The organism is Acinetobacter sp. FY683, assembly GCF_059515885.1.
The window spans coordinates 1-44,964 of sequence record NZ_JCAKNA010000022.1; the positions used below are offsets into that span (position 1 = coordinate 1).

At 35.5% G+C, this 44,964-nt stretch carries 33 protein-coding genes, 1 rRNA gene and 4 pseudogenes; 11 read left to right on the top strand and 27 right to left on the bottom strand.

Annotation, left to right across the window (positions count from 1 at the left end; translation table 11 throughout):
- Positions 1–991: 991 nt before the first annotated feature.
- The 6 genes and pseudogenes from AC5YDH_RS11200 to AC5YDH_RS11225 all read right to left on the bottom strand — a co-directional run bounded on the left by AC5YDH_RS11200 (position 992) and on the right by AC5YDH_RS11225 (position 4,868).
- Positions 992–1,426 (bottom strand): hypothetical protein, encoded by a 435-nt coding sequence (locus AC5YDH_RS11200; RefSeq protein ID WP_496119542.1) that lies wholly within the window; start codon positions 1,424–1,426, stop codon positions 992–994.
- 4 nt (positions 1,427–1,430) lie between these two features.
- On the bottom strand, positions 1,431–1,823 hold the full coding sequence (locus AC5YDH_RS11205) for a DUF559 domain-containing protein (RefSeq protein WP_496119544.1): 393 nt from the start codon (positions 1,821–1,823) through the stop codon (positions 1,431–1,433).
- A 70-nt stretch (positions 1,824–1,893) separates the two neighbouring features.
- Positions 1,894–2,139 (bottom strand): hypothetical protein, encoded by a 246-nt coding sequence (locus tag AC5YDH_RS11210; protein ID WP_496119546.1) that lies wholly within the window; start codon positions 2,137–2,139, stop codon positions 1,894–1,896.
- Positions 2,136–2,786 (bottom strand): hypothetical protein, encoded by a 651-nt coding sequence (locus tag AC5YDH_RS11215; protein WP_496119548.1) that lies wholly within the window; start codon positions 2,784–2,786, stop codon positions 2,136–2,138. The genes AC5YDH_RS11210 and AC5YDH_RS11215 overlap by 4 nt, the downstream gene beginning before the upstream one ends.
- Positions 2,783–4,101: pseudogene (locus AC5YDH_RS11220) on the bottom strand (replicative DNA helicase). The gene AC5YDH_RS11215 and the pseudogene AC5YDH_RS11220 overlap by 4 nt, the downstream one beginning before the upstream one ends.
- Entirely contained in the window at positions 4,101–4,868 is a 768-nt protein-coding gene (locus AC5YDH_RS11225) for an LvrA C-terminal domain-related protein (protein ID WP_496119550.1), read from the bottom strand. Before AC5YDH_RS11225 ends, AC5YDH_RS11220 begins: the two are co-directional and overlap by 1 nt.
- A gap of 124 nt (positions 4,869–4,992) precedes the next feature.
- Between AC5YDH_RS11225 and AC5YDH_RS11230 the strand changes: the two are divergent.
- From AC5YDH_RS11230 to AC5YDH_RS11245, 4 genes and pseudogenes are all read left to right on the top strand, one after another.
- A pseudogene (locus AC5YDH_RS11230) lies at positions 4,993–5,472 on the top strand (ATP-binding protein); the annotation flags it as partial.
- Positions 5,469–5,864, top strand: a pseudogene (locus AC5YDH_RS11235) (3'-5' exonuclease); the annotation flags it as partial. The pseudogenes AC5YDH_RS11230 and AC5YDH_RS11235, both read left to right, overlap by 4 nt.
- Before the next feature lie 65 nt (positions 5,865–5,929).
- Positions 5,930–6,214 carry a DNA-binding protein gene (locus AC5YDH_RS11240; protein WP_496119552.1) on the top strand — a complete coding sequence of 95 codons (285 nt, stop codon included), beginning with the start codon at positions 5,930–5,932 and terminating at the stop codon, positions 6,212–6,214.
- A 277-nt stretch (positions 6,215–6,491) separates the two neighbouring features.
- A complete protein-coding gene (locus AC5YDH_RS11245) occupies positions 6,492–6,716 on the top strand; it encodes a hypothetical protein (protein ID WP_496119554.1) in 225 nt (74 codons plus the stop codon).
- Positions 6,717–6,843: 127 nt separating this feature from the next.
- Here AC5YDH_RS11245 and AC5YDH_RS11250 read toward each other — a convergent pair whose 3' ends face one another.
- From AC5YDH_RS11250 to AC5YDH_RS11295, 10 genes are all read right to left on the bottom strand, one after another.
- Positions 6,844–7,872, bottom strand: a complete 1,029-nt coding sequence (locus tag AC5YDH_RS11250; protein ID WP_496119555.1) for a tyrosine-type recombinase/integrase — start codon at positions 7,870–7,872, stop codon at positions 6,844–6,846.
- A gap of 149 nt (positions 7,873–8,021) precedes the next feature.
- A complete protein-coding gene (locus AC5YDH_RS11255) occupies positions 8,022–8,606 on the bottom strand; it encodes a YceI family protein (protein ID WP_496119557.1) in 585 nt (194 codons plus the stop codon).
- A gap of 261 nt (positions 8,607–8,867) precedes the next feature.
- On the bottom strand, positions 8,868–9,083 hold the full coding sequence (locus tag AC5YDH_RS11260; RefSeq protein ID WP_496119559.1) for a hypothetical protein: 216 nt from the start codon (positions 9,081–9,083) through the stop codon (positions 8,868–8,870).
- Between the two features lie 83 nt (positions 9,084–9,166).
- Positions 9,167–10,453 carry a putative phage abortive infection protein gene (locus AC5YDH_RS11265; protein ID WP_496119561.1) on the bottom strand — a complete coding sequence of 429 codons (1,287 nt, stop codon included), beginning with the start codon at positions 10,451–10,453 and terminating at the stop codon, positions 9,167–9,169.
- A gap of 75 nt (positions 10,454–10,528) precedes the next feature.
- Positions 10,529–13,168: a bifunctional aconitate hydratase 2/2-methylisocitrate dehydratase gene (locus tag AC5YDH_RS11270; RefSeq protein WP_496119562.1), complete on the bottom strand. Its 2,640-nt coding sequence runs from the start codon at positions 13,166–13,168 to the stop codon at positions 10,529–10,531.
- 493 nt (positions 13,169–13,661) lie between these two features.
- Entirely contained in the window at positions 13,662–14,021 is a 360-nt protein-coding gene (locus AC5YDH_RS11275) for a hypothetical protein (protein ID WP_496119566.1), read from the bottom strand.
- Positions 14,022–14,144: 123 nt separating this feature from the next.
- Positions 14,145–14,579: an I78 family peptidase inhibitor gene (locus AC5YDH_RS11280; protein ID WP_496119570.1), complete on the bottom strand. Its 435-nt coding sequence runs from the start codon at positions 14,577–14,579 to the stop codon at positions 14,145–14,147.
- A 372-nt stretch (positions 14,580–14,951) separates the two neighbouring features.
- The gene (locus AC5YDH_RS11285; protein ID WP_496119571.1) at positions 14,952–15,257 is read right to left on the bottom strand and encodes a hypothetical protein; all 306 of its coding nucleotides are present in this window, start codon (positions 15,255–15,257) and stop codon (positions 14,952–14,954) included.
- Between the two features lie 343 nt (positions 15,258–15,600).
- Entirely contained in the window at positions 15,601–20,112 is a 4,512-nt protein-coding gene (locus AC5YDH_RS11290) for a translocation/assembly module TamB domain-containing protein (protein WP_496119573.1), read from the bottom strand.
- Positions 20,113–20,132: 20 nt separating this feature from the next.
- Complete coding sequence (locus AC5YDH_RS11295) at positions 20,133–22,868, bottom strand: autotransporter assembly complex protein TamA (RefSeq protein WP_496119575.1); 2,736 nt, start codon at positions 22,866–22,868, stop codon at positions 20,133–20,135.
- 173 nt (positions 22,869–23,041) lie between these two features.
- On the opposite strand from AC5YDH_RS11295, the gene AC5YDH_RS11300 reads away from it, so the two are divergent.
- Both AC5YDH_RS11300 and coq7 read left to right on the top strand, forming a co-directional pair.
- Entirely contained in the window at positions 23,042–24,361 is a 1,320-nt protein-coding gene (locus tag AC5YDH_RS11300) for an MFS transporter (RefSeq protein WP_496119606.1), read from the top strand.
- A gap of 3 nt (positions 24,362–24,364) precedes the next feature.
- Positions 24,365–25,000: a 2-polyprenyl-3-methyl-6-methoxy-1,4-benzoquinone monooxygenase gene (gene coq7 / locus AC5YDH_RS11305; RefSeq protein WP_496119577.1), complete on the top strand. Its 636-nt coding sequence runs from the start codon at positions 24,365–24,367 to the stop codon at positions 24,998–25,000.
- 63 nt (positions 25,001–25,063) lie between these two features.
- On the opposite strand, the gene prpC is transcribed toward coq7, so the two are convergent.
- Together prpC and prpB are read right to left on the bottom strand one after the other, a co-directional pair.
- Positions 25,064–26,191, bottom strand: coding sequence for a bifunctional 2-methylcitrate synthase/citrate synthase (gene prpC, locus AC5YDH_RS11310; RefSeq protein ID WP_496119579.1), 1,128 nt, complete (start codon positions 26,189–26,191; stop codon positions 25,064–25,066).
- 4 nt (positions 26,192–26,195) lie between these two features.
- The gene (gene prpB, locus AC5YDH_RS11315; protein WP_496119581.1) at positions 26,196–27,080 is read right to left on the bottom strand and encodes a methylisocitrate lyase; all 885 of its coding nucleotides are present in this window, start codon (positions 27,078–27,080) and stop codon (positions 26,196–26,198) included.
- 208 nt (positions 27,081–27,288) lie between these two features.
- Here prpB and AC5YDH_RS11320 point away from each other — a divergent pair, with 208 nt between their 5' ends.
- Both AC5YDH_RS11320 and argF read left to right on the top strand, forming a co-directional pair.
- Entirely contained in the window at positions 27,289–27,942 is a 654-nt protein-coding gene (locus AC5YDH_RS11320) for a TetR/AcrR family transcriptional regulator (protein WP_496119583.1), read from the top strand.
- A gap of 110 nt (positions 27,943–28,052) precedes the next feature.
- On the top strand, positions 28,053–28,973 hold the full coding sequence (gene argF, locus AC5YDH_RS11325; protein WP_496119585.1) for an ornithine carbamoyltransferase: 921 nt from the start codon (positions 28,053–28,055) through the stop codon (positions 28,971–28,973).
- A gap of 68 nt (positions 28,974–29,041) precedes the next feature.
- Here argF and AC5YDH_RS11330 read toward each other — a convergent pair whose 3' ends face one another.
- The 4 genes from AC5YDH_RS11330 to AC5YDH_RS11345 all read right to left on the bottom strand — a co-directional run bounded on the left by AC5YDH_RS11330 (position 29,042) and on the right by AC5YDH_RS11345 (position 37,749).
- Positions 29,042–32,296 carry an autotransporter family protein gene (locus AC5YDH_RS11330; protein WP_496119587.1) on the bottom strand — a complete coding sequence of 1,085 codons (3,255 nt, stop codon included), beginning with the start codon at positions 32,294–32,296 and terminating at the stop codon, positions 29,042–29,044.
- Between the two features lie 418 nt (positions 32,297–32,714).
- Positions 32,715–33,617, bottom strand: a complete 903-nt coding sequence (locus AC5YDH_RS11335; protein WP_496119589.1) for a sensor domain-containing diguanylate cyclase — start codon at positions 33,615–33,617, stop codon at positions 32,715–32,717.
- A gap of 368 nt (positions 33,618–33,985) precedes the next feature.
- A complete protein-coding gene (locus tag AC5YDH_RS11340) occupies positions 33,986–35,701 on the bottom strand; it encodes an AAA family ATPase (RefSeq protein WP_496119591.1) in 1,716 nt (571 codons plus the stop codon).
- 98 nt (positions 35,702–35,799) lie between these two features.
- Positions 35,800–37,749 (bottom strand): hypothetical protein, encoded by a 1,950-nt coding sequence (locus AC5YDH_RS11345; RefSeq protein ID WP_496119592.1) that lies wholly within the window; start codon positions 37,747–37,749, stop codon positions 35,800–35,802.
- 134 nt (positions 37,750–37,883) lie between these two features.
- On the opposite strand from AC5YDH_RS11345, the pseudogene AC5YDH_RS11350 reads away from it, so the two are divergent.
- A pseudogene (locus tag AC5YDH_RS11350) lies at positions 37,884–38,859 on the top strand (alpha/beta hydrolase).
- Positions 38,860–38,915: 56 nt separating this feature from the next.
- Here AC5YDH_RS11350 and AC5YDH_RS11355 read toward each other — a convergent pair.
- Positions 38,916–40,109 (bottom strand): AfsR/SARP family transcriptional regulator, encoded by a 1,194-nt coding sequence (locus tag AC5YDH_RS11355; RefSeq protein ID WP_496119594.1) that lies wholly within the window; start codon positions 40,107–40,109, stop codon positions 38,916–38,918.
- Positions 40,110–40,418: 309 nt separating this feature from the next.
- On the opposite strand from AC5YDH_RS11355, the gene exaC reads away from it, so the two are divergent.
- Positions 40,419–41,930, top strand: coding sequence for an acetaldehyde dehydrogenase ExaC (exaC, locus tag AC5YDH_RS11360; RefSeq protein WP_496119596.1), 1,512 nt, complete (start codon positions 40,419–40,421; stop codon positions 41,928–41,930).
- A 116-nt stretch (positions 41,931–42,046) separates the two neighbouring features.
- Here exaC and AC5YDH_RS11365 read toward each other — a convergent pair whose 3' ends face one another.
- The gene (locus tag AC5YDH_RS11365; RefSeq protein ID WP_496119598.1) at positions 42,047–42,994 is read right to left on the bottom strand and encodes an IS30 family transposase; all 948 of its coding nucleotides are present in this window, start codon (positions 42,992–42,994) and stop codon (positions 42,047–42,049) included.
- A gap of 144 nt (positions 42,995–43,138) precedes the next feature.
- On the opposite strand from AC5YDH_RS11365, the gene AC5YDH_RS11370 reads away from it, so the two are divergent.
- Complete coding sequence (locus AC5YDH_RS11370; protein WP_496119600.1) at positions 43,139–43,843, top strand: glutamine amidotransferase; 705 nt, start codon at positions 43,139–43,141, stop codon at positions 43,841–43,843.
- Positions 43,844–43,950: 107 nt separating this feature from the next.
- Here the strand turns inward: AC5YDH_RS11370 and AC5YDH_RS11375 are convergent, their stop codons facing one another.
- The 3 genes from AC5YDH_RS11375 to rrf all read right to left on the bottom strand — a co-directional run bounded on the left by AC5YDH_RS11375 (position 43,951) and on the right by rrf (position 44,961).
- A complete protein-coding gene (locus tag AC5YDH_RS11375; protein ID WP_496119602.1) occupies positions 43,951–44,307 on the bottom strand; it encodes a hypothetical protein in 357 nt (118 codons plus the stop codon).
- A gap of 3 nt (positions 44,308–44,310) precedes the next feature.
- A complete protein-coding gene (locus AC5YDH_RS11380) occupies positions 44,311–44,682 on the bottom strand; it encodes an immunity protein Imm33 domain-containing protein (RefSeq protein ID WP_496119604.1) in 372 nt (123 codons plus the stop codon).
- 164 nt (positions 44,683–44,846) lie between these two features.
- Positions 44,847–44,961 (bottom strand): 5S ribosomal RNA (rrf, locus tag AC5YDH_RS11385).
- Positions 44,962–44,964: the final 3 nt, after the last annotated feature.

Here is a 44,964-nt window from a genome sequence, read left to right on the forward strand (position 1 = left end):
ACTAATAAGGTCAAGATCACCGCTGAAACCATTATAAGTATTATGTCTATTATATCTTCGGAGGTCATATTTTTATCCTCGTTATTTTTTGTTATTTTTTATAATAATATGTTTTGAAAATAATGCAATATGTAAAAATTCCACTTGGAACGGACGCTTTCGGACAATACGCACAACAATATATATATCCTATTTTTCTTATTACCTTAAATTACCACACAAATATTTTATTCAAAAAAATACCCACGAATTGGAGTAAGTGGGTAATAAACTGGAGAATCCATATTAATATAGTCGGATTTAATCATTTTGTTTGTATCAAATACGTAAGTTTGGCGACAATCAATCTAAACCACTAAGAATAAAAGGAAGCCGCCAAAACCTTTCCGAGCAAAGGCTTGATATGGTCAACTATTAGGAATTTCCGAATAGCTCAACCAAGAAGTGTTTCTTCTATGTTGATTTAATTATGGCAAATTCGCCATTTTTTAAAACCGTCGAATTCGACAGAATTAAAAGGCTCGATTTTGATCTAATTAGAATTTCAGATAATAAAAAACCCCGAGGTTAGTCGGGGTGAGTAAGAATATGTGCATCTCTCCCAAAATACACATATAGATAACGCTGTATTCTTATTGAAAACTAATATAACAAACAAATATTTAGTTTTAATTAGCAAAATATATCAATAAAACGCATTTTTCGATAAGCAAAAAAACCCGCATCTCTTGGGGAAGAAATGCAGGTTATAAACTTGGAATTAAAAATTAAATTCCTGTGGAGTAACACCCACTATTTTACTAGGTTTATTTATTAAGTAACTAGTAATACCTACCAAAAATAAGTTTTACAACATTGATACTTTATTAGTCTATGAACCAAAGATTAAATAACTGGCATTAAAAAAGCCCATCTTTCGATGAGCTTCTTACTGTGCAACTTACATACTTCGTGCACTATAACTAAAATATGCCATATCCTGTCCGGACAGTCAAATTATTCTTAGTCGTTTATCATGTCCATTCAAAAAGTATTTCCCTGCAAAAATCATGCTATCCAAAGCAGTTCTTCCTAATTTAAATTGATGCTCCATTTGGCGAAGCGACATCCCACAGACATTCTTCTCAATAAAAAGATTAACCGCTACTTTGGCTGAATCGCAGATGCGTGGTGAATACTTTAGATCAATGATAAGTTTTCGCACCTCTTCTGCTTCAAAATCATTAATTTCGCAAATCAATTGATTCTTACGTGGTGCTACACCTTTGTTGTTTTCACAGATCAACCAATATATTTGATTCACACCCAAACTATCAGGCGCATTACCTGATTTCATGCGACATGTTGCAATGTAAGCCCCGTATTGTTTCATCCATTCTTCAGCTGTAAATTTCGACCAATCCATAACTTTCACCATCGCATTCATCCCTTTACCCTCTCACCAATTCTTCAATCTGTTTAATTGCAAATCCGCTTGTTACTTGTTCTGTGCTAAATCTAAATACCTGATAACCCATTGCTGTAGCTGTGTTGTACTTCTCCATATCCCCTAAGTAGCCTTTACCTCTCGTATGACGACCACCTGACCAGATACCCCCTTCAACCTCAATCAACAGCTTTGTATTTTCAATATAAAAATCAGCTCTCCATTTCCTTGTAGGGTGAAACCTAAATTCGCTCTTAAATGCGATTTTCAGCGCTTTTAATTGCATCCTTAGTGTTTGCTCACCCTTACTCTGTTTCTTCACGCCACGCTTCGGACATTTTGATTTAAGCTTATTTCCGTATTGTTTCTTGTATTCAGCGAGTGAGATACTGGTCATTCAACCCCCATATCCGCTTCGTTCTCTTGAAATTGTTCTAGCAACAATTCTTCTTCTAAGTCGTGATTTGTCATGAAGCCACCCAAAATAATTGCTTCGCCTTATCTGTCGCTTTAAAACCTAGTGGCTTGCATCCATCTGCAGTTAAATAACCTTCCTTAACCAACTGTCTTGAAATTACATTCGCAGAGAATCTTGACAAACCTGTCCATTCAGCAATATCCATCGTGCTAAATCGTCCTTTGCTTTGAATTGCATTTTTTAAAACGTGTACAATTTTTTCTGTTTGTTTTACGGCGCTGTGTTGTTTTTTCATGCTGCGACTCCGTGGTGATAACAGTAATTACACACTTCAAAATCATAGGGGTTAAATTGCCAGTTAATCTTCCCGCACTTAGGGCAATTGAAACGCGTTTTAGGGTTTGGATTTTTACGTCTAGCTTTCTGTAAGTGCTCTGGTTTTTTTAATCCAGCACCAAAAACCATGATTCCTTTATTAAGTTTTCTAAAATCAAAAGTTCTACGCTTTACCCTATCTGCTAAACAGAAAGGAATAATCACATAGCTTGAATCTAATTTTTTAGCGACAGAGCAACCAAATACTGAGGCGCTAGAAAAATCGGTTGATGTGCTGCACTTATCGGTATTTAACCAATAGACATCATTCCCATCCCATTCACCTTTTTTGAAAGCAACATATGTATTATGGATATCAGTAAAAAACTGAGTTTCATTAGGAATGTATTGATGATCGACCTTCCATATAGCTAGCGCATCAACATGATCGGCAGAAATCGGCAAGTCATATTCGCGTGCATGGTTAAAGTGATACTGAGCTTCTTCCAAGGTGCATTCATGAGCTTGATCAATATCAGTGTGATAGCCCTTAAACTCTTTACGCTGAAAACTAACACTTGAACCAACATTGTCTCGAAAACATGCTAGATAAAATCTATCTTTCACACCCCACCCCCAACTCTTGAATCTTCTTGAATACCCACAAAACGACAAATGTCTAAACGATCTGCAACTCGTGCAATTCCCTTTTTGCCGTGACGGTTTTTCCCAACAATGATTTCAGTGATACCTGTAGGCTCATCGTCATTAGGATTTACCACTGGATGTACTAATAAAATTTGGTCTGCATCCTGCTCAATCTGACCTGATTCTTTTAGATCACTTGGCTTTGGACGCTTACCCTTTTCCGATTCACGATTAAGCTGTGCAAGCGCAATCACAGGACAATCAAACTCTTTCGCCATAGCTTTCAAATCACGGCTAATTGAACTCACTTCCTGATAGCGGTCTTTCTTGCTTGGATCACGTACAAGCTGTAAGTAATCAACGATGATGCAACCTAATTTTTTATAATTACGCTTTGCTTTACGTGCATAAGAGTGAATTTCAGAGATCGTTGGTTTTTGCTTATCTTCAACATGAATCTTTAATTTCCCTAATCGCTCTTGAGCATCCACAAATAAATGTGTTTCGTTTTCAAGTTCAGCATTGTGAATATGCGAAAAGGAATCTGTGATACAGCAGAGATACAGCGGTTAGTGAATGTTTCAACATCCATTTCAGCAGAGATAACCAATACAGCCTCTTGGAACTGCATAGCCGTTTGGATAGCGACCATTTGAGCCAAAGTAGATTTACCTGAACCAGGACGACCGCCTATCACACAAAAATGGCCTTTCTGAATTATTCCAACCAAGTTATCCAAATGAGGAAGGTTGAACTTCACTCCTACAAATTGCTTTGTTGCTTTCGCTTGTGCTTTTTGAATCAGTTGCTCACCTGAACGCTTCACTGCTTCTTCAAATGTAAAGCTTGTTTTTTCAGCCTTATCGCTTGTTGATCCTTGGCTTAGAATGTTTTCAGCAGCGTTATGAATATCAGTAACCGACAAATCTTTAGCGACTTCCTGAATACTGCGACCCATCACTTCAACTTCACGATGGTTTTTAAACTTCACCAACTCAGCAACATAGCTTTCAAGGTTGTAAAAACTTGATGGAGCCTCTGCCATCATCTGCATAAGGTATTCAGTTGCATCAAATAACGTATTTTCTTGATTGAGTTGTTGTTCAACCATCAAAACGTCATACGGCTTGTTTTTATCAGCAAGGCTTACGATTGCTTTGTAAATATCCTGATGCTTGTTTGCATGAAAACAATCTGTTGTTAAGTCACCCATTACAGCTTCATAAGAATTTTGAACTGTCATCAGTGCTGCTAATACACATTGTTCGATTGAGATATTGTGAATATTGCTCATTACCAATCTCCCATGTCAGCAGTGAAGTTTTGAGGGATGGTTGATTGGTAAGGCTGAGGTGTATTCAACCAGTAATCATTTTCCCATTGTTTTTGATTTAACCAAGCTGTTGGAGCTGGAATGAACTCACCATCTTGCTTAGTCCAAGACACATCATTTTTTTGTTTTTCAAGAATCGATATCAAAATATCTAAATTAAATTCAGACTGATATTTCTCGAAAGTTTTAGCTGTACCAGATTTATTAGATTTACGTTTGCAATGAGGATAAGCCTCCCAAAATTTCTCAAACGCTTCTGGGTACCCACCTTGTTTTTTACTTGCTTTAAAAAGAGTTGCTTTAATAGATGCGGTTTTTCCGACAAGATTGGATTCGGTTTTTCCGACAAGATTGCTATTATTCTTGTCGGTTTTTCCGAGTCCAGACTCTTGATTCTGTTTTTCCGAGTCGAGAACACCATCACATAATCTGTATTCTGTAACTGCTTTGTATTCTCGATCAGCTTCGATGATCTTCATTGACTCAAGAATGCGAATGGCTGAAATTACAGCATCTTTTTTATACCCAGTAGCGCGCTCAAATTCTGCAATGCTGATTGATCTACTATCAACACCCCAGCCACGAGTTCTTCTCACAATATAGACATACACAGATAATGGTGCGCCCTTTAGCTCTGCTAACATGCTGTTATCAACACAGGCATTAGGGAGCATAAATGCATTAACAATAAAAGCACTCACAGTTTCTCCCCCACCATAAATCTGCATAATTCTCCTTTTGCAACTGCTAAGTGGTGTGCATTTTCAATTGTTTTACTAAAAACAAATGCCTCCACAGCTTTTTGGAAATTATCAATTCGACGTTGCAACTCGATTTCAAGCATTTGAGATCGTACCTGATCTTAAAACACACCCTACTTTCTTGGCTGATTTAATTAAACAAGCAAAGGACCATATCAACACACTTACACCAGATCAACTTGCGATGATTAAAGCAGGTGAGGAAATGGAAAACTTTATTCAAAGTTGTGGTGAAGCTCAATATGCAAGTGAGTTGAATCAATTAACCGAGTCTTTGGATAAACAACATCCTTTCTATCAAAACATGCGTTTATCTGTGTTGAATCGTGCCAATGAATTGAAATGCACCTATAACAAAGAACGTGGTTCTTGGGTTGATTCACCTGAATTTAACGGTATTACGGATGCTCAACGTGATGAACTCCAAGAGCTATTAAATCAAGCTGGTATCGATGTGATGACGTTCTGTGAAAACAATGGAATTGACAGCCTGATCAGTATTGAATCTCAACATTTTGAAGCTGTTAAAGCTGACGTAATTAAGCAAGGACAAGGGAAAGCTGTCGCATGAACACCGTAATTTTAGACACAGAAACTCATTCAATTAATGGCTACCCAATTGAAATCGCTTATGCACCCTGCTCACTTGAGCAAGGTGTGTTGGTGGTGAATCAAGACCAGGTATTCGATGAATACTACTCTTGCCCTGCTCCAATTTCATTGGGTGCTATGGCTGTTCATCACATCCTTGAAAGTGATATTGCATTAAAACCAAGTTATGAAACTTTCCGTTTACCGTCGGGTGTGGAATTTATGATTGGTCACAAAGTGGATTATGACATTCAAGCTGTTCGCTTATGTGATTCATCTATCAATGTGAAGGGTATTTGTACCTTAGCTTTAGCTCGTATGGTTTGGAAAAACTTGGATTCTCATACGCTTGGTGCTTTGTATCACATTGTTCAAGAGTGGTTGCTTGAGCGTGATTTGCCTAAAAATGTGGTTGAGAGTTTGAAGGAGGAAGGTTGATGGGTGCATTTAAATACACAATAACAGTCGAGGCAGACACCCCTCCTAAAATTATGCTAGGTCAAGACATTGGGGGTGCGATTGTTAAAGAACTTAAAGAGATTCAAGCTGAACTTGTAACTGCTGCTCAATTAGCCAAAGCCTACAATCTAAGTGTAACAACGATTCGAGAGAAGCTTACAAGCATTAATCAAGGATCAGAAGGTAAGTCGCTATACAATCCTCAAATAGCACATAACCTACTCACCCAAAAAGTAAGAAAAGGAAGACCGAGAGCTAATTAGCTCTCGTTTAATAACTTGTATTCTGGAGAAATCAATCATATGAGTGAATATAATCACTTAGTATAGATTCTACTTTAAATAATAAAAAGAACCCAATGATACCCCTTCCTTAAAGCCCACTACTAGATGCTTGCACCAAAGTGTAAATAAGCTCTCAACTGAATTTAGATATTCCTAGACCAATCCTTACTTATGCTTGAAAAGCATTTTTTATTTATGTATTATTTTTATCAATAACTTATTTCTATAAAACAATCTAACTACTAGGAATTTTATCATGTCTAAATTTACAACTGTTCTCGCAACTACTATGGCTATTGGCGCATTAGTATTAACAGGATGTTCTAAGGAAAAAGAAGTTGAAACTGTAACAGTTACAGAAGTTGAAGCTTCTGCTCCTGTAGCAGCTAGTGATGCTGTGGTAGAGAGTTCAGCTCCAACAGTTGTAGAAGTCGTAGAGGTTGAAGTTTCTGCCCCTGCTTCTGCTCCAAGTGCAAACTAATATAAAATTATAATTACTAGCAAAACGATATTGCTGGTTTCTAAAAAAGGATGAAATTTCATCCTTTTTTATCATCTATACATCAATATCATTCTCAACTCTAATGACTTAGATTTCTAATACAAATTTATAGCTTCATACTCTCATTTTCATTAAACATTTCAACCAAGTCTTGAGCATCAGGGTTGTAGTAAGTGTTAATTAAAATTCCGATAGTCTTATGCCCTGTAATTTTAGCTAATATTTCAACAGGTAGTTTTTTATCTTTTACCATGCGAGTGATAGCTTCATGTCGAGTGTCATGAAAGTTGATTTCATTTAGCCCAGCTTTTTCTCTTTCCCTATGCCATGTTCTTCTGAATGACTTTTCTTTTACGGGAACAATAATGTCCTGATCATCAGGAATCAGTGATAAAAGTCGTTTAGCTTCTTTTGACAAAGGTACATTTCGAGAATCACCATTTTTGGTCATGGGTAAATAAATATACCCATCTTTAATATTACTTCGAGTCATTGAAAGTATTTCACCCTTTCGCATTGCTGTTTCCAAAGCAAAGAGCATTGACCATGCAACATAATGCATCACTCGAACAGGTGTAGTATTTTTATCCCATTTTAAGCACTCAAGCATTTTTTCTTGATCAGCTTCATATATTCGCTGCTCTCTTGGCTTGCCTTTATTTGGCTTAGTCACAACAGTCCATACATTCTTTTCTAAAATGAAAAGCTCTTTGATTGCGTAACTAAATACAGATGCAAACATAGCAAACTCACGAAGTGCTGTACTGCTCTGCACTTCCAATACTCGCTTATTTCTCCAACGCACAATATCTTCAGGTTGAAAATCATAAATAGACTTTGTTGCTAACTCACCAAGAATTCGATCAATGTTGTCAAACTTATTTTTAATAACATGAGCTGATTTTAATTTGATTCCACGCTCAACATAATATTTTCCACAAAGCTGCTTAAAAGGGTACGCAGGCCTTACCCCTTTTTCTTCTTCGGCTCTACCTGTTTTTAACTCAAGTAGTTTAAGCGCTGCCCACTGCTCACACTCTTTCGCAGTATCCCTTGTTGCTGAATAACGTTTTTTATCGTACGTCACAGTAATTCTAAAGGTCGAACCACGCTGTATTGGCTTGGGTAATTTCATAATATTCTTGGTGTAGATTTGGTGCAGATTTCTTTTAATAATACCAATTTTACTGTAAAAATTGTAAAAATAATGAGAATTTTATCACTTACGGTAATAGAAAAGCCGTCATATTGGACGGCTTTTTAAATCATAACATACTGTTTTAATTACTTTTTATCAGGAATAGATGCTTCAGTTGTAATATTTACTGTAATTTTATCTCCAACATTTGGCACATACGCACCTACACCAAATGCAGAACGATCAAAAGATGTGGTTGCATTAAAACCAATCGTTTCTAGTTTTGTCATTGGGTGTACAGCTTGTTGATTTAATACAGCATCTAAAACAACAGGTTTAGTCACATCTTTAATAGTTAAGTTACCTGTAATTTTAAAATGTTTTTTATCTGTAGTTTCAACTTTAGTACTTTTAAATGTGATGTTTGGGTATTTTGCTGCATCAAAGAAATCTGCAGTTTTTAAATGATCATCCAAAGCTTTTACATTTGTGTTTAAGCTTGCAACTGGAATCGTTACATCTACAGATGATTTTTCAGGCTTCGCATTATCTACATTAATTGTACCTTGAATATCGCTAAAGTTTGCAGATGGCGTAGAAAAACCAAAGTGATTCCAAGTAAATACTGTTGCTGTATGTGTTGGGTCAATTTTATAAGTTACAGCTTTTGCCATAGAAAGTGTTGTTGCCGAAGCAAGTGCTAAACCTAGTGCAAGTGTTTTAAATTTCATGTTTATATCCTTTTCTGAATATGAATTAGTCTATATTTTTCTTTAATAATTACACTGTTATGTATAAAACGATATGTTGCAAATATGGAACGACCCATAAACCGTGTACTTTATTTCAAGCTTATTCATTTCAAATTTAAGTTTGAATTATTTACACATACATAATCTACTTTGGTTGGTTATTAATACTAAACTATTACCATTAAATTGGGTTAAAAAAAGATGGATTTATACCCATCTTTTTTAGTCTAAATAAAATGATTATTCAATATCATAAACCCAGTTACGCGCTTGTTTGTCTGTGGTAGTTTCACAGACATAATAGTCGTGATCCCATGAATCGGGATGGAAGATTTCTTTTTTGGTGTAAGTGACATTCTTACCTTTTTCGATACAGACAAAGCTGTCGCCTTGGTCTTTCACTTGAGTTCCGTTGAGGAAACCACCAATACAGAGGAATCGGGATTGTTTGGGCATAAAAATCATACAATTTAAAAATAAGCTAGAAATTTTACACTGCTTTTAATATAGCATAACGATCTGATTCAAAATGCTACTGACTACTCGTGTTCATTTTTTAAATGCTTTTGGTATTCAAATTCTTCATCCTTCCAATCGCAAATAAATTTCTCTATGCAATTCTTTTGACTTTCAAAAGAATTCTTGTAATTTCTAATAATATCTTCAATATTTAATTCAGTATTAGGCTCTAAAGCTTGATAAGGTATATTTTTTACCAACTGATACTTATAAATATATTTACCCCATTCACTGCCAAAATCAGAAAGAGAATTTAGAAGTAATATAATTTGCTCATAATTATTTAACTGTACTCTTAAATGTTTCACATATTCTTTTTTCTGAGCTTCAGTCAAAATCTTAGACTCATCAACTTGTGTAACACAAAAATAAAGGTTTCTAAAATAATGCCCTAACCTACTTTGATGACCTCCCAAAGCTTTATAATTAATCCCAGCTTTAGAACTTATTAAACCTCTAACCTCTTCATCAGTAATAATCTCCATTAATTCTTTTACTTTAATAGCTTTATACTTTTTTAAGTAAGGGGCTAAAGTTCTTCTAGACCTAGTTCCACCGCCAATAAAAAAACAAAGATAAGCAATTTCCATTCTCTGTAAATTTGAAAAGCTATATTTCGGGTCTAACCATATATTTTTTTTAATATTTAGAGTTTCATATATAGCCATCAACTCTCTAAACATTTTTAAGAAAGCTTTAGCCCCCTCATAATTTTCACCATTATTTTTATCAATTACTATAGAATTGAAGTTTGCTCTATGAATTTCTAATAGTCTGAAAAATCTATCTTCAAACCTTTGTTGCTTAGCTCTATCTTTTTCATTGATAAAAGTTAGATATACAAAAACTAATGCAACGCTAGAAAAAAATAATGCAACTATCGAAGAAATAGCTGATAGTAAATCTCCCCAATATCCAATATGGACAATAAAATTATCTTGTGCATTTTTGTAGCTAACATCTTCTTTTATTTCTACTTTACTATCTTGTAATTTCTTTTCTACCGTATACTGATATACCTGTTGATCAACACTCATTTCTTTAACTATCTTATTACTTTCATCATTGTAACTTTTTTTCTCATCATGAGCTTTTAACCAATTTTGAAAGCCTATGTAATTTTCTTCATAAGCGTCCATTTTTTGAATAGAGTAACTTATATAATCTAATGATTTTTTAAATATATTCTGATTATTAAAGCACCAAATACATATATTAAAAATAACAATTAAAAAAACAAAATGCTTAACACTTCTAAAAGGGTTTAAAAAAGCATTATTAAAAAGTTTTTTTATCCATAAAATCATAAAATATTTCACAAAAAATAAGGGCTGATTAATCAGCCCTTATTTTTAACTCAAATCACTTTAATTTTCAACAAATTAAGACAATTGAGCAGCAGCAATTTTCTTAGTATCAACATCTTTAGAAGCGTCTGTGTAGTCGCTCATTTTGTCGAAACTTAAGTATTGGTAAATATCAGCAGACATGCTATCAATTTGAGCAGCATATTCTTGATATTCAGCAGGAGTTGGTAATTTACCAAGTACCGCAGCAACAGAAGCCAATTCAGCAGAAGCTAAGTAAACGTTAGCACCTTGACCTAAACGGTTCGGGAAGTTACGAGTAGAAGTCGAAACACAAGTTGTGTTCGGCGCTACACGTGCTTGGTTACCCATACATAATGAACAACCTGGCATTTCAGTACGCGCGCCAGCTTTACCATAAGTATTGTAGAAACCTTCTTCCATCAATTGACGTTCGTCCATACGCGTAGGTGGAGCAATCCACAAACGAGTTGAAAGTACGCCACCAGGAACTTTCTCAAGTAACTTACCAGTCGCACGGAAGTGACCGATGTTAGTCATACATGAACCAACAAATACTTCGTCAATTTTCACGCCTTGAACGTCAGATAACAATTTCGCATCATCTGGATCGTTTGGACAGCAAAGAACTGGCTCAGTAATTGTAGCAAGGTCAATTTCATACACTTTAGTGTATTCAGCGTCAGCATCAGCTTTAAGAAGTGATGGGTTCGCTAACCATTTTTCCATGTTCTCAACACGGCGCGCCATAGTACGAGCATCGCCATAACCTTCAGAAATCATCCATTTCAACATAGTAATGTTTGATTTAAGGTATTCAGCAACTTTCTCTTCAGAAAGTGTGATAGAACAACCAGCAGCTGAACGTTCAGCAGAAGCATCAGAAAGTTCGAACGCTTGCTCAACAGTTAAGTCAGTTTCCATTTCTGTTAAGTCGATCTCTAAGATACGACCAGAGAAGATGTTTTTCTTACCTTTCTTCTCTACAGTTAAGTCACCTTGCTGAATCGCAACGTAAGGAATTGCATGTACTAGGTCACGTAGAGTGATACCAGGTTGCATTTTACCTTTGAACTTAACAAGAACAGATTCAGGCATATCTAGTGGCATAACACCAGTCGCTGCAGCGAATGCTACAAGACCAGAACCCGCAGGGAACGAAATACCAATTGGGAAACGAGTATGTGAGTCACCACCAGTACCAACAGTATCTGGAAGAAGCATACGGTTTAACCAAGAGTGAATAATACCGTCACCTGGGCGTAAAGATACACCACCACGGTTCATGATGAAATCAGGAAGCGAGTGTTGCATTTGAACGTCAACTGGCTTTGGATAAGCAGCGGTATGACAGAAAGATTGCATAACTAGGTCCGCAGAGAAACCTAAGCAAGCTAAGTCTTTCAATTCGTCACGAGTCATTGGACCTGTTGTATCTTGAGAACCAACAGTAGTCATCTTAGGTTCGCAGTAAGTACCTGGAAGTACACCTTGACCTTCAGGAAGACCACAAGCGCGACCAACCATTTTTTGAGCTTGAGTGAAGCCTTTACCAGTTGCAGCAGGCTGAACTGGAGTACGGAATAAAGTCGATGGAGCAAGACCTAATTCTTCACGTGCTTTAGTTGTTAAACCACGACCAACGATTAAGTTGATACGACCACCCGCACGAACTTCATCAAGAAGTACTGGAGTTTTAAGTTCAGCTTCAGCAATAACAGCGCCATCTTTAGATGCAGTTACTTTTGCAGCAGCATGGTCAATGTTAAGTACAATTTCGTCGCCCATGTTCATGTTTTGAACATCGATTTCGATTGGTAACGCACCAGCATCTTCCATTGTGTTGAAGAAAATCGGAGCGATTTTAGAACCTAAGCAGTAACCACCGTCTTTTTTGTTCGGGATGTGAGCGATGTCATCACCAAAGAACCAAAGAACAGAGTTAGTTGCAGATTTACGAGATGAACCTGTACCAACAACGTCACCAACGTAAGCAACTTGGTTGCCTTTAGCAACAAGCGCTTTAATTTGGTTTAATGGACCAACTTCACCTGGTTTTTCAGGGTTGATGCCATCACGTTCGTTTTTCAACATTGCATTTGCATGTAATGGAATATCTGGACGGCTCCAAGCGTCTTGTGCAGGTGACAAGTCGTCTGTGTTTGTTTCGCCAGTTACTTTGAAAACTGTAAGTTTGATTTCTGAAGGAACGTCTTTACGAGTTGTGAACCATTCAGCATCAGCCCAAGATTGCATAACTGCTTTTGCATTTGCATTACCAGCACGTGCTTTATCTGCAACGTCATGGAACGCATCAAATACAAGAAGAGTTTTCTTAAGCGCTTCAGCAGCTAATTCAGCAAGTTCTGCATCATCAAGCAAAGCAACTAAAGGAGCTACGTTATAACCACCAAGCATAGTACCTAGTAAGTAAACCGCACGTTCTTTAGAAACTAATGGAGATGTCGCTTCGCCTTTTGCCAATGCAGCTAAGAAAGCAGCTTTTACATAAGCAGCTTGGTCTACACCTGCAGGAACACGGTTTTCAAGCAAATCAACTAAAAATGCTTCTTCACCTGCTGGTGGATTTTTTAATAATTCAACTAATGCAGCTGTTTGAGCATCATCAAGTGGTTTCGGTGGGACTCCGAGTGCGGCACGTTCTTCAACGTGTTGGCGGTAAGCTTCTAGCACGGTGTAATTCCTCTTCTTAAAAATTTATTTACAAATTCCAACCTTTTCAGGCTTCGTAAATAATATGGACTACTTTATGTTACTAAAATTCCAGTTAAAAGTTAATGCGCTACAAGTGTTTCTTCGTGATGCCCATTATTTATTAACTAAATGATGCCTATCTTGATTATTCGATAACCGAATTGCTAAAAATACGTACATCTTTGTCTTATATTTAACACTTTTTATGCACAAAAGAATCATAAAAAAGGCAACATCATGTTGCCTTTTTTATTTTTATATTGATATTCAACCTTAGTGGACTGTAGTGCTTTGAATATATTGCTCTAAAGTTGTGCAGCACCCTTCAAATTTTATTTGAATCTGATTTTCGTTTAGCATTTTACTCATCTTAATTTGACAAAAAAGAGACTCTATTTTTACATATTTGATTGTATTTTATGTAACCAAAAATACTTAGGCTATTTTGCTTCTTATATAAAAAAACCGTTCATTAGAACGGTTTATAATCTGGCATTTGATCATGCGGTGTTGCAATACATCTTTCCGTTACTTTTGCTTTAAGATTATCACGTGAACCTTCCACATCATTTTTCAATTCTGCTTCTGGTAATGCATAAGCTTCTTCAATAATTTTTAGTACAAAACCTTTGGTAGTTTCATCTTCAATTTTTTCTGCATGCTCAATTGCCTTGTCTTTTTCAATACCGTTTTGACGGTCTAAAACAATTGAACGTGCTGCATTACCTACGCTTGTACAGTAACCATGCCACTGTTCTTGCGGAGTTAAAGGTTTCTTTTCTGCACAGCCTGTTAATACAACAAGAATGCTCAAAGCAAGTAACTTTTTCATTCAAAATCTCCTCTTATGCCTATCATAATCAAATTTAACTTAAATAAGAAATTTCAAAGATTTTAAAAATACAAAAAAGCCCCTTCTGGAGCTTTTTGATACTAAATTTAACAAATTAAACCATTAACCACATGAAGCTCTTAGAACTTTTTGAGTTGTAGGATCAACTGTTATCGTAATACGATCTGATCGATAATCCATTGTAATAGGCTGACCAGGTTTGACCGTACGTACAGTAGATGATTTGGTTTTTTCTTTAATTTGCTCTTCAGTTAAATTTTTAAGTCCAACCAATTTTTGTGCTTCATCTGCTACACATTCAGCTTGGCTTTTTCTAAAGTATTCCCACTCTTCAATTACTTGCCCGTTGGGTAAGTGACAGTAACCAACTTGCCCCTTTACTTCATTTTCAATTGATAATTTTCCGCCTTGTTGTACACAATATTGGCTTGCAGGATTTGCCATACCTAGCTGAGGTTTACTGTCAGACTTTGTTTGTGCTGTTGAGCATGCAGTTATTGATGCAAAAATAGCACCAATTAATAGAAGCTTTTTCATAAATTATTATCATCTTAAAAGATTAAAATGTATCAGATTCTAAAAGTAGATGAGTCAATCATTTACAATTATTATTCAATAATAATGTTCATCTTACGCTACATATTCTTAAATTTTACTTTATTTTCGTTCATTCAAAAACCATAAAAAATGCCTGTAATTTATGAAAAATCATATTTTTACAGGCTCATCTTAATGAAAATCACCTAAACTAAAATTGAATAAGAAACGCGAGTTATAAGAATGTAACTTAACAATAAATCCAATACGCTATAAATTAAAGTAAATGATTGTTTTTTAAATACTTTGTTTGAATTTTCATAATAAACCTAGTTTTGGGTGATAAAAAACCTCCAAAAGGAGGCTTATATCTTAGTTATCGTTGTTGCAGTGTTTCTTCCACTGTGGCTCAAACATCGTGCTTCCATCATCATCCATAATCACTATTTCTTTAACAAGTACGTACTTTTTAAAACCTGTGTACTCACCCTGATCATTTTTAACATTCACTTCGCCACAAGCACCTTTTTGATTTCTAAATTGTGCTGAATCAGGATCTTTTAATTTTTGCTTAATATTTAAAATGGCTTGATCTTCAAGGCTTGCTCTAGCCTGCTGAGTACTATCAGCACACCCAACCAATCCCAATACAAAACACAACCCTAGTATTTTTTTCATACAACCACCCTCATATAGTGTACTTAAAATACTCAATATTAAGAAAAAAATAAACCCACCAAAGTGGGTTAGATTCCTAGAGCAGCATAAACATCACGATAGTTCATCTTAATGAAATTCAGAAGGATTTTTCCTCTAGCTGCACCTCTCAGATAATTATCTACAAGAGAGTCCTGCTCTAACTGGCTAATGATTGTGATTGTTGTTGCTCGGACAGCAAAACCAATTAAATCAGAGTCACGATGAGTGACTCGCCCTTTTCAGTCAATGCATCAACATTAGATTTACATCCTACAATAAACATAAAATACAAATGCTTATAAATTCTTCAATTTCCAAACAATTAGAAACGCCAGTTATAGAAAAAGTCGATTGCACGTTCTAATGACTGACTTGCTTCCATATATAAACGCTGATTCATTTGATAACGTAAGGTTAATTTGTTCACTGGCGTAAATACACCTACACCGTATCGAATGAACAAATCTGGCGTAATATAACCTGTTACGCTCACTTGCGTATCATCACCTGTACCTTGAGCATCTAAAGCTAAGCTACTTAAACCTAAAGTACGTCCAATTTGATTTGTAAAAGCACGCGTTCCACCAAGCCCCATACTAATACCAGCTGCAGCAATCGTATTATTTACATCCGATCTAAAGCCTTCTGTCTGACTCAATCCACTTGAACCTTCATTAATACGACCTGTAATAATCGCATTTAGCGCTTCTTGTTCAGACAGACCTGCATCATTATAAATTTGAATACTTGGACTTGTTGCCGTTCCTGCAATTCGAATTCCAACCAAACTACCTTGAATGTTTTTATTGGTATCTACATCTAAAGTTGGATTAGACAATGCACCATTAAAACGAGCAATAGCACGATTTAAATCTAAACTTTGTCCATAAGCTTCAATTTTTACACGCTTACTTACGCCAATTGCACCATTGGCACGCATTCCTGTTTCAGAACCACGCTGGGTTAAGTACAAACGTCCTGTTAATGGAATCCGACTATCAAAGCCTTGGAATATGACCTGATCGCCTAAACGTACGTCTAAGTCCGCATTAATATCCCAAGGTTTTGCAGCACGTAAAATGGCAAGTTGATCTTGTCCTTCATGTACAACACGCACATCTGGAGATACATTCACAACACTTGCAGTTGCTTCAGGCATTGAAATAAGTGCACGTGGTACATTTACCTCACCTTTTACAGTCAACTTATTTAAAAATGGATAAGCTTGTAATGAAACATCCGTATTCACAATAGCCGTAATTAAAGGTGCTTGACGTACCAACAGGTTATCACCTTTCAAATTCAGGCTAATTTTGGGTTCCGATTTCCAATCAAAATCCCCTGTAATTCGACCAACACCACGTCCACTGTTAAAAGCACCATTAATAGCTGCGTTATTTTGATTTATAGATGAATACAATTGAATATTGGTTAAATTGACAGGCAATGAAATCATACTAATTTCACCATCTTTCAGACGTATGCCACCTGTAATCAGAGGCTTAGTCAGTGAACCACCTACCTTACCTGCAAACGATAAAGTACCATCTAAACGGCGCACATCTGCAATAAATGGTTTAAATACTTTTAACTGCAACTCATTAAATGCAACTTCACCACGCATCGCTTTATTGGCAGAGTATGGATCAATCACCACATTGGCATAACCTGTACCAATTGCAGGTGTTTTTACATCTAAGCGTAGCTGTAAACCTTCAGCTATACTTTTCGCAATAATAGATATTTGGTCATATCTTAAATTAGAACCAATCTCTTGCGGATCATCGCCCGTAATACCAATAATGCCGTTTTGCGTTAAAAGTTTTACATCAATTTTGGGTTTTTGGTTTTGAGCCCAAGATGCTTTTGCATATCCATTCACCTTACCTGTAATTGCTAAACCATCTGGCATAAAGGCTGCAAAATCACTTAAGTCTACATTTTGAGTAACAAATGAAATATTACCTTTTGTTTTACTAATACGTGTTGGTTGATCAAAGCACAATTGACTTTGTTGGCTCATCCAGCAATGTACACCTATAAACAATTCACTATTTTTAGCGTTGTAAATAACAGAGGCATTTTGTTTTTGTACCAAACGTGTTCTAAGGGAGTCAAAATCACCTTTTTGAATTTGACCGAACCAATCATTATTGGCATTAAAACCACCCGCCAACTGTACATAAAAAGCACTAAGCTTATTTTCAGCTTTCACTTTAAGAATATGCGCTTTGCGTATTCCTGCAATTGAAATTTCACCTTTTTGAATTTCACGATCACCACTACGCAGTGAATTCAATTTTGTAGTTAATATTGTTGGCGTTGTATCTGATGTAGGTAATTCACCCTGAATTGTAAGTTGTTTTATACTAAATAAATTATTGAAACTAAAGCCATCTATAGCCAAATTTGCAGTTGCTTTTAAACGTGGTTTTGCTTGAACATTTAAATAGCCATACGCTTTCCCACGTAAACCACTATAAACTTCATATAACGCAGGTGCATTGATCTTAATTTTTAAGTTCTGAGTATTACCTGTCGCTTGAATTTGGTTTTGCGCATAAGATAAAAATAAATTATTGGCTTCAAATTGCTGTGGTAGCAGACCATTTCTGTGAGAACTTAGCAATATTGCTAAATTACCCGTCCCGCGAATCGGTTTATTATTAATCATTCCTGCAAGGTTTAAACGCGATATATTTACTCGTTTAATATTATCTGCCCATAACCCTTGTGTTTTCACTACACCTGAAACTTCGCCACGAATATTCGATACAAAATACTGAGGCTTAAAGCGTATAAGTGATGCATTTACATCCCAGCCAATTCCATGCGTTAAATTAATAACACCTTCAGCCGCAATGCGTCCTGCAATACCATTATGACTAAACTGGTTAATCTTAATATATTGTGATGTCCCTGAAACTTTAGCTTTTAAATGACCTTGACTACCTGCAATGGCACTCGTATTGAGCGCACCATCATAATCAACCGCAAAGCTTTTAAATCCACCGCCTTGCTTTTCATCGTGGAATAAAATAGCAGCAGTGCTTTTACCCGTTAAATGCATCGATTCATTTTGATCGGCTAAACGTCCCGTTAATGAAATTGGATTTAAGTGAATAATTTGTTGATTTGGCTTCGCATAACCATTGGCTTTAACATGACCATTCAACAAATTAACTGGTGCCGCACTAACTACGGTTTGCGGATTGAAATTATTCGCATCAAGTAATGCATTCCACTTAAGTTGACGTTTATCTGTTGGCAATTCAACAAAGGCACTTCCTTTTAAACCACCTTGACCTGCGCTAAAACTAAAGCTTGGAACCTTTAAGTTATTATCTTTAATATTTAACTGTGCCGAATATTGTCCTGCTGGTAATACAGATTTTTCATGTTGCTTAATAATTGTGGCTACATGAATATTTTGTTGATCTTCCACTAAACTCAGATTTACATCACCTGAATCACTTTTCAACCAACCAATATATGGCATTTCACGATCTAAACCTTTCCAAGCAATATTCATCAACATTGGTTCAGGCTTTTTCGTTTTTTCTTCTTTTTGATCTAGTTTTAAATTCCAAGTTTCATATTTATCGAAACCAACATTTGCTGTGACATGTAAGCCATCTGCTAACAATCCTGTAGAGGCTAAATTTGCATCTAAAGACGGCGGTAAAAAATCACGAATCACTTGGGGAATAATTTTATCGGTAGGCTTAATATTATCTAAGCGACCTTTTAAATCCCAAGTCACATGATCTTTCCAACTTACAACACCTGCAACATTTACCGCGCCATCTAACAATTGACCATTGACTGTTTCAAGATTTAATTGATTCACTAAGTCTGTATACATGGATGCTGTATAACGACCTTCTGGAATATCCTTTCCACTTAGGTCTGTATTTAAATCAATATTTAGACGTTCAATGTCGCCATAGTATTTGGCTGTACCTTTTTTCGCAAAAAGCTTTTGATCTGTTAATAATGGTAAATGATAGTTTCTAAATTTTAATTCACCTTTCATTGGAACATTATCACGAAGTGGATGTACAACGCCCCAACCCGTTAACAAGTCTGGTGTATTGGTTGCAAAACCTGCTTCAATCGTTTCTAACGTGCCATTTGCAACAACATGAATACCATGAATATTTAAACTGTCATTGAGCGATGGGATATTCACATCACCTGTTGCTTGAATTGGGTATTTACCCTGATCAAAAGTCATACTGCCATTGGCATTCTTCACATTTAAATAGCCCATATCCATGCGCGTATTTTTAAATGTAAGTTTCGTTTCATCCCATAGTGCTTTTTCTAAATGAATATCAAAAAAATCGACTTGTGTCGTGCCTGTATGAATCGCAAGCTTATCAACATCTGCTTTATCTAAACGTAAAACAAAGGGTAACCGAATTTCGTCATATTTAAACGGTTCATCTGAATGAGGCCCTTTGGTTATAATTTGTAGATTTTTTACATCTGCATGCGTTAAATGTATTTCTTTTTTAATAATTGCTCGCCAGCCCAATGACACATCTGCTCGATCAATTTTGACATCTACAGCATCTAGGGTGACCAATACTTTACGTAAAATAATTCCGTTCAGTAAATTGCCACTTTCATATTCATAATGAATAATTTGTTGACGCTCTAATACGCTATCTAGTAAAAATTTACTGCCTCGATCCGTTGAGAACATGACCGCCAAAGCCGCAACAATGAATAAAACCACAAAAAGAAGTGACATCAAGACACTTCTTAATATTCTTCGCTTTTTAGGCAAAGGAGTTGGTAATTCTGATTGCTGTTCTACTTCAGCCATAAATCTTCTCTAAACGTAAATTATAATTGTGAGCCAATAAAGAAATGTAAGCGTATTGGTTTACCTTCATCAGACAATCCACTTGCAATATCTAATCGAATTGGACCAATAGGTGATGCCCAACGAATCCCGACACCTGCACCGTATGCAGTCGGCGTTTTAAAATCTGCATCATAAGCATTACCAAAGTCTGTAAATACAGCCGCACGCCATCCTTCAGCGAATTGGTAATTATATTCAAGCGAACCAACCGCTAAGGCTTGACCACCCACCTTAAATCCATCTTCTCTTGGAGACAAACTCTTATAGTCAAAGCCACGCATCGACTGGTCACCACCTGTGACATAGCGCAAATTATATGGCACGCGACTAAAATCATCGGTAAAGATATAACCTAAGTCAGCTCGACCCACAAATTGATGATCATAGCTATCTCCCAGAGAATAAATAAAACGCCATCCCAAATTGGCAATTGCCATATTGACGTCAGTCATAAGGTTATCGCTACCCACTTCAATTTTGTAGATCTGTTTAAATCCTTTCGATGGATTCACACGTTGATCTGAATCTGTACGTGAGATTTCATAACCAAATAATAAAGACTCTTGTTCTGGATTTCCTGTCCCTAAAAAGATATCTGGAATATCATCGACATTAAAAACGCCCTGTCCCGTTAAACGATCAAGTCGATAACGCACACCCATAACATGTTGCCAACTTCCTCGAGGGTTTCGAATAATTCTGTCTGCACCCAAGACAGCAGATTCAATCAATAAGCTACCTGTATCAGAAACGTCTTTACGTTCTTCACGCTCATAACCACCCACTAACGAAATATAGTCATTTAAAGGATGACTATATGGAATGTTGTAACGACCATCTATGGCTTGACGTTTTTCAGACAACTCAAAGTTAGCGTCAAAAGAATGACCACGTTTATTGACAATGGCACGGCGGTATTGACTACGTAAACGTACACCTGTGTCCGTACCATAACCTAAACCGACCTCAGCATTATTTCGCTTATCGGCATTTAACGTCACAATGACAGGGATTATTTTTTCTTCTCGTGCTTTTTCTTTTAATCGCTCTATTTCATCTTCTCTTGTTTCTTGCTCTACTCGAAGCTTCTTAATTTTTTTATTGTTATCATCTCCGCCAATACCTGCAAACTGCTCTTCATTGACTACATTTTGCTTCACCTCAGTTGGTGATTTTTCGACAGTCTTGCTTTGCAAAGGATCAATAGATGTTCCATTTGCCAAATTTTCTAAATCAATTAAAGCTTGAAGATCAGGTGCATATTCTAATTTTTTCTCAATCGCATCTGGACGTACAGCATCAACCAAGGTGTAGTTAAAATAACGTGAGTTTGTTAAATTATTTGCTAAAGTATTTACACGCCAAAATGCATAATCCTGACCATCTGTCCATGGTACTAACTGTTCAAGAATATCTCGATCTAAAGGAAACTCTTCTGTAGGGTCACTCATGCGAAATTCAACAGCACCAATTTTATATCGGTCACCTGTTTCATATTTCAGATTAATGTCGGCTGTATCTTGAGGTAATGAAACTTTTACATCATGCATACGCCAATAAGAATCAAAATAACCATTATTACTTGCTGCATCGACTATTCGTGCTTTGGTCTTTTCATATAAACCCTGATTAAACACATCACCTTCAGATAAATCAGGTAATACACTAATCACTTGGAATTGTGGCTGATTTTGACCCGCACCGCTAAATTCAATATTGTCCGTTGTAACAAGAACGGGGTTATTCGGTACAACTAAAACCTTAACCTTTCCATCGCCAACTTTTTCAAACTTAAACTCGGCATTATAAAAGCCAACGGCCTGTGCGGCTTGATTAGACAGTGTTCTTAATTGAGAAATAGAAGAAATAAAATCTTCAAATGCCTCTACTGTATAGCTTGATAATTTGGCTTTAACATTCGCTTTTAAAGCCTCAATTGCTTCTTTTTCTTGTTTAGAATAATGATTCAAATCATCATTAATGACAATTTCCGCACTAATACGAGGGATTGTTTGTCCATAAAGAAGTTGTTGTGGTCTAACTTTATAATATAGTCTTTTAAAGAAACCCATTTCTTCTTGTTCTTTAGATTCTGTTTCTAAATGAATAGAATTTAGAGTTCGACCACTTTCATTGGCTTCTACGACCACTTTACTATCGGCCTGAATGCTATTCATTAAAGCATCAACATTAATAGGTGCTTGATTAATAACCGCCAAATCTTGTTTTGATGCATCACCTACTAAAATATCTTTCGATTGCTCTGCACGATTTTTTTCAGCATCTTGCTTGGCTTGTTCAGCCACCTTTAAAATATCTTGCACCATCTGATCATCGGCAGCTATTTCAGGTAAGTTTTCTAATTCATCTATACCAATAGGTGCAAATGCTTCAACAGGTTTTGGCGAATGTACTTGATCTTGAAGCATTTGATAACTGTCAAAATCTTCATGAATTGCATAAAGCTGCTTATTAACATGTGGTTTGAATTCGGTATTTGCAGTATTAGCCGCATTTGCTTTTATTTCTTCTTGATATTCAGCAGGTAACTCAATGGGACTATAGTCAAATTTAGATTCTGTTTGTGCAAAACTATATTGCGCCATTAAGCCTAAAAAAATACTCATACATAATTGTTTATGCCCCATTCGTTCCAACGCAGAATGAATACTTAAACTTAATGTTGATTTTTTAAACTTGAAATTTTCAGGCATAAAACTCTAAACCAATCTAATATTTTTAATATGAAATCCGTATCAATACTATCACATGAGTAAAATACTATATGACATCCATTATCAAATAACCTTAAAATATCATACAGGAATTTTATAGTAATATAGAACTTGCTCACATTTTTTAATAAAACTTTTAAAGCAGTGCCAAAATTATGGATAACAACGAACATCTATTAGGTACACGTCGTTTTTTACCGATGTTTATCACTCAGTTTTTTGGCGCTTTAAACGATAATGTTTATAAACAAGCCCTTTTATTAGTCATTACTTATGGCTGGATACAACAAAACGCAAATGTAAGCACACTGAATAACTTTGCTGCTTTGTTATTCATTTTGCCTTATTTCATTTTCTCCGCAACAGCAGGACAAATTGCCGATAAATACGAACGCTCACAATTGGTACGCTACTTAAAAGCTGCTGAAATTTTTATTATGCTTTTGGCAACAGTAGGCTTTCTGATTGGAAATTTATGGCTACTTTTAATCGCATTATTTTTAATGGGCACACATTCCACATTTTTTGGTCCTATTAAATATGCAATTTTACCTGAAATTTTAAAACCAAATGAACTCATGTCTGGAAATGCCTTATTTCAATCTGGCACATCTATGGCTATTTTAATTGGTATGATTTTAGGCGGTGCAGTTATCTCTTTATCGCAAGGTAATTTGGTTTGGATTAGTGCGACTATCTTAATCATTGCTATTTTAGGCTACCTTTCTAGTACTTTTATTCTTAAACAAAAAATCACAGCCAATGATCTTCAAGTAGATTGGAACTTTTTTAGAACAAGCTTTCAAACCCTAAAATACGCAAAAAGTTTGCCTCTTATTTTTACAATTCTCTTAGGTAACTCTTGGTATTGGTTTTATGGCGCGACTTATCTCACCCAAATTCCGCAACTTACCCAAGAATATTTATATGGTAATGAAAATGTAGTGAGTCTTTTACTTACCTTCTTTTCTGTAGGTATTGGGTTAGGTTCTTTACTATGCAGAAAAATTGGCGGCACTGAAGTCAATATTAAAATGGTACCTATTGGTGCAGTTGGTCTAGCTATTTGTGCTTACTACTTAGCAGCAAGCCTATCTTTTGTACCAACACATACGGGTGAACTACTAACACTTACCGAAGTATTTCACCAAGATGTAAGTTATTACCACGTTATGATTGCCATTACATTATTAGGGGTAAGTGGTGGTTTTTACATCGTACCGCTTTATGCCATGATGCAGGCATATTCACCGCGCTCACATCGTGCACGTGTAGTTGCAGCAAACAACATATTAAATGCAATATTCATGGTAACTTCTGCTATATTTTCTATTATTGTATTAAGTATCTTAAAACTAGATATGAAAATACTATTTTGTATTACAGCCACTTTAAGTGCAGTATTTTCAGTGTGGTTACTCATTCGAATTAAACCACTCTTAAAAACGACACAGCTCTCGTTGGAGGATTAACTCATGCGTCAATTCACAGGTATCGATAAGCTTATCAACTCATTCGATCAAGCTTTACGTAGCTTAGTACCTGGTGCAACATCTGCACATCGAGAAAATCCTGCAAATGAAACAGACACTCAACTTGGGGTAAGTGAGGCACGTCATGTTGCAGGTCTTATGCGCGTCAACCATAGTGGCGAAGTATGTGCTCAAGCTTTATATCATGGTCAAGCACTTACAGCAAAATTACCCAATGTACGTCGTGAAATGGAATTTGCTGCAATTGAAGAACAAGATCATTTGGCATGGTGTGAAGATCGATTAAAAGAACTCGATAGCCACACCAGTTTATTTAATCCTGTTTGGTATAGCCTATCTTTTGGTATGGGTGCTTTAGCAGGTATTGCAGGCGACAAATACAGTCTTGGTTTTGTTGCAGAAACTGAGCGCCAAGTAAGCTTGCATTTAATTGATCACATTAATCAATTACCTGCTCAAGATGAACGCTCACGTAGAATTTTAACTCAAATGAATGAAGATGAGTTACATCATAGAGATACTGCACTCAATGCAGGTGGTGTAGATTTACCTCTTCCTGTGCGGATTGCCATGACCGGCGTTTCTAAACTCATGACAAAAACGAGTTATTACATTTAAGTTTCAATAGCACATTAAAAAAAGCCCCAAGAGGGGCTTTTTTTATTTCAACTTGTTAATTAATTAACGCGCATCAATCGGTGGAACTTTACGTAATTCATAGCCCGTATAATCTGCACTTGGACGAATAATGCGATTGTCCGCACGCTGCTCCATCACATGTGCAGCCCAACCTGTTACACGAGACATCACAAATATTGGAGTAAACAGTTTTGTTGCAATATCCATAAAGTGATACGCCGAAGCATGGAAGAAATCTGCATTACAGAATAACTTTTTCTCGCGCCACATTACTTCTTCACAGCGTACAGATACAGGATACAACACTGTATCTCCTACATCTTTTGCTAAACGCTCAGACCAAATTTTAATAATGCCATTACGTGGATCATTATCTTTGTAAATCGCATGACCAAAGCCCATGATTTTTTCTTTACGCTCAAGCTTTCCAAGCATTTCACGTTCAGCTTCTTCAGGTGACTTCCAGTTTTCAATCATTTCCATTGCTGCTTCATTTGCACCACCATGCAATGGACCACGAAGTGAACCAATTGCACCAGTAATACATGAATGCATATCTGATAATGTTGATGCACAAACACGCGCAGTAAATGTTGATGCGTTAAACTCATGCTCTGCGTACAAAATTAACGAAACATTCATCACTTGTTCATGCAGTTCATTTGGCTTTTCACCACGTAATAAATGCAAAAATTGTGCGCCTATCGAATCATCATCTGTATTTTCGTTAACACGAATGCCGTCATGACTAAAACGATACCAATAACAAATAATGGCAGGTAACGTCGCTAAAATACGGTCTGCAACATCTTGCTGTTCTGCGAAAGAGTTTTCTGTTTCCAAATTACCAAGCATTGAAACGCCCGTACGCATCACATCCATTGGGTGTGAGTTTGCAGGAATTCGCTCCAAAACTTCTTTTAGTGCCTGTGGTAATGAACGTAAAGATTTTAATTTTGCTTTATAAGCATCAAGCTGTTGCTGATTTGGCAATTCACCAAAGAAAATTAAATAGGCTACTTCTTCAAATTGGCAATTTTCAGCAAGGTCTTGTACATCGTAACCACGGTATGTAAGACCTGCACCGCTTTTACCTACTGTAGATAATGCAGTCTTTCCTGCAACTTGACCACGCAACCCTGCGCCTGTAAGTACTTTTCCTTCAGCCATTTTTTTAATTCTCCTGTTTAAACAGTTTATCTAATGTATTTTCAAAGGTGTGATAATCTAAAAATTCGTAAAGTTCTTTTCGTTGCTGCATTTTATCAAGAACATTCACTTGCGTACCTTGCTCACGAACAGCTTGCATCACTTCTAGTGCCGCTTTTTGCATAGCTCGAGTTGCAGAAAGTGGATACAGCACCATTGAAATACCTTGCTCACCCAACTCATCGACTGTGTAATACGGCGTATCACCAAATTCTGTAATGTTAGCCAAAACAGGTACACCCACCGCATCACAAACCGTTCTGTACATGGTAATGTCGGTCATGGCTTCCGCAAAAATTGCATCTGCACCCGCTTCAACACAAGCACAAGCACGATCAATCACCGCATTTAAACCTTCTTTTTGCAAAGCATCTGTACGTGCCATAATCACAAAATTAGAGTCAGTTTTTGCATCTACAGCAGCTTTAACACGGTCTACCATTTCTTGTTGCGTTACAATCTCTTTATTTGGACGATGCCCACAGCGTTTTTGTGCAACTTGATCTTCAATATGAACCGCAGCAGCGCCAGCAGCGATCATTTGTTTTACTGTACGTGCAATGTTAAATGCTCCGCCCCAGCCTGTATCGATATCAACCAATAATGGCGTATCTACACGTTCTGTAATACGGCGTACATCTTCTAAAACATTGTCTAAGCTTGTCATTCCTAAATCAGGCAAACCATAAGAGTAATTTGCAACGCCTGCGCCAGATAAATAAATAGCTTTGTATCCTACTTGTTTTGCCATCATAGCTGCGTAGGCATTTACCGTACCCATAATTTGTAATGGTTTTTCTGCATCCAATGCTTGTCTAAATGCTAAACCTGCAGATTTTTGTTGTGTCATTGTCCCTTCCACAGCATCAATATTATTTATCGAGCTTCGAGTATATCTATAAATTTCGTTCAATCTATATTCACATAGAACAAATACTCTAGAACTTTAGTCAAAAGATATATGATTATTCACACTATTTTTTTTGAATACTTTGAAAAAAACATGCGTTATAGAATATTTGGTATAATTTAGAAAATTCCTTTTCCCAATGATACGAATGCAAAATAATTTTCAGTTTACACAGGCAATTATTCATGACATACCACAAACAAAACGTGGACATGAACGCTGTGTCTCACTTTTAGAAAGTGCAACTGAATTATTTTTAAGTCGCGGTTATGATGCTGTTTCTCTTGATGACATTGTAAATCACGCAGGTGGTTCAAAAGCTTCCATTTATAAATACTTCGGCAATAAAGATGGATTATTTAAAGCGATTTGCGATTATCGTCGTATGCAATTTTTTAAAGACATTAGTATTTCGTATAGTCAAGAATCTTCAGATTTACGCACCAATTTAATTAACACACTTTTAAACTTCAATCTGCATATTCAAAAGCCTGAAAATGCATCATTTATGAAGTTAGTGATGGAACAAGGACAACGCAACTCAGAATTAGCACGCTATATTCACGATAATGGCCCATTAAAAATCCAACAAATTGTCGCGAATGTTCTACAACAAGCCCATGAAGATGGTTTGCTTTATTGTGAAAATCCTCTTTATTCTGCACAGCTTTACTTTGGAATTTTACGAAATTTAGAATGGCGTATTATTATTGGTGTTCCATTAGAACAAGATGATCAAGAAACTCTCAAATACATAAACTACGCGGTCGATCGCTTCTTAGACGGTCACCAAAAAGGCTAGTTTTTTTGCTTTTTTGTATAATTATAGTATAGAGTGTTCGATTCTCCTTTTTTCATTAACCAACCAACAACTAATTGTTGTTTTTATTCAGCAATTATTGTGGAGTAACCATGGCTCTACGTCACTTTCTTACTTTACGCGATTTATCTACTCTCGAACTCAACCAAATCATCCAACGCGGTATTGAGCTGAAACGAAAGCAGCACAATAACGAAGTTTTCCAACCTTTTGTTGGTAAAGTGATGGGGATGATTTTTGAAAAATCGAGCACCCGTACACGCGTTTCGTTTGAAGCAGGTATGAGCCAGTTCGGTGGTAGTGCAATTTTCCTTTCTTCTCGTGACACGCAATTAGGTCGTGGCGAGCCAATTGAAGATTCTGCACGTGTAATCTCAAGTATGCTTGATATTGTGATGATTCGTACTTTTGGTCATGACATTGTAGAACGCTTTGCTTCTTACTCGAAAGTTCCTGTAATTAATGCTTTAACTGACGATCACCACCCTTGCCAATTGCTTGCGGACGTTCAAACTTTTGTTGAACACCGTGGTTCTATTGAAGGTAAAACTGTGGCATGGATTGGTGATGGCAACAATATGTGTAATTCATATATTGAAGCTGCGCACATGTGGGGCTTTAAATTAAAAATTGCAGCACCTAAGGGTTATGAACCTCAAGAGAAATTCTTGTCTGAATTTGCACATTGTGTAGAACTAGTAGACTCTGCTGAAGATGCTGCAGTAAATGCCGACCTAATTGTAACTGACGTTTGGGCAAGCATGGGGCAAGAAGAAGAGCAAAAAATTCGCGAAAAAGCATTTGCTGATTTCCAAGTGAATGAGAAATTAATGGATTTGGCTCACCCAGATTGTTTATTTATGCATTGTTTGCCTGCACACCGTGGCGAAGAAATTTCTGAAAATATGCTAGAACATAAAAATGCTGTAGTTTGGGATGAAGCTGAAAACCGCTTACATGCTCAAAAAGCTTTAGTTGAATTTTTATTAAATGAAAATTTAAAGAAAGACTAAAAGTTTGATGTATAAAAGCCCCTTATTTAGGGGCTTTTTTACATTTGAAGATACAGTTTCAAGATTATTTAGAAGTTATACTTCCAACCAATATTACCTTGGTAAGCTTGGTTAGAATGGCTACCTGCAACATATGATGTATTTAACCAAACTTGACTGTTTTTAGTTAGGTTACCTTCAACACCAAGTTTAAGCTCACCTAGATTTGCTGATCCTTCATTTTCATAGCGTACATCATCAATCACAACTGAATATGGGTTGGTATTATGAATAAAGTTAAGTGCAACATATGGACGGTAGCTTGTTAATTTATTTCCATTAGTTGGAATATTTAAATAAGTTTTAACACCCATGCGTGCTTGTATATTGTCTTTACCATGGTAAATATCAACACTTTGAGCATCTTTAAAATCATCAGCATGAACACCTTGATAAATTAACTGAGCTTGTGGTTGAATCCACCAGTCTTTTTTACCATTTTTATTCAACAGATAATCACCACCTGCTTCAAGAGAAGCAGTTATACCCGATGAGTTGTATTTATATTGATTTTGATCTGGTGTATCAACTTTGTTTTTAAACTTGTTCCAAAGTACCCATGAATCAATATAAGCACCACGTTCTTCTACTGGGTGTGCATACCAAGTTCCATATAGACCTAAGCTGTAACCATCGATTTTAGTCTTAGATTCACGAGTCGTTAAGCTTGAACGTGTTTTACCATCATAAGTCGCGACCCCCCCCATAGCACCTATATTGAATTGATCTTCTTCACCTAAGGTAACTAAGCCGGTACCAATTTGAGTCACGAAGCTATTCCCTGTTGTTTTTAGCTGACTGTCCATTGTTTTGAATTTGTTATGTCCACCATAAGCACGTACCCAAACATTCCCTACGTCTTTATTATTACCTAGGTTTTGATATTGGCTTGCACCTTCACGATCTTCTAGACGGGAAGTGAATAGTGTATTACCCATGGTTTCGACTGCTAAATATTCACCTACATCTGGGGTGTAAACTGGAGGTCTTGGATCAGTTTGATCAACGGGATTTAAAGTACTTACTAAGTACCAATTATCATAAATAGTTGTATTTGTTCCCGTATTTGCTTTTTTTAGGTTTAGTAAATAATCAAATGCACCTGCGGAAACAGCACCGTTCTTTAAGTAGAATGTTTGACTAGAATCAGAGGAACCTGTTTGAATAATATTAATACCATTTACTGTTTGAGCTCCAGAACCCTCAACATTATTGACTTTTACTTCTGTAGAACCAGTTGCATTCCCAGTGATAATAAGCTTATCTGTTTTGGATGAATCATCATTTAATTCAGTATTAAGAATTAAGATGCCATCATTACCAATATAATCATTGCTAATAACGACTGTTTGATCTAATGTTTTTTCCTTTCTTAAGTCTAATGTACCCTGATTACTTAGATTTGAGTTAATTTGGAAAGAACCTTGTGTTTTTAATACAGATCCAGCTTCAATGAAAATTCCTTGTCCATCGATTGTTGATGCATTAAAAATACTATCTCCATTGTTTAGTAAACTAATATCTGAGCTATTTTTTAAATAAAAGTTTTGAAAATTTGTAAACTTAGTAGTATCTAAGGATGTATATTGGGATTTGTTAAAATTAACTGTATTAAATTCAGAGTTTCCAGAAATTTCACCACCATCAAGTTTAGGAATTTTATTCAAATCAACAGTACCATTTAAATTTACTGTGTCATTACCACCGCCTAATGTGATATTCCCCAATAATTGAGCACCTTCATAAATATTGACAGTAGCTTCACCAGTACCATCTAAAATGATACTTTTATCTATTGCAGCAGTAATACTGGTACCATTTTGTATATCTATTGCACTATTAACATTATTGGCAATTACAATGCCATTCGATGAGAGTGATGTAATAATTGAATCTTTTCCTAAGTTAATAAGTGCTTTAGATGAATCCAAATTCATATCTGTTACATTTTCACCTAATGACAAAGCTGAAATACCATTGACTGTTAAGGCATCGCCATTCGAGATTAAATCAGATTGTTCGGCAACAATTGTTCCAGCTGAAATAATAATTGCTTTATCTGTATTTGATGTATCTATATAATTATTTGCATTTGTTTCAATGCTCAAGTTTTTAGTCTGTATTTTAGCAGTCGCACCAGTTTGATTAATACCAACTAAGCCTTCTGAACTAATGGTAATATCACCATTTTTAACATTAATATTACTGTTACTATTAGAAATAGCTGCAAAAATTTCTGCTTTTTCAGCATCTGTTTCACGAAGTACTTCAACTACTCCTTTATCATAAAAAATGGATAAGTTTTTTCCAATATTTATATTAGCTTGGTTGGCATCAATTCCTGATACACCTGTATTTTGATAAAGAGATGCATTTCCCTCAACAGCAAGTTTTGATCCTGCTCCTAAATACCAAGAAGCTCCTGATTTTCTTGCGGTAATATTAATACTTGTACCATTACCCTCATTTTCCAAATGATTTGTTATTAAATCACCCTTAACATTTAAGCTTCCATCATCATTTATATAAAACAAATTAAGCTTTGCTCTGAGAGCAGAAAGTGCTGGATCCCAAGAGTGTTTACGCCAAATAACAAAATTACCCTCAATATTTGCTGTGGCATCTGTTCCAATTAATAATGCATGTGCATTAGTTACAGCTTGTTGTAAATAAAAATTTCGATCAATATCTAATGTTATATTGCTATCAATAGTTAATAAAGCACTACCAGCCCTCTCGGATTGAAGTGCCAAATAGTTTGCATCAGTTTTAGTATTACTCACCTGTGTTAGACTGTTACCTGGAGATTTTGCTTGATCACTAAATTTTTGGTTAAGAAACTTTCCTCTTTCATCTGTAGTGATTTCTCCATCCGCATAAAAAATACTACCAATATAAGCATAGTCCCTTTGTTGATAATATGGATTTGGAGGATTCCCCCAAGCCCCATTTCCTATTATTCCTGGTCCAATACCAGCAACACCATTTTCTTCTGGTGGTTGGTATGATGAATTTTCTGGGATAAGATAATCTTTAATATTACAACCATCGGCTTTAGCACGAATATTAAAAGTACCATTGGTATTATTCTTATAACCAATATTAGTTAAACTACATCCTCCAATATCAATATTTGAATAATATTGATAATTCGTCCACCACGTATTATCCGGTTGTGTATATGTATATAGAGTACCAGAAAATGTAGGTACTGCTGAAGCTTCTGTAACATACATAAAAGAGAAAATTGCTAATGCCAAGTTTGAATTCTTATTTTTTCTCATATTTACAATACCTTATATTAACCATTACTTAGTTCAAATATTTAATAACAGTTATTAATGTGGGTAATTGTGTAAATTTCATACGAATTATGTATCTTTATTAAGCTAAAAAGTATCCACTTTGTATCAAGATAAATATTACTTAAGTTATTAGTTTAATTATTAAATTATTTTAAATAATTGGTCTATTCCTTATAAACTATCAAAATAAAAGTGTTAAAATCATTTGGATTTTAGAGTCTCAAATTATTCTACAAAAAACAATATCAATCACACTTGATCACCATTGTAAAATCCACAATTAGCCAATGCTTTAAGAGCCATCATCATTAAAATAATTTAAGACTTTTAGAAATAGAAGACTTCTCAAGTATAAGATTCAGATCATCAATCTAAATTGTCATTTGATATAACAAATTTAGACAGCAACAATCCTGTTTTTCCCTTTATTTTTGGCTTCATATAGAGCTATATCGGCTCGTTTCATTGTATCTGTACATGAGCTATCTTCCGGTAATATAGTAGTTACACCTATACTAGCTGTAACAAGCTCATCATCTACTGAAAACTGACTTAACTCTTTTCTAGTCCGTTCCTGTATTCGCTTGGCAAACTGAAGTGCTTGCTCATATCCTGTATTTGGTAAAATAACCACAAACTCATCACCACCTATACGACAAGCACAATCAGTTTTTCGAAATGTTAAGCGCAATATATCTGCTGCTGCTCGAATCGCTTCATCCCCTGCATGATGACCTTTACTGTCATTGATTATTTTCAAATTATCAAGATCGAACATCAAAATAGAAGTCTGTACCGAATGCCGCACATATAACTCATAATGTAGTGTTAATTCATGCTCTAGTTTTCTTCGGTTGAACAGCCCTGTTAACTGATCGGTATGACCTAATTCTGTTAGCCTAATTTCCAAGTCGTGGCGCTTTGAAATATTACTTGCGACCCAGAGTACAACCTCTTCCTCTTCCACCAAAAAACTCAGGGCTTGAATGCGTACTTCAAACCAAATTGGTTCTACAGGACCCTGTTCAGGTAGACCTTTCACATCCCTATTACTCAACTCATATTCTTCTATAAGTAGTTTTTTAGACTCTAGTGCTTGGCTAATCAGCTCCAGAAATAAGTTAGCTTTATCAGGCTTTATCATATCTGAAATATACTGACCAATAAGACTAGAGCCGTCATGGTAATAGCGTTTATCACGACCACCAAATACGGCAACATATTTTCCACTTCGGGTCAAAATAAAGGCAGGATCTGGCAAAGTATCAAGAATAGTCGCCATCTGCTCAACGTTGATCATGAAGCATATCTTCTGATTGGGTTACAAGATGTAACATGTTAGTTCAATAACAATACAAATGCACGATTTTTCATCAAAAATTGCCATTGACCTTTTCTAAAATCAAGTTCTTATAAGGTTCAGATCAAGTTATTAATTATGCTCAAGAAGCATGTTGTGTTTCTAATATGATTATTTTTCTAAAATTTAAATAAAACATGCCACACTAATTATTTTTATTTTAAATCAAAATTGTATATTAAATTAAAAAGCTCAATCATCACCAATTGAGCTTTTTAATTCATTTGTGATGTCCCATACTCTCAATTCGAATAAAGTTCCACAATTTATTTTCATGTTTCCAAATTGAAATTGATATGAAGCTCAAGCTACTCAACAAATAATAAAGCCAAACGCACTTGGTCATAACCCATTTTCGGGCTTGTTAAATCTACAATCGGACGTAACTTAATAGAACCATCATCATTAAAATGATTGGAATCCTTACGCTTTATTAAGCGCTTATAAATTTTACGTACTTGCTCAACAACTTCTTCATCTGGGCTTGCCACAGAAATATCTAAACCTTGTTCTTTATGCAAACGCCCTAAATGATTAATAATGGTTGCAGGCGTTAAACCACGCTCTACCGCAATATCTTGAATTTCATAACCATCAATAAATAATGCTTTCGTTTCATCTAAAGTTGCTGTGGCGTAATTGGTTTTACCACCACTTTTAGCAAGCTTCTTCTCATTACGCTCAATTTCAACTTCATTTAATGTACCACCGCAATGACGAATAAACGCTTTATGCTGAGGTGTTAAATCAATTGTATCGTAATGCGTTTCTGCTTCATCTGAAAGCTCTTGAAAACGCCTATCTGCCTTAATGGCTAAACTATCTAACTCTAAAGCTTGCTCATTGAAACCAAGCAAACGCAAACCATCTAAACTTTTTAAACGAGACAGCGCAACATAGCCCTGACCATTTTCGAACGTATGACTTAAATTAATTTCAGCAGCTTCTAAGGTCATCCCTTGAGATTTATGAATGGTAATTGCCCAAGCCAAACGTAAAGGAATTTGTGAAAAACTCGCAATAGTTTTACCCGCATCGTTATCTACCGACCATGTTTCAGGCTCAACAATTAAAGTTGTACCATCCGTCAGTTTTACTTTCGGTAAACAGCCATACTCGTCATCTTCTTCAAAACCAATCACCTCTCCCAAGCTACCGTTAATGTAACCCATGTCGAAATTATTTTTTACGAACATCACTTTGGCATGTTTTTTTAAGGTTAAATTTTCAGGCGCACGTACTGAAGATTTCAACGTTTCAATCAGTTTGTCATTACCATCACATTGCGCATCGAACTGACGACCATCATTTTCAATTTCATTTAAGTGTTTGAAATTAATGGTGTCTACATCCATATTATGTGTATATAAACGTGTAAAAGTATCACCAATATTTTGATGCCGCGTTTTTATTAAAGCTTGTTTATGTTCTTCACTAATGCTTTGGCTACGAATTGCATTTAAAATATCATTTAAATAATCATTTCCTTGACGATGCTGTTCCGTCAAATAACATACGCGAAATTTTGCTTCTACCCATGCTTCAGACATAAAGCAGAATTTATCTCGGTTACGTTCATCATTACGACCTACAGGTGGTAGCTGGAAAAAATCACCCGCAACAATCACTTGAATGCCACCAAATGCTTCATCGCTTTCTTTAAAGAATTTTAAAACCTTATTCACCAAATTCAGCTGCTTTGCATGAAGCATCGAAATTTCATCAATAATTAACACTTGGGCATTTTCTAAATGCTCTTTTAAATATTTTCGTTCTTTCATACGTTTCAGCTCATCTTCTGAAATCGTATCTTTAATCCCAATACCCGCCCAAGTATGAATAGTCATACCATTCATATGGGTTGCTGCAATACCTGTAGACGCTGTAATTGCCACAGTTACTTTGCGTGCTTTTAAATAATTGATGTATTGATTAAGCGTATAGGTTTTACCTGCACCAGCCGATCCTGTTAAAAATACATTTTCACCAGCTTTTAATAACTTCAGTGCAGTTTCTTGTTTCATAAGACCTATAACCATAAACGAACCGCTATAGCCTACAGATTTTTGACTAAAAAGTTAAGATGAAAAGCGGTATAAACGACAAAGCATGTCTTTTGATTTTATTTCATCGTTTTGTTTAGGTTTAATTCATCAATAAATTGTTTTGCAATACTAATCTGTAATGATTCAGCCTTTTTATTGTTCGAATATTCTAATTGATCGAAATACAATTTCTCATTTTGCAAATGGCAACCTAAAGTTAAATGCTCATTATCATTTAAGGATGACATATGAAATGCCACATATTCACCTTGTACAATTTGCGGTGTGTAACTTTCTGCAAGACAATGCCTCAAATGCTGAGATTCAGCCAAAATTTGATCTAAATTTTTAAGTTCTTCAAATTTCCAATAATTAAACTCAATTACATGCTCTTTAGTAAAACTCCCCCATGATGATCCTAAATATTTTTGTTTTAACTTTTCTAGCATTTCATCTTTTTGCACTTGATGATGCCAACTTATTGCTTTCTCAAATAAACCAAACCAAGATACATTTTTTATAATTTGGTGATGACTCGTCAAATATGACACCAAATAGTCACGAACATAAGAATCAAAAACCAATTCTTTCACATGATTTTTTCTTAAATAAAAATGCTGTCTAAAGTGTTCTAATATGATGTTATGGCGCTTGAGCATAAAAATGAATTTTCGCCCCTGTTGCCTTTCAGGCAACATATATTCCATTAAATCTTGGGGTAAGCTCTTAGAAACATCAAATAAATATTGCATATAAGCCTGCATTAAACGACTTAAATTGGTATAAACAACTTTCACCGCATTTTCTTGATATTGTACATGCGAGTTTAATGCCTTTAACCACTCATCTAAATACAAAACAGAAGGTTTTAAATGTTCAAAATCATTTAATGATTGTTCTTTTTCTGCATATTGTGCACAGCTTAAAATAAACATTCGTGCTGAAACAAATTGAAAATGCTGCAACGTGGCTAAAATAATACTGCTATGAAAACGACTACAATCAACAAAGCTTAAAGCCGTCATGGTAATTCGACTACTAGTATGCTGCATAGAATCTACAATCCAGTTCACCACATTCACTTCTTGTTTAAAAACCCAATTGACTTCTTGTTTAGAATTAAACAAAGGAACTTGTATTTTTTCATCCCAAAAACTCGCTTCTCCTTTATAAAAATGCTGCTTTGCAAACAAGTCTGATTTTGTCCAATACTGTTGTGGAATATGTTTTACAAAATTTAGGATATTTGAATATTGCTGCGCATGTTGCCAAAGCATACAAATTTTTTCGGTACTTTCCACATAGTCATTTAAATTAAAATAATCTGGAAAACATAATTGCATCACACGATAGCTTGGTGTTGGCATAAATTGTTGTGCACTCAAGCTCAACTCTTGAAAACTGTGGATTAAACTTTGTACATTAAAAAAATCATCACCTAAAACCAAATCTAAGCGAAATAAATCAACAAATAAGTGAGTAATTTCTGTAGGAATTTTCACAGGATATTGTCTTTGTTTTGACAGTATTTTTCGTTTAAATATTCCTTCCCTAATCATTAAGTGATCAATAATTTCAGCCTGAACTTGAGTTAAGTTTTCCAGCCATGCATGTACTCTTTGCTCTGCTCCCACCCAAATATAAAGCTGACGATTTAATAACTTTCTAAAATTTTCAGCAGTTTCACGCAGTAAGATCGAATTTTGACTCTCTATTTCTGTACTATAAAACATCAAATTCTGATAAATAAATTGAATAATTTCAGAGTATTGTAAATTTTCAATATCACTACTTACCTGAAGCATTTGCTTTTTATGTGGATTTGAAAAATCCAAACAAAACAAACGATTCAATATGTATATATGATGATTAGCCTGATCTATTTCAAACATATACTGTGCGTCATAATGTCCAATAATGCTCATCTGATCAATAAAAATGCTTTCCATTGATTTAGAAATTCTCATAATTTGTTGAGCAAAATCTTTTCGAATAATCGAAGAATAGACATCTTTTTTTATTTTCATTGATTGTCCTTTTAGGGACGCTTTTATATTTCCACTGTAAGGTTTTTTCCTACAAATACCAATCCCCAATTGACAACTTTAATAGACTCATCGATATTCATTGTGAAATTTAGGTATTTTTACAAAGGAATGTAATGCCAAAACCAACAAAACAAAATATTCAATATCGTCCAGATATTCTTGGTAAAAGCTATAAATGTACCGATATTAATTGCGCTGATGACAATGATGGCAAAGTCATTGCCACGTTAGTTCGTAAATTAACGAATAAACCATGTAAGAAAGCAGTCCTCTATATTCATGGATTTATCGATTATTTCTTTCAAAAAGAAATGGCTGAGAAATTTAATAAACAAAATTTTAATTTCTACGCTCTCGATTTACGCAAATATGGTCGTTCACATTTATCTCATCAGCAATTTTATGATGTGAAAAATCTGTCAGAATATAATGAAGAAATTACCAAAGCTTTAGACATTATTGCTTCTGAAGGCAATCAAAATGTTTTATTAGCAGGACACTCTACTGGTGGATTAATCACGACCTTATATGCCGCTAAATAAACATCCTTATCATCCGTTAATTAAAGCACTTTGGGTAAATAGCCCTTTTTATGACTTTAATAAATCAAATTTAGAAAAAAATATTGGAATCCCCATTCTTGCTAAAATGGGGAAAGCATTTCCAAATATAAAATTTCCAAGTGGCCTAAACTCTTTGTATGTTCCAAGTTTACACATCAGTATGTATGGTGAATGGAATTTTAATCTAGAGTGGAAAAAAGAAAATTATCCTTGTGTATATTTAGGCTTTGTCCATGCAATTTATGAAGCTCAAAAGCAAATTCATGATGGTATTTATTTGAGTATTCCAACATTAGTTATGTATTCACATCAAAGTAAACATCCTAAACAATGGAATATTGATGCTCAAAATAGTGACATAATATTAAACGTAAAAGATATTGAAAAATGGGCATCGCGCTTTCACGGCAATGTGCAATTATGTGAAATTAAAAATGGTCTGCATGATTTAGTTTTATCTACACAACCTGTACGTAAAAATGTTTATACACAATTATTCAAATGGCTTAATGTGAAAATCCCCTAAGCTACAAATATTTGATTTATATCTAATATATTTCAATTTATATACAGTTTTAAAACTTAGTTTTGATATTTTAGTATTTTTTGATGTACAGGATGATCATTTGGTACAAGTTCAATTAAACGCTCCAAAGCATCCACAGCCTCAGGATAATGCGCCAAATGTTTAAGCAAAATATCTGTGTTTTGTGCTTTGAAAATTGCTTCGCTCAAACGTGATTCAATACAATCACGCCATGTACACAAAAATGGACTTTCTGTTTTTGCTAAAAAAGTTCCGCTAAATTGTTTTAATGCTTCTTCTAAATATCCAGCATCTAAGGCATTTTCGATTTGTAGAAAATCGGCATCAATATTCGCTTGTATTCGATATGGGCGTGAAATAACAAGCTCACCAAATAAATCTTTAATTTGTGACATTTCCGCCTTTAATGTACCCATACTAATTTTTCTTTCGCCATATAATGCCTGATGTAATTGTTCTAAATTTAAGCCCGTAGGACATAATGCTAAAATACAGATAATTTCAATCTGTCTAGGAGTTAAAACCATCACCCGACCATTCACTAAAATTTGGGGAGATGAAAAACCACGTATATAAATATTTTGCTGTCCTAAATCCAATAAGGCATGCTGAATAATAGATGCACAACGCTCCGCAGCAAGCAAACCTAGACTATTATGCTTTTCCCATACCGTAGATAAATCAATAACACCTAATATTTTTTGAGTAGATGGATCGACCACGGGTGCTGCGTAACAAACCCAATCTTGTATAGACTCCATATAGTGCTCATTAGAAAAAACACAACTCGACTTTTGAGTTTTTAAGGTTAAAGCTAAAGCATTCGTACCGACTAAGTCTTCTCGCCATTGACCACCTTCTACAAAATGCACCTGTTCTGCAGCAGACTGCATTTGCTTACTTGCAGCACTCCAAATAATCGTACTTCCGATATCCCCAACAGCAAGTACCATAGAAGATTGATCTGCAACATGTTTAAGTTCATCCTCACAAATTCGAAGTGCACTTTTTAACTTAGCAGATGGTGCCTTTTTCACATGATGATTAGAGACCTGATTCACTAATGGCGCTGCTGTGCGGTCAGAAGGAATTAATGCTGATTCGGAACGATGCCAAGAGCTAATGATACTTTGTTCAAGCTGACTTGCATGTTCTAATGACAACGTACTACCTTGTCTTAACCGTTCAATTTCTTGTCTCTTTTTTATCAAACTCTGAATTTCCATCATCTACATGTTCCTTTTATATAGACAGTCATTATTTACGTTCTATTTTTATTATTTGTATTGTTGAACGACTTCCATTCCTATAATTAACTATAGTTTTTGCGCTTTGTCTTCTCTTTTATTGTGACATTTCGTCAATATAATTAAATATAAGTTTCATCTAATCGGCATAGACAAAATTTAAATGCCTATATATTTTAGCTTAGTGTGAATCCAACCTTTTTCCAACCTTTTTCATTCTAATCTTAATAAATATGGAAAAAATCTATTCATAACTTCGATAGTTCATCGATAAACAAAAAGGAAATTGTTATGCGCTATGCAGATCCAAATACAGACGGTTCAAAAGTACAATTTAAATCTCAGTATGAAAACTTTATTGGTGGAAAATGGGTAGCTCCTGTAAAAGGACAATACTTTGACAACATTTCTCCCGTAAATGGACAGGTATTCACCAAAGCTCCTCGCTCTTCTGTAGAGGATATTGAACTCGCTTTAGATGCAGCACATGCAGCTAAAGCTAAATGGAATGCATCTTCCCCGACAACACGCTCTAATATTTTATTAAAAATTGCAGATCGTTTAGAAGAAAACTTAGAACTACTTGCTGTTGCCGAAACATGGGATAACGGTAAGCCTATTCGTGAAACCTTAGCTGCTGACATTCCACTATGTATTGACCACTTCAGATATTTTGCAGGTTGTATTCGTGCTCAAGAAGGTGGAATCTCAGAGATTGATGAAGATACCATCGCATATCATTTCCATGAACCTTTAGGTGTTGTAGGACAAATTATTCCTTGGAATTTCCCTATTCTAATGGCCGCTTGGAAACTTGCACCAGCACTTGCTGCAGGTAACTGTATTGTTCTAAAACCTGCTGAGCAAACACCTGTTAGTATTTTAGTTCTTGCTGAACTTATTCAAGATATTTTACCCCCTGGCGTTCTCAATATTGTGAATGGTTATGGTGCTGAAGTAGGTCGCCCATTAGCCACCAATCCACGTATTGCAAAAATTGCATTTACAGGTTCAACCGCTGTTGGACAACTCATTATGCAATATGCAACAGAGAATATCATTCCAGTCACTTTAGAGTTAGGCGGTAAATCTCCAAACTTATTCTTTGAAGACATCATGGATCGTGATGATGATTATCTTGATAAAGCATTAGAAGGGTTTGCGATGTTTGCCTTAAACCAAGGTGAAATTTGCACATGCCCATCACGTGCTTTAGTGCAGGAAAGCATTGCAGATCAATTCCTTGAAAAAGCTATTGAGCGCGTTAAACGTATTAAAACAGGTCATCCTTTAGATACAACGACGATGATTGGTGCACAGGCATCTCAAGAACAGCAAGACAAAATCTTAGGATGTATTGCAACTGGTCGTGCAGAAGGTGCACAAGTTCTTACTGGCGGTGAAGCACGTCATGAAGTCGGTGAAGGCTTTTATATTGAACCAACAATTTTCAAAGGTACAAATAATATGCGTACGTTCCAAGAAGAAATTTTTGGACCTGTACTTGCTGTTACAACCTTTAAAGACTTTGATGAGGCAATCAAAATTGCCAATGACACCATTTATGGTCTAGGTGCCGGTGTTTGGTCTCGTTCGGCCCATACATCATATCGTGCTGGTCGCGCTATTCAAGCTGGACGTGTATGGACAAACTGTTATCACATGTACCCTGCCCATGCCGCATTTGGTGGTTATAAAAAATCAGGAATTGGTCGTGAAAATCATAAAATGATGCTAGATCATTATCAGCAAACTAAAAACTTACTCGTAAGTTATTCAACAAAACCTGCTGGTTTCTTCTGATTTTAATTAACTTTAGATCTTCACTTGCAGGCTTCATACCTGCAAGTGATTCCTTTCTCAATCTACATCTTTAAAATAAAATGATTTAATACATTAGGAATCTGTTTTTAAAATACTTAGATTAGCATTTGAAGTGCAACACCATGTTGTTGGCATAATACCTGACTCGGACTTTTAAAGCCGAGTCTTTTTCTTGGGCGATGATTCAAACGTTGAGTGATTTCTGAGATATATTCATCCGTATAGGTATTTAAATCACTCCCTTTTTTAATATATTGCCTGATTAGACCATTGGTCTTCTCATTTGTACCTCGTTGCCAAGCACTATAAGGATCAGCAAAATACCAGTCGATTTCTAATTCTTGAGCTGCATACTCATGCAGACTGAACTCCTTACCATTATCTGCGGTGATCGTCTTGAGCTGATCTTTGATTGGCTCAAGTAAGCGGATAGTTGTTTGGCAAATTTCTTCTGCCTTGCGTGAACTACACTTTTTCAGCCATAAATAACCTGTCTTGCGATCTACAATCGAGACCAGTGATTGCTGATGGTTCTTACCCACAATCGTGTCTATTTCCAGATCACCAAAGCGAGTCCGATGCTCAATCTCAATAGGTCTATCATGAATGCTTCTACGATGACTTAGCTGACCACGGGTTTCAGGAGAGCCGTATTTCCTCTTTCTTTGATTTCTGAAACGTAGGTTGTGAAAGAGTGTACCCCCCTTATTTTTATCCTGCCGAATGAAGCGATAAATTGCATGCAAACTGACTGAAACACGAGAAGCGATCTGTTCAGGGCTCCATTGAAGACTAAGACAAGAGATGACTTGTGCCCACGTTTCATAAGGGATTCTTTTAGGATTGGAACAATGGCGTCTCCGAGCGAGTGTATTGGCGTGTTTAGCGAAGTAACTATTTCTTGCTCGATTACGTTTAATTTCTCTAGATATAGTTGAAGGTGAGCGATTCAGTCTCCAAGCGATATACCGTTTAGAAAAACCTTCACGTAATAATGTATATATCTGATATCTTTCTTCTTGGGTAAGATGAGTGTAGTTCATAATGCAACTTTGACTTTGGTCGGTCGGAAGCAAAATGCTAGCTCATCTTACCTCCTTCCAATAATTTAATCTCTGTTGCACTTCATTTGAGAATCTAAGATATAATAAATAGCGCCTTTTCTACCACTCAATAAAATTAAATTTATGTCAAATTTCCCAGATACAATCTACGTCATTCAACACGTAGCTTTTGAAGACCTAGGTTCTCTTGAAGATACTTTTTATCAACTTGGTTTTCGTGTACGTTATTTTGAAGCTGGAGTTGAAAATTTAAATAAAGCTTTCGAACATCAAGGTTTAACCATTATTTTAGGTGGTCCTATTGGTGTAAATGATGTTTCAGATTATCCATTCCTACAAAATGAAATAGACTTACTAAAAGTTCGTTTGGAAAAAAATCTACCGACTATTGGAATCTGTTTAGGTGCTCAACTTATCGCAGCTGCTTTAAATTCCAAAGTTTATACAGGTAGTCAAATAGAAATTGGATGGTCTAAACTTCAATTGAACAATGAAATTAATAACCCTCTTGCACCATTACAAAATATTGAAGTTCTTCATTGGCATGGTGATACTTTTGATCTACCAGTGAATGCTCAGTTACTTGCTGGTACTGAGGTATATCCACATCAAGCTTTTTCTATAAACAAACATATCCTTGCCTTACAATTTCATATTGAAGCATCAAGAGATAGTATGGAAAAATGGCTCATTGGACATACTTGTGAATTAAAGCAAAGAGAGATCAATATTCAAAAACTAAGAGAAGATAATCGAAAGTTTGCGCCACAACTCGAATTTGTAGCAAATCAAATTATTAAAAACTATATGATATCTTTAACAAATTAATGATTAATACAAAATAAAAGATCTAAGCTAAAACTTAAATCTTTTATTTTAAATTCAACTCTATAAATAAAAATTTGATTTTTTAACAAAGCTTCAAATTACTTAGGCTATTTTGTTTTGCAAAATGAATTCCTAGTAAACCCATCAAGCTCCAAACTTTTACTTTGGCGCTCTAAGTAATAATTTGCAGCTAATAGCATTGTTGAAGCATTTTCTAATTGTCTATTATCTTCCGATATCCTTTTAATATTTTGATAGGCAATAATACGCTCGCAAAATGCTTTATTTTGTTCAGAGAAAGTTGCTTGTGTATCATCTGAATCTAAAACCACTTTTGTATCTTGAATAATTTTCATGTATTGACTGAGCAAAGCATCATATTTAACTTGCGTCAGTTGTTCTGCATACGTTAACGATGCAAAACAACTCAATATGATTATAAGAAACTTACTATAAAGTTTCATATATTATGCCTCGTCACCTTCTTTCCATACATCCTCATAATCATCACCATCAATCATAAAACGAAAGCCTACATCTAAAGCTAAATATGGAAGAACGTCAGGAGCAATATCTTGTAATTCACGAACCGTCATCGTTTCAAAATTATCAATACCCTCTTCTAGCTCACCACCATAAATATACCAACTCACATTTTCGTCAGTTGTAGGCTGTTTACGGATACCAACTAATGGGTCTTTATTTAGTGTTTGAACTGCGACAGCAATGACATCATCACCACTAACTTCAATATAGATAGAGCCAAACTCCTCACATAAAAGCTTCTGTTCTAAGATTAGTTCAGCCAATGCTGAAGCTTGTTGCGAGATTTTAGCCATAAGATAAATACAGTGATAAATAGTTGTACCTAGCTTAACTTAAATAGAATATTTTCCAATTATTTTTATTATTTAATTTCATTTCATTACTTTTTCTTTTTCTTTTTCACATATAAAAAAACACCCCCTTAGGCATTAAGCTAAGGGGGTGTTTCGAATTAATGAGCTGGCGATGACTTACTCTCACATGGGTAACCCCACACTACCATCAGCGCTAAGAGGTTTCACTTCTGAGTTCGGGAAGGGATCAGGTGGTTCACTCTTGCTATTGTCGCCAGCACA

Bases quoted from the DNA above. Each gene is read 5' to 3' on its own strand.
- AC5YDH_RS11200 (WP_496119542.1), bottom strand. From the start codon at position 1,426: ATGAATGCGATGGTGAAAGTTATGGATTGGTCGAAATTTACAGCTGAA.
- AC5YDH_RS11205 (WP_496119544.1), bottom strand. From the start codon at position 1,823: ATGACCAGTATCTCACTCGCTGAATACAAGAAACAATACGGAAATAAG.
- AC5YDH_RS11210 (WP_496119546.1), bottom strand. From the start codon at position 2,139: ATGAAAAAACAACACAGCGCCGTAAAACAAACAGAAAAAATTGTACAC.
- AC5YDH_RS11225 (WP_496119550.1), bottom strand. From the start codon at position 4,868: ATGCAGATTTATGGTGGGGGAGAAACTGTGAGTGCTTTTATTGTTAAT.
- AC5YDH_RS11240 (WP_496119552.1), top strand. From the start codon at position 5,930: ATGGGTGCATTTAAATACACAATAACAGTCGAGGCAGACACCCCTCCT.
- AC5YDH_RS11245 (WP_496119554.1), top strand. From the start codon at position 6,492: ATGTCTAAATTTACAACTGTTCTCGCAACTACTATGGCTATTGGCGCA.
- AC5YDH_RS11250 (WP_496119555.1), bottom strand. From the start codon at position 7,872: ATGAAATTACCCAAGCCAATACAGCGTGGTTCGACCTTTAGAATTACT.
- AC5YDH_RS11255 (WP_496119557.1), bottom strand. From the start codon at position 8,606: ATGAAATTTAAAACACTTGCACTAGGTTTAGCACTTGCTTCGGCAACA.
- AC5YDH_RS11260 (WP_496119559.1), bottom strand. From the start codon at position 9,083: ATGCCCAAACAATCCCGATTCCTCTGTATTGGTGGTTTCCTCAACGGA.
- AC5YDH_RS11265 (WP_496119561.1), bottom strand. From the start codon at position 10,453: ATGATTTTATGGATAAAAAAACTTTTTAATAATGCTTTTTTAAACCCT.
- AC5YDH_RS11275 (WP_496119566.1), bottom strand. From the start codon at position 14,021: ATGAAAAAGTTACTTGCTTTGAGCATTCTTGTTGTATTAACAGGCTGT.
- AC5YDH_RS11280 (WP_496119570.1), bottom strand. From the start codon at position 14,579: ATGAAAAAGCTTCTATTAATTGGTGCTATTTTTGCATCAATAACTGCA.
- AC5YDH_RS11285 (WP_496119571.1), bottom strand. From the start codon at position 15,257: ATGAAAAAAATACTAGGGTTGTGTTTTGTATTGGGATTGGTTGGGTGT.
- AC5YDH_RS11290 (WP_496119573.1), bottom strand. From the start codon at position 20,112: ATGGCTGAAGTAGAACAGCAATCAGAATTACCAACTCCTTTGCCTAAA.
- AC5YDH_RS11295 (WP_496119575.1), bottom strand. From the start codon at position 22,868: ATGCCTGAAAATTTCAAGTTTAAAAAATCAACATTAAGTTTAAGTATT.
- coq7 (WP_496119577.1), top strand. From the start codon at position 24,365: ATGCGTCAATTCACAGGTATCGATAAGCTTATCAACTCATTCGATCAA.
- prpC (WP_496119579.1), bottom strand. From the start codon at position 26,191: ATGGCTGAAGGAAAAGTACTTACAGGCGCAGGGTTGCGTGGTCAAGTT.
- prpB (WP_496119581.1), bottom strand. From the start codon at position 27,080: ATGACACAACAAAAATCTGCAGGTTTAGCATTTAGACAAGCATTGGAT.
- AC5YDH_RS11320 (WP_496119583.1), top strand. From the start codon at position 27,289: ATGCAAAATAATTTTCAGTTTACACAGGCAATTATTCATGACATACCA.
- argF (WP_496119585.1), top strand. From the start codon at position 28,053: ATGGCTCTACGTCACTTTCTTACTTTACGCGATTTATCTACTCTCGAA.
- AC5YDH_RS11330 (WP_496119587.1), bottom strand. From the start codon at position 32,296: ATGAGAAAAAATAAGAATTCAAACTTGGCATTAGCAATTTTCTCTTTT.
- AC5YDH_RS11335 (WP_496119589.1), bottom strand. From the start codon at position 33,617: ATGATCAACGTTGAGCAGATGGCGACTATTCTTGATACTTTGCCAGAT.
- AC5YDH_RS11340 (WP_496119591.1), bottom strand. From the start codon at position 35,701: ATGAAACAAGAAACTGCACTGAAGTTATTAAAAGCTGGTGAAAATGTA.
- AC5YDH_RS11345 (WP_496119592.1), bottom strand. From the start codon at position 37,749: ATGAAAATAAAAAAAGATGTCTATTCTTCGATTATTCGAAAAGATTTT.
- AC5YDH_RS11355 (WP_496119594.1), bottom strand. From the start codon at position 40,109: ATGATGGAAATTCAGAGTTTGATAAAAAAGAGACAAGAAATTGAACGG.
- exaC (WP_496119596.1), top strand. From the start codon at position 40,419: ATGCGCTATGCAGATCCAAATACAGACGGTTCAAAAGTACAATTTAAA.
- AC5YDH_RS11365 (WP_496119598.1), bottom strand. From the start codon at position 42,994: ATGAACTACACTCATCTTACCCAAGAAGAAAGATATCAGATATATACA.
- AC5YDH_RS11370 (WP_496119600.1), top strand. From the start codon at position 43,139: ATGTCAAATTTCCCAGATACAATCTACGTCATTCAACACGTAGCTTTT.
- AC5YDH_RS11375 (WP_496119602.1), bottom strand. From the start codon at position 44,307: ATGAAACTTTATAGTAAGTTTCTTATAATCATATTGAGTTGTTTTGCA.
- AC5YDH_RS11380 (WP_496119604.1), bottom strand. From the start codon at position 44,682: ATGGCTAAAATCTCGCAACAAGCTTCAGCATTGGCTGAACTAATCTTA.